This window comes from Bacillus sp. FJAT-25509, from assembly GCF_001420605.1.
GTDB lineage: Bacteria > Bacillota > Bacilli > Bacillales > Bacillaceae_G > Gottfriedia.
The window spans coordinates 288,358-346,028 of sequence record NZ_LJIZ01000016.1 but is presented as its reverse complement, the minus strand read 5'-3'; the positions used below and the strand labels follow the sequence as shown (position 1 = coordinate 346,028).

Annotated in this window: 52 protein-coding genes and 2 pseudogenes (2 of these 54 only partly in view); 52 read left to right on the top strand and 2 right to left on the bottom strand. The window is 33.8% G+C overall.

The window, feature by feature from the left end:
* The 46 genes and pseudogenes from smc to dpaB form a co-directional block, all read left to right on the top strand.
* Window positions 1–457: the end of a chromosome segregation protein SMC gene (gene smc / locus AN960_RS10890; protein WP_056470907.1), read on the top strand. 3,116 nt of this gene lie to the left of the window's left edge; only the last 457 of its 3,573 coding nucleotides appear in the window; the start codon falls outside the window, past its left edge; its stop codon occupies window positions 455–457.
* Window positions 458–471: 14 nt separating this feature from the next.
* Window positions 472–1,464 carry a signal recognition particle-docking protein FtsY gene (gene ftsY, locus AN960_RS10885; RefSeq protein ID WP_056470903.1) on the top strand — a complete coding sequence of 331 codons (993 nt, stop codon included), beginning with the start codon at window positions 472–474 and terminating at the stop codon, window positions 1,462–1,464.
* Between the two features lie 199 nt (window positions 1,465–1,663).
* Window positions 1,664–1,996: a putative DNA-binding protein gene (locus tag AN960_RS10880; RefSeq protein ID WP_056471180.1), complete on the top strand. Its 333-nt coding sequence runs from the start codon at window positions 1,664–1,666 to the stop codon at window positions 1,994–1,996.
* A 16-nt stretch (window positions 1,997–2,012) separates the two neighbouring features.
* Window positions 2,013–3,356 (top strand): signal recognition particle protein, encoded by a 1,344-nt coding sequence (ffh, locus tag AN960_RS10875; RefSeq protein WP_056470900.1) that lies wholly within the window; start codon window positions 2,013–2,015, stop codon window positions 3,354–3,356.
* A 135-nt stretch (window positions 3,357–3,491) separates the two neighbouring features.
* A complete protein-coding gene (rpsP, locus tag AN960_RS10870; RefSeq protein ID WP_025569022.1) occupies window positions 3,492–3,764 on the top strand; it encodes a 30S ribosomal protein S16 in 273 nt (90 codons plus the stop codon).
* A 14-nt stretch (window positions 3,765–3,778) separates the two neighbouring features.
* Window positions 3,779–4,006: a KH domain-containing protein gene (locus tag AN960_RS10865; RefSeq protein WP_025569023.1), complete on the top strand. Its 228-nt coding sequence runs from the start codon at window positions 3,779–3,781 to the stop codon at window positions 4,004–4,006.
* A gap of 270 nt (window positions 4,007–4,276) precedes the next feature.
* Window positions 4,277–4,792, top strand: coding sequence for a ribosome maturation factor RimM (gene rimM, locus AN960_RS10860; protein ID WP_056470897.1), 516 nt, complete (start codon window positions 4,277–4,279; stop codon window positions 4,790–4,792).
* Window positions 4,792–5,538 carry a tRNA (guanosine(37)-N1)-methyltransferase TrmD gene (gene trmD / locus AN960_RS10855; protein WP_056471176.1) on the top strand — a complete coding sequence of 249 codons (747 nt, stop codon included), beginning with the start codon at window positions 4,792–4,794 and terminating at the stop codon, window positions 5,536–5,538. The genes rimM and trmD overlap by 1 nt, the downstream gene beginning before the upstream one ends.
* A 130-nt stretch (window positions 5,539–5,668) precedes the next feature.
* A complete protein-coding gene (gene rplS / locus AN960_RS10850) occupies window positions 5,669–6,013 on the top strand; it encodes a 50S ribosomal protein L19 (RefSeq protein WP_025569026.1) in 345 nt (114 codons plus the stop codon).
* Between the two features lie 155 nt (window positions 6,014–6,168).
* Window positions 6,169–6,723 (top strand): signal peptidase I, encoded by a 555-nt coding sequence (lepB, locus tag AN960_RS10845; RefSeq protein WP_056470894.1) that lies wholly within the window; start codon window positions 6,169–6,171, stop codon window positions 6,721–6,723.
* Window positions 6,724–6,768: 45 nt separating this feature from the next.
* A complete protein-coding gene (gene ylqF / locus AN960_RS10840) occupies window positions 6,769–7,668 on the top strand; it encodes a ribosome biogenesis GTPase YlqF (protein WP_056470890.1) in 900 nt (299 codons plus the stop codon).
* Window positions 7,669–7,709: 41 nt separating this feature from the next.
* Complete coding sequence (rnhB, locus tag AN960_RS10835) at window positions 7,710–8,477, top strand: ribonuclease HII (RefSeq protein WP_286131701.1); 768 nt, start codon at window positions 7,710–7,712, stop codon at window positions 8,475–8,477.
* A 372-nt stretch (window positions 8,478–8,849) separates the two neighbouring features.
* On the top strand, window positions 8,850–10,010 hold the full coding sequence (gene sucC, locus AN960_RS10830) for an ADP-forming succinate--CoA ligase subunit beta (RefSeq protein WP_056470885.1): 1,161 nt from the start codon (window positions 8,850–8,852) through the stop codon (window positions 10,008–10,010).
* A 16-nt stretch (window positions 10,011–10,026) separates the two neighbouring features.
* Complete coding sequence (gene sucD, locus AN960_RS10825; protein ID WP_056470883.1) at window positions 10,027–10,941, top strand: succinate--CoA ligase subunit alpha; 915 nt, start codon at window positions 10,027–10,029, stop codon at window positions 10,939–10,941.
* A gap of 243 nt (window positions 10,942–11,184) precedes the next feature.
* Entirely contained in the window at window positions 11,185–12,051 is an 867-nt protein-coding gene (dprA, locus tag AN960_RS10820; protein WP_056470882.1) for a DNA-processing protein DprA, read from the top strand.
* Between the two features lie 258 nt (window positions 12,052–12,309).
* Window positions 12,310–14,385, top strand: a complete 2,076-nt coding sequence (topA, locus tag AN960_RS10815; RefSeq protein WP_056470880.1) for a type I DNA topoisomerase — start codon at window positions 12,310–12,312, stop codon at window positions 14,383–14,385.
* 310 nt (window positions 14,386–14,695) lie between these two features.
* On the top strand, window positions 14,696–16,000 hold the full coding sequence (gene trmFO / locus AN960_RS10810; RefSeq protein WP_056470875.1) for an FADH(2)-oxidizing methylenetetrahydrofolate--tRNA-(uracil(54)-C(5))-methyltransferase TrmFO: 1,305 nt from the start codon (window positions 14,696–14,698) through the stop codon (window positions 15,998–16,000).
* Between the two features lie 64 nt (window positions 16,001–16,064).
* Window positions 16,065–16,964, top strand: a complete 900-nt coding sequence (gene xerC / locus AN960_RS10805; RefSeq protein ID WP_056470873.1) for a tyrosine recombinase XerC — start codon at window positions 16,065–16,067, stop codon at window positions 16,962–16,964.
* Window positions 16,965–17,011: 47 nt separating this feature from the next.
* On the top strand, window positions 17,012–17,557 hold the full coding sequence (gene hslV, locus AN960_RS10800) for an ATP-dependent protease subunit HslV (protein ID WP_056470870.1): 546 nt from the start codon (window positions 17,012–17,014) through the stop codon (window positions 17,555–17,557).
* Window positions 17,558–17,568: 11 nt separating this feature from the next.
* On the top strand, window positions 17,569–18,960 hold the full coding sequence (gene hslU / locus AN960_RS10795; protein WP_056470868.1) for an ATP-dependent protease ATPase subunit HslU: 1,392 nt from the start codon (window positions 17,569–17,571) through the stop codon (window positions 18,958–18,960).
* Between the two features lie 87 nt (window positions 18,961–19,047).
* Complete coding sequence (gene codY / locus AN960_RS10790) at window positions 19,048–19,827, top strand: GTP-sensing pleiotropic transcriptional regulator CodY (protein WP_056470865.1); 780 nt, start codon at window positions 19,048–19,050, stop codon at window positions 19,825–19,827.
* Window positions 19,828–20,923: 1,096 nt separating this feature from the next.
* Window positions 20,924–21,688 (top strand): FliA/WhiG family RNA polymerase sigma factor, encoded by a 765-nt coding sequence (locus AN960_RS10785; RefSeq protein WP_056470861.1) that lies wholly within the window; start codon window positions 20,924–20,926, stop codon window positions 21,686–21,688.
* 524 nt (window positions 21,689–22,212) lie between these two features.
* Window positions 22,213–22,911, top strand: coding sequence for a 30S ribosomal protein S2 (rpsB, locus tag AN960_RS10780; RefSeq protein WP_056470859.1), 699 nt, complete (start codon window positions 22,213–22,215; stop codon window positions 22,909–22,911).
* Between the two features lie 128 nt (window positions 22,912–23,039).
* Window positions 23,040–23,924, top strand: coding sequence for a translation elongation factor Ts (tsf, locus tag AN960_RS10775; protein WP_056470857.1), 885 nt, complete (start codon window positions 23,040–23,042; stop codon window positions 23,922–23,924).
* Window positions 23,925–24,016: 92 nt separating this feature from the next.
* Window positions 24,017–24,739: a UMP kinase gene (pyrH, locus tag AN960_RS10770; protein ID WP_056470854.1), complete on the top strand. Its 723-nt coding sequence runs from the start codon at window positions 24,017–24,019 to the stop codon at window positions 24,737–24,739.
* 2 nt (window positions 24,740–24,741) lie between these two features.
* A complete protein-coding gene (gene frr / locus AN960_RS10765; RefSeq protein WP_056470851.1) occupies window positions 24,742–25,299 on the top strand; it encodes a ribosome recycling factor in 558 nt (185 codons plus the stop codon).
* A 188-nt stretch (window positions 25,300–25,487) separates the two neighbouring features.
* Window positions 25,488–26,267: an undecaprenyl pyrophosphate synthase gene (gene uppS / locus AN960_RS10760; RefSeq protein ID WP_056470848.1), complete on the top strand. Its 780-nt coding sequence runs from the start codon at window positions 25,488–25,490 to the stop codon at window positions 26,265–26,267.
* A 17-nt stretch (window positions 26,268–26,284) separates the two neighbouring features.
* Window positions 26,285–27,073, top strand: coding sequence for a phosphatidate cytidylyltransferase (locus AN960_RS10755; RefSeq protein ID WP_056470844.1), 789 nt, complete (start codon window positions 26,285–26,287; stop codon window positions 27,071–27,073).
* A 33-nt stretch (window positions 27,074–27,106) separates the two neighbouring features.
* Window positions 27,107–28,258 (top strand): 1-deoxy-D-xylulose-5-phosphate reductoisomerase, encoded by a 1,152-nt coding sequence (dxr, locus tag AN960_RS10750; RefSeq protein WP_056470842.1) that lies wholly within the window; start codon window positions 27,107–27,109, stop codon window positions 28,256–28,258.
* A 13-nt stretch (window positions 28,259–28,271) separates the two neighbouring features.
* Window positions 28,272–29,528, top strand: coding sequence for an RIP metalloprotease RseP (rseP, locus tag AN960_RS10745; protein ID WP_056470840.1), 1,257 nt, complete (start codon window positions 28,272–28,274; stop codon window positions 29,526–29,528).
* A gap of 259 nt (window positions 29,529–29,787) precedes the next feature.
* A complete protein-coding gene (locus AN960_RS10740) occupies window positions 29,788–31,485 on the top strand; it encodes a proline--tRNA ligase (protein ID WP_056470837.1) in 1,698 nt (565 codons plus the stop codon).
* 109 nt (window positions 31,486–31,594) lie between these two features.
* Entirely contained in the window at window positions 31,595–35,905 is a 4,311-nt protein-coding gene (locus AN960_RS10735) for a PolC-type DNA polymerase III (RefSeq protein WP_056470834.1), read from the top strand.
* 243 nt (window positions 35,906–36,148) lie between these two features.
* Window positions 36,149–36,622, top strand: a complete 474-nt coding sequence (gene rimP / locus AN960_RS10730; protein ID WP_056470832.1) for a ribosome maturation factor RimP — start codon at window positions 36,149–36,151, stop codon at window positions 36,620–36,622.
* Window positions 36,623–36,638: 16 nt separating this feature from the next.
* The gene (nusA, locus tag AN960_RS10725; RefSeq protein ID WP_056470828.1) at window positions 36,639–37,763 is read left to right on the top strand and encodes a transcription termination factor NusA; all 1,125 of its coding nucleotides are present in this window, start codon (window positions 36,639–36,641) and stop codon (window positions 37,761–37,763) included.
* Window positions 37,764–37,771: 8 nt separating this feature from the next.
* A complete protein-coding gene (gene rnpM, locus AN960_RS10720; protein ID WP_056470825.1) occupies window positions 37,772–38,041 on the top strand; it encodes an RNase P modulator RnpM in 270 nt (89 codons plus the stop codon).
* Window positions 38,038–38,337, top strand: a complete 300-nt coding sequence (locus AN960_RS10715; RefSeq protein WP_056470822.1) for a YlxQ family RNA-binding protein — start codon at window positions 38,038–38,040, stop codon at window positions 38,335–38,337. The genes rnpM and AN960_RS10715 overlap by 4 nt, the downstream gene beginning before the upstream one ends.
* A 23-nt stretch (window positions 38,338–38,360) precedes the next feature.
* Window positions 38,361–40,541: a translation initiation factor IF-2 gene (gene infB / locus AN960_RS10710; protein ID WP_056470819.1), complete on the top strand. Its 2,181-nt coding sequence runs from the start codon at window positions 38,361–38,363 to the stop codon at window positions 40,539–40,541.
* A 288-nt stretch (window positions 40,542–40,829) separates the two neighbouring features.
* Window positions 40,830–41,177 (top strand): 30S ribosome-binding factor RbfA, encoded by a 348-nt coding sequence (gene rbfA / locus AN960_RS10705; protein WP_025568543.1) that lies wholly within the window; start codon window positions 40,830–40,832, stop codon window positions 41,175–41,177.
* 72 nt (window positions 41,178–41,249) lie between these two features.
* On the top strand, window positions 41,250–42,161 hold the full coding sequence (gene truB / locus AN960_RS10700; RefSeq protein ID WP_056470816.1) for a tRNA pseudouridine(55) synthase TruB: 912 nt from the start codon (window positions 41,250–41,252) through the stop codon (window positions 42,159–42,161).
* Between the two features lie 72 nt (window positions 42,162–42,233).
* Window positions 42,234–43,175: a bifunctional riboflavin kinase/FAD synthetase gene (gene ribF / locus AN960_RS10695; protein WP_056470812.1), complete on the top strand. Its 942-nt coding sequence runs from the start codon at window positions 42,234–42,236 to the stop codon at window positions 43,173–43,175.
* A gap of 139 nt (window positions 43,176–43,314) precedes the next feature.
* Window positions 43,315–43,584: a 30S ribosomal protein S15 gene (gene rpsO / locus AN960_RS10690; RefSeq protein ID WP_025568545.1), complete on the top strand. Its 270-nt coding sequence runs from the start codon at window positions 43,315–43,317 to the stop codon at window positions 43,582–43,584.
* A 232-nt stretch (window positions 43,585–43,816) separates the two neighbouring features.
* Window positions 43,817–45,931 (top strand): polyribonucleotide nucleotidyltransferase, encoded by a 2,115-nt coding sequence (pnp, locus tag AN960_RS10685; RefSeq protein WP_056470809.1) that lies wholly within the window; start codon window positions 43,817–43,819, stop codon window positions 45,929–45,931.
* Window positions 45,932–46,467: 536 nt separating this feature from the next.
* Complete coding sequence (locus AN960_RS10680) at window positions 46,468–47,448, top strand: polysaccharide deacetylase family protein (protein WP_056470806.1); 981 nt, start codon at window positions 46,468–46,470, stop codon at window positions 47,446–47,448.
* 101 nt (window positions 47,449–47,549) lie between these two features.
* A complete protein-coding gene (locus AN960_RS10675) occupies window positions 47,550–48,791 on the top strand; it encodes a M16 family metallopeptidase (protein WP_056470803.1) in 1,242 nt (413 codons plus the stop codon).
* A gap of 268 nt (window positions 48,792–49,059) precedes the next feature.
* Complete coding sequence (gene dpaA, locus AN960_RS10670) at window positions 49,060–49,962, top strand: dipicolinic acid synthetase subunit A (protein ID WP_056470800.1); 903 nt, start codon at window positions 49,060–49,062, stop codon at window positions 49,960–49,962.
* Window positions 49,959–50,384 (top strand): annotated as a pseudogene (gene dpaB, locus AN960_RS10665) (dipicolinate synthase subunit B); the annotation flags it as partial. The gene dpaA and the pseudogene dpaB, both read left to right, overlap by 4 nt.
* A gap of 35 nt (window positions 50,385–50,419) precedes the next feature.
* On the opposite strand, the gene AN960_RS10660 reads toward dpaB, so the two are convergent.
* A complete protein-coding gene (locus tag AN960_RS10660) occupies window positions 50,420–51,916 on the bottom strand; it encodes a recombinase family protein (protein ID WP_056470797.1) in 1,497 nt (498 codons plus the stop codon).
* A 121-nt stretch (window positions 51,917–52,037) separates the two neighbouring features.
* Between AN960_RS10660 and AN960_RS24460 the strand changes: the two genes are divergently transcribed.
* The 6 genes and pseudogenes from AN960_RS24460 to dapA all read left to right on the top strand — a co-directional run bounded on the left by AN960_RS24460 (window position 52,038) and on the right by dapA (window position 56,775).
* A complete protein-coding gene (locus AN960_RS24460; protein ID WP_156339668.1) occupies window positions 52,038–52,214 on the top strand; it encodes a cell division protein FtsZ in 177 nt (58 codons plus the stop codon).
* 302 nt (window positions 52,215–52,516) lie between these two features.
* On the top strand, window positions 52,517–53,050 hold the full coding sequence (locus AN960_RS10655) for a hypothetical protein (RefSeq protein WP_056470793.1): 534 nt from the start codon (window positions 52,517–52,519) through the stop codon (window positions 53,048–53,050).
* Between the two features lie 146 nt (window positions 53,051–53,196).
* Window positions 53,197–53,379 (top strand): annotated as a pseudogene (gene spoVFB / locus AN960_RS23995) (dipicolinate synthase subunit B); the annotation flags it as partial.
* 183 nt (window positions 53,380–53,562) lie between these two features.
* Window positions 53,563–54,606, top strand: a complete 1,044-nt coding sequence (gene asd / locus AN960_RS10650; RefSeq protein ID WP_056470790.1) for an aspartate-semialdehyde dehydrogenase — start codon at window positions 53,563–53,565, stop codon at window positions 54,604–54,606.
* 25 nt (window positions 54,607–54,631) lie between these two features.
* Window positions 54,632–55,861 (top strand): aspartate kinase, encoded by a 1,230-nt coding sequence (gene dapG, locus AN960_RS10645; RefSeq protein ID WP_056470786.1) that lies wholly within the window; start codon window positions 54,632–54,634, stop codon window positions 55,859–55,861.
* A gap of 20 nt (window positions 55,862–55,881) precedes the next feature.
* Window positions 55,882–56,775, top strand: a complete 894-nt coding sequence (gene dapA, locus AN960_RS10640; RefSeq protein WP_056470783.1) for a 4-hydroxy-tetrahydrodipicolinate synthase — start codon at window positions 55,882–55,884, stop codon at window positions 56,773–56,775.
* A gap of 91 nt (window positions 56,776–56,866) precedes the next feature.
* On the opposite strand, the gene AN960_RS10635 is transcribed toward dapA, so the two are convergent.
* Window positions 56,867–57,671: the 3' portion of a multicopper oxidase family protein gene (locus AN960_RS10635; protein ID WP_056471174.1), read on the bottom strand. Its footprint extends 728 nt past the window's final position; 805 of the gene's 1,533 nt are visible here — the last part of the coding sequence; its start codon lies beyond the right edge, outside the window; its stop codon occupies window positions 56,867–56,869.

Here is a 57,671-nt window from a genome sequence, read left to right as displayed (position 1 = left end):
TGCAATTCGTGAAAAATTCCAAGTCGTCTTTACTCAGTTGTTTGGTGGAGGAAGAGCTGATTTAGTTCTAACGGATGAGGAAAATTTATTGTTAACAGGTGTCGATATTGTTGCACAGCCACCAGGTAAAAAGCTACAAAATTTAGGCTTATTATCAGGAGGGGAACGTGCGCTTACGGCAATCGCACTACTTTTTGCTATTTTACAAGTACGTCCAGTACCGTTCTGTGTACTTGATGAGGTTGAAGCTGCACTAGATGAGGCCAATGTAGCTCGATTTGCAAAATTCTTAAAATATTTTAGTGAACAAACTCAATTTATTGTTATTACACACCGTAAAGGTACAATGGAAGAATGTGATGTATTATACGGTGTAACAATGCAAGAATATGGAGTTTCTACGCTAGTATCAGTTCGTTTGGATGAAGGCGAAGCATTATTATCGAATGGTAATTAGAAAGGATTGAAATTATGAGCTTTTTTAAGAAATTAAAAGAAACAATCTCAAAACAAACTGAGTCAGTAACTCAAAAATTTAAAACTGGATTAGAGAAATCTAGAAATAACCTTACAGAAGGGTTAAACGATTTATTTGCTAGATACCGTAAAGTAGATGAAGATTTTTTTGAAGAACTTGAAGAAATTCTAATTATGGCTGATGTTGGTGTAAACACAGTAATGGAACTAGTAGAGGACTTGAAAACTGAAGTTAAACGAAAAAATATTCAAGATCCAAAAGGTGTACAAGAAGTTATTTCTGAAAAACTAGTTGATTTGTATAAAGGTGATGATTTAACTGATGATTCATTTGAGTTAAATTTAAATCCTGATGGCTTAACAGTTGTTTTATTCGTTGGAGTTAACGGTGTAGGAAAAACAACTTCAATTGGTAAAATCGCGCATAAACTAAAAACTGAAGGTAAAAAAGTACTACTTGCTGCTGGAGACACATTTAGAGCGGGAGCTATTGATCAATTAGAAGTTTGGGGAGAACGTGTTGGTGTTGATACAATTAAACAAGGTGAAGGTTCAGACCCAGCTGCAGTAATGTTTGATGCGGTTCAAGCTGCAAAAGCTCGTAAAGTAGATGTTTTACTTTGTGACACAGCTGGCCGTCTACAAAATAAAGTAAACTTAATGAAAGAACTTGAAAAAGTACGCAATGTCATTGCTAGAGAAGTACCTGGTGCACCACACGAAGTACTGCTAGTAATTGATGCAACAACTGGCCAAAATGGTCTTGTTCAAGCAAAAACCTTCTCCGAAGCAACAAATGTCTCTGGTATCGTCTTAACGAAACTAGACGGAACGGCTAAAGGTGGTATTGTTTTAGCAATCCGAAATGAACTAAAAGTACCAGTAAAATTCGTCGGCCTTGGAGAAAAAATGGACGACCTACAACCATTCCAAGCAGAACAATTTGTATATGGTCTATTTGGAGATTTAATGAATAAAGAAGCATAATTCAAAAATTATGAAATGACGTGGATATGTTTAAATTGAATGACATATCCACTTTTTTTAAATTGTGCGAAGAAACAACGGTTTAATTTTTATTTTATCGTCAAGTAAAAAACTTGACAGATATTTGTGTATTAGGTAAACTAGCATATGTAAAGGCAATTCACTTAACAAAGGAGTGATAGTTTTGGCAGATCATACAATGTTAGATAAGACGATGAGAATCAATTATCTATATGATTTTTATCATTCTCTTTTAACTCCTAAACAACAAAGCTATATGTCATTATATTATTTGGATGACTATTCTTTAGGTGAGATTGCGGAAGAGTTTAGCATAAGTAGACAGGCGGTTTATGATAATATAAAACGTACTGAAGCTATGTTAGAAGAATATGAAGAGAAATTATTACTTCTAAAAAAATTTCAACAACGAAATGAACTTTTAAATAATTTGAAAACTTATACCAAAACAGGTAAAGTTGTAGATGACGAGTTTCTTCGAGTAATCGATGCGTTAGAGAAATTAGAATAATAAGGAGGACGGTTTTATGGCATTTGAAGGATTAGCCGACCGACTTCAAAAGACATTACAAAAGGTTCGAGGCAAAGGTAAAGTATCTGAATCTGATGTCAAGGAAATGATGAGAGAAGTACGTCTTGCTTTACTTGAGGCGGATGTTAACTTTAAAGTTGTTAAAGATTTTGTGAAACGTGTTTCTGAACGTGCAGTAGGACAAGAAGTATTACAAAGCTTAACGCCTGGTCAACATGTTGTAAAAGTAGTTCAAGAAGAACTAACAGCTTTAATGGGTGGAGAACAAAGCAAAATTGCTGTTGCAAATCGCCCGCCGACTGTTATTATGATGGTTGGTTTACAAGGTGCTGGTAAAACAACAACGACAGGTAAATTAGCGAATTTACTTCGAAAAAAGTACAATCGTAAGCCACTTTTGGTTGCAGCGGATATTTATCGTCCTGCCGCGATTAAACAGCTTCAAACATTAGGTAAACAATTAGATTTGCCTGTATTTGCATTAGGTGATCAAGTAAGTCCTGTTGAAATTGCGAAACAAGCGATTCAACACGCTAAGGATGAGCATCATGATTATGTCCTAATTGATACTGCAGGTCGTTTACATATTGACGAAGGTTTAATGGAAGAACTTGCACAAATTAAAGAACTTTCAAAACCTGAAGAAATCTTCCTTGTTGTTGATGCAATGACAGGACAAGACGCAGTCAATGTGGCACAAAGCTTTAATGATCAATTAGGTTTAACTGGAGTCGTATTGACGAAGCTTGATGGCGATACTCGTGGTGGTGCAGCTTTATCAATTCGTGCAGTGACGAATACTCCAATTAAATTTGTTGGACTTGGTGAAAAACTAGATGCAATTGAGCCGTTCCATCCAGAACGAATGGCATCACGTATTCTAGGAATGGGTGATGTGCTTACTTTAATTGAAAAGGCACAAGAAAACGTTGACCAAGAAAAAGCAAAAGAAATGGAACAAAAATTAAGAAATGCATCTTTTACTTTAGATGATTTCTTAGACCAACTTTCTCAAGTTAAAAAAATGGGACCACTTGGTGATATTTTAAAAATGATGCCAGGTGCAAACAAAATTAAAGGATTGAATGATGTGCAAATTGACGATAAACAAATCGCTCATGTAGAGGCAATTATTCAATCAATGACAAAGCAGGAAAAGCTTACACCAGATATTATTAACTCTAGTCGCAGAAAGCGAATAGCTAAGGGTTCTGGTCGCCCTGTACAAGAAATAAACCGTTTATTAAAACAGTTTGAAGAAATGAAAAAAATGATGAAAATGATGGGCGGTATGCAAAAAGGGAAGAAGAAAGGTTTTAAATTTCCGGGCTTATTCTAATCTAATTGTATAATTTTCCAGCATTTAAACATCATTTAATAAAAAATTATGCTGTTAAGAAATTTTACTTTACAAACAGTATTGGTTTTTGATAATATATAAATCGTTGTAAATATTTTCGGAGGTGCTTTAAAAATGGCAGTTAAAATTCGTTTAAAACGTATGGGAGCTAAAAAATCTCCTTTTTACCGTGTAGTAGTAGCAGACGCTCGTTCTCCTCGTGATGGACGTTTCATCGAGGAAATTGGAACTTACAATCCAGTTGCTCAACCAGCTGAAATCAAAATTAACGAAGAAGCAGCATTAAAATGGTTAGGAACAGGTGCTAAACCATCTGATACAGTTCGTAACTTATTCTCTAAAGCTGGTATCTTAGAGAAATTCCACAACGCTCGCAACGGCAAGTAATTATGGAAAAAAAGATGAATACACTCATAAATGCAATTGTTTCAAGTCTTGTAGATCATCCAGAGGATATTTCACTTCAAGTTAAAGAAGATGAGAACAATCTATTCTTTCATTTACAGGTAAACCCTGAAGATGCTGGTAGAGTGATTGGCAAACATGGTAAAATTGCTAAAGCGATTCGTACGGTTGTATATGCAGCGAGTAATGAACACGCAAAACGTATTCACTTAGATATTCAGTAATGTAAAACGGTCCTTGGCTATAGCTAAGGGCCGTTTTCAACATTACAGAGTTTTACTTAGAAAGCCCAAAATAAAGTGATAGCCACTTTTTATGAATTGAACGAGTCGTTTATTCAAGAGGTAGCTTTTGATGCTTTAATGACTTTAAGATATGCTATACTTGGCATTAAGCAATCTGTTTTAACCGTTGAAGTCTCAAGTAGACATATATACAATCTAAATGGTCAAACTAATAATAAATAGAAGAAATTTTAATATAGAGGTAAAAGAATGAAAAAATATTTAAATGTCGGAAAAATTGTAAATACACATGGAGTTCGAGGAGAGGTTCGTGTTATTTCAAGAACTGATTTTCCAGAAAAACGTTACGTAAAAGGTAATACACTATATTTCTTTAAAGAAAATGAAACAACACCAATTGAATTAATCGTAACAAGTCACCGTGTACATAAAAATTTTGATTTACTTACATTTGAAGGGTATGAGTCTTTAAACTCTGTAGAACCACTTAAAAATGGGATTTTAAAGATTACTGAAGATCAATTACACGAGCTAGATAAAAATGAGTACTATTACCATGAAATCATTGGTTGTGTTGTTGAGACAGTTGATGGAGAAGAAATCGGAAAAATAAAAGAAATTTTATCTCCAGGTGCAAATGATGTTTGGGTTATACAAAGAAAAGGTCAAAAAGATGCTCTTATTCCTTATATCGAGCAAATTGTGAAAGAAATAAATGTGGAGAATAAAAAAGTTAAAATCGAATTAATGGAAGGTCTATTATGATGAAATTAGATTTTCTAACTCTTTTTCCAGAAATGTTTGAAGGAGTTTTAAATTCTTCTATTCTAAAAAAAGCACAGGAAAAAGAGGCTGTTAAGTTTCGTTGTGTAAATTTTAGAGATTTCTCTACGAATAAACATTCAAATGTTGATGACTACCCATATGGTGGGGGCGCTGGTATGGTACTAGCCCCACAGCCTATTTTTGATGCTGTTGATGAATTAGTATCAAAAAGTGAAAATAAGCCGAGAGTAGTCCTTCTATGCCCTCAAGGAGAGCGATTTAGTCAACGTAAAGCTGAAGAGCTTGCAAAAGAGGAGCATTTAATCTTTATTTGTGGACATTATGAAGGTTATGATGAACGAATTCGTGAACATGTAGTGACAGATGAAATCTCAATTGGAGATTATGTATTAACAGGTGGAGAACTAGGTGCTATGGTAATTGCTGATAGTGTTGTTCGGTTATTACCTGGTGTACTTGGTAATACAACTTCAAAAATTGAAGATTCATTTAGTACAGGTTTATTAGAGCATCCTCATTACACAAGACCTGCCGATTTTAGAGGCCATAAAGTACCAGATGTTTTATTATCTGGAAATCATGCTCTAATCGAAGAATGGCGAACAAAACAATCTTTTAAGCGAACGATAACGCGTCGTCCAGATTTACTTGAAAACTACGATCTATCTAAAAAAGAGTCACAATGGATGGATCAAGTAAAAGAAGAATTAAAACAAGAAAACTAGTTGCGCGCACTAATAGAATATGTTAATATAACTTGTGGCTTGAGTAATTACTTAAGCCTTTATTCTCGGTGTTCCGCTGCGAGTCACTAAATCTTGTAAGAGCATCGGTTGGAAAAGGAGAGCATAAATTATGCAAAATTTAATCAACGAAATTACAAAAGAACAACTAAGAACTGACTTACCAGCATTCCGTCCTGGTGATACTGTACGAGTTCACGTTAAAGTTGTTGAGGGTACTCGTGAGCGTATCCAATTATTCGAAGGTGTAGTTATTAAACGTCGTGGTGGCGGAATTAGCGAAACTTTCACAGTTCGTAAAATTTCTTACGGAGTTGGTGTTGAACGTACGTTCCCAATTCACACTCCAAAAATTGCTAAATTAGACGTTGTTCGTCGCGGTAAAGTACGTCGTGCTAAACTTTACTACCTACGTGCACTTACTGGTAAAAAAGCAAGAATTAAAGAACTTCGATAGTCTTTTGAAAGGAGCTTGTATAAAACAAGCTCCTTTTTTTCCAATATTTGTAGATTATGGATATAATAAAAAGTAAAATAGAATACATAAATAAAGTTATTAACTTTACTGGTTTAAAAATGCAAAACGTATGGTTATTAAATGGAGGGATTAGGTTGAAAGAAAGCAATAGTGGTGGAATTTGGGAATTAGTTAAAACAATTTTTATTGCGCTTGTACTTGCACTTGGTATTCGAACATTCCTTTTTACACCGGTTTTAGTTGATGGTATCTCAATGATGCCAACACTACAGGATCAAAGTAGAATGATTGTAAATAAAATCGTATACAAACTACATGAACCTAGACGTTTTGATATAGTAGTCTTCCATGCTACAAAGGAAAAAGATTATATTAAACGAGTTATTGGCTTACCAGGTGACACAGTAGAATATAGAAACGATGTCCTATATGTTAACGGTAAACCGTATAAAGAACCATATTTAAACGAATATAAAAAAGAAACAACAGATGGTCCTCTAACTGAAGACTTTAAGTTAGAAGAGATTACTGGTAGAAAAACTGTACCTAAAGGACAAGTATTCGTTTTAGGTGATAATCGTCGATTAAGTAAAGATAGTCGTATTATCGGAACAGTTAGTCAAAAAGAAATTTTAGGCCGAGCAAGTTTTGTTTTTTGGCCGTTATCTGAGGTTGAAATGGCTAAATAAAAGCCGAATTAATCTTGATTATTCAATGTATAAGAAGGTGGCAACATGACGATTCAATGGTTTCCAGGCCATATGGCAAAAGCTAGAAGACAAGTTACAGAAAAACTTTCACTAATTGATGTAGTAATTGAATTAGCGGATGCAAGGGTACCCGCAGCTTCTAGAAATCCAATGATCGATGAAATAATTTCAAATAAACCAAGATTACTTTTGTTAAATAAAGCGGATTTAGCGGATCCAAGAGTTACTCAGCAATGGTTAGCGCATTATGAAAAACAAGGCGTAATGGCAATTGCTATCGATGCGGCATCTGGACAAGGGTTAAAAGCAATTATTTCTTCTTGTGAAATACTTGTAAAAGAGAAGTTTGATAAAATGAGATCTAAAGGGATTAAACCTCGCGCAATTCGAGCGTTAATTGTAGGGATCCCGAATGTTGGTAAGTCGACTTTAATCAATAAGCTTGCACGAAAGAATATTGCTAAAACTGGTGACCGTCCAGGCGTAACGCAAGCACAGCAGTGGATAAAAGTAGGGAAAGAAATTGAACTGCTTGATACACCAGGTATATTGTGGCCTAAATTTGAAGACCAACTTGTAGGTCTTCGTTTAGCAACTACAGGAGCAATTAAAGATAGTATCATTAACCTTCAAGAGGTAATGATTTATGCGATTAAATATTTAAGAGAGTTTTATCCAAATGTATTAAAAGAAAGATATGACATGAATGAGGAAGTTTTATTTTCTGAAGAAGTCGTTGATATTTTTGATCATATTGGAAAGAAACGTGGATTACTTATGTCAGGCGGAATTATAGATTATGATAAAACATCTGATTTATTTTTACGTGAGCTAAGAGCGGGAAAATTAGGAAGATTAACTTTCGAAAATCCATCAATGCTTGAAGTGACTGATGAAATATTAGAAGAAAGTGCGCAAGAATAAGCGTACTTTCTTCTTTTTTAATGAAAATTAAGGAGTTCTAGATTATGTCTCTGAAAATAGATGAAATAAAAAATAAACTAAGTGAATTAACTGACCCAACAAATGAACTCTTAAAAGAATTAGAAAGTGATCAAAGAATTGGTGTGCAAAAGCTAATTGCTAAATGGTATAGAGAACAAGAAAAAAAAGATTTAGCTAGAAAGAAATTTCTTAAAATGATGGAATATGAACAGAATCTTTATAGTCAAAATATAAAGTTAATTGCAGGAGTAGATGAAGTTGGTAGAGGTCCATTAGCTGGTCCTGTTGTAGCAGCAGCTGTAATTTTAGCGGAAAATACTGAGCTAATTGGATTAGATGATTCAAAAAAATTATCGAAAGAGAAACGACAGTACTTCGTAAAGCGGATCAAGGAAGAAGCAATTTCTTATGGAGTTGGAATGGCCAGTTCAACTGAAATTGATGAAATCAATATTTATGAAGCAACTAAATTAGCGATGAGACGTGCAATTGAACAACTTACTCATTCGCCTGAACATTTATTAATTGATGCAATGAAACTCCCGCTAGATATTTCTCAAACATCAATCATTAAGGGCGATGCAACAAGTATCAGTATAGCAGCTGCATCTGTACTTGCAAAAGAAACAAGGGATTCTTTAATGTGCGAACTAAGTTTAAAGCATCCAAACTACGGATTTGAAAAGCATATGGGATATGGAACAAAGGAACATCTAAAAGCGATTGATGAGCATGGAATTATTAATGAACATAGAAGATCCTTTGCACCAATAAAAGATAAAGTTTGAATGTAAAAATAATTGGTAGTTAACATACATCAAATTACTGAAGTGGACTAAAATATATTAGATTAATGACAGTTAAGATTACATAATATTCTAAGTTTATATTAAGTAGATAAATGAATCGAAATGATGTAAACCTAAAATCAAAAATGATTCAAACTGTTGTTAATCTATTTTTTATAGGGTAAGGATATATTATTGGAAAAATAATATTGTAATATGATAAACTACATTGACTATTGTATATGAAAAGGTTTTCTATAAAAAACATAGAATATTTAATTCTTTTCTACTAAAGTATTTACAGTATATTCTGTAAGAGATACAATAGGGATGTGTTTTAATTTGTCTTGTTCTAAAAGGGGAGGATGGATCATGAATATCCATGAGTATCAAGGGAAAGAAATCCTACGAAGCTATGGCGTAAAAGTACCAAACGGTAAAGTTGCATTCACAGTTGAAGAAGCAGTAGAAGCAGCTAAAGAATTAGGTACAGCTGTATGCGTAGTAAAAGCTCAAATTCACGCTGGTGGCCGCGGTAAAGCGGGTGGCGTAAAAGTAGCGAAAAATTTAGATGAAGTAAATACATATGCTAGTGAAATACTAGGTAAAGTATTAGTTACTCATCAAACTGGACCAGAAGGTAAGGAAGTTAAGCGCTTACTTATCGAAGAAGGCTGCGATATTAAAAAAGAATATTATGTTGGTTTAGTTTTAGACCGCGCTACTTCTCAAGTTGTATTAATGGCTTCTGAAGAAGGTGGAACTGAAATTGAAGAAGTAGCAGAAAAAACACCTGAAAAAATCTTTAAAGAGTATATTGATCCAGCAGTAGGTCTACAAGGCTTCCAAGCTCGTCGTATTGCGTTCAATATCAACATTCCAAGCAACTTAGTAAACAAAGCTGTTAAGTTCATGATGGGCTTATATAGTGCGTTTATCGAAAAAGATTGCTCAATCGCTGAAATTAACCCATTAGTAGTTACTGGTGATGGTGAAGTAATGGCATTAGATGCAAAGTTAAACTTTGACTCAAATGCTTTATATCGTCATGCAGACATTTTAGCTTACCGTGACTTAGAAGAAGAAGATCCAAAAGAAATCGAAGCTTCTAAGTATGACTTAAACTATATTTCTTTATACGGAAATATCGGATGTATGGTTAATGGTGCTGGTCTAGCAATGGCTACAATGGATATCATTAAACACTACGGTGGAGACCCGGCTAACTTCCTTGATGTTGGGGGCGGTGCTACAGCTGAGAAAGTTACAGAAGCATTTAAAATCATCCTTTCTGACCAAAATGTTAAAGGTATTTTCGTTAATATCTTCGGTGGCATCATGAAGTGTGATGTTATTGCTGAAGGTGTAATCGAAGCAACTAAACAAGTTGGTTTACACTTACCATTAGTTGTTCGTTTAGAAGGAACGAATGTTGAATTAGGTAAGAAGATTCTTAATGAGTCAGGCTTAAACATTGTTGCAGCAGATTCAATGGCTGATGGCGCTGAAAAAATCGTTGCACTTGTAGGCTAAGAAAGGGAGGATAAAAATGAGCGTATTCATTAATAAAGATACAAAAGTCATTGTACAAGGTATTACTGGTTCACAAGGCTTATTCCATACAACTCAAATGTTAGAGTATGGTACAAAAATCGTTGGTGGTGTAACTCCTGGTAAAGGTGGAACTGACATTGCTGGCGTACCTGTATTCAATACAGTTAAAGATGCAGTTGAAGCTACTGGTGCTAATGCATCTGTAATCTACGTACCACCAGCATTTGCTGCTGATGCAATCATGGAAGCAGTTGATGCAGAATTAGATATCGCTATTTGTATTACAGAAGGTATTCCAGTACTTGATATGGTAAAAGTTAAAAAGTACATGGAAGGCAAAAAGACTAGATTAGTTGGTCCTAACTGTCCTGGTGTTATCACTCCAGATGAGTGTAAAATTGGTATCATGCCTGGTTACATTCACAAAAAAGGTCATGTAGGAATCGTATCACGTTCTGGTACATTAACTTATGAAGCTGTACATCAATTAACTCAAGCTGGTATTGGTCAATCTACAGCTGTAGGTATTGGTGGAGACCCTGTAAATGGAACAAACTTCATCGATGTATTAAAAGCATTCAATGAAGATCCAGAAACTTATGCAGTTATTATGATCGGTGAAATCGGTGGAACTGCAGAAGAAGAAGCTGCTGAGTGGGTACAAGCTAATATGGCGAAACCAGTAGTAGGATTTATTGGCGGTCAAACAGCTCCAGAAGGTAAACGTATGGGACATGCTGGTGCTATCATCGCAGGCGGTAAAGGTACTGCTAAAGAGAAAATGGCTACAATGGAAAGCTGTGGCATTAAAGTTGCACTTACTCCTGCAGTAATGGGCGAAACTTTAATTGGTGCATTAAAAGAGCGTGGCTTATATGAACAATGTAAGACACATGAAGCTTTAGTATAAGAATGATAAATTAAGTAGCCTCCGATAGGAGGCTACTTAATTATTAGACAAAAGTTCGAAAAATATTATTATCAGACTGATTGAAAACGCTTGTCTTTCGAGGCGCGTAGCCTGGTGAGGAGCGGAGTTACCTTGACGGTAATGAGCACCACAGACAGGCGAAGCAACGAAGAAAGAGAGCGTTTGCCAACAGTCTGAGTAGCCTCCGATAGGGGGCTACTTTCTTATAAGAAAGGAGAATACATGGAAAAGAAAATTCGACTTATTCATTTGCATCATTTTTTATTTGAAAACTATCAAGCAATCAAAAAGATACTTCTCTATGATCCACATTTAGAAAACCTCTATCAATACTCACCTTCTACATTTAAAACTACATTTCAAATGACTTCAAACGCCGCTGAAAAATTATATAGTCAACTTCATTCAACTTCCATTTTTGATATTTTAAAAGAAAGCTATAAAAAAAATATTAAAATTATTACAATTTATGATGATTTATATCCGGATTTGTTAAGAGAAATATGTGACCCTCCGTTTGTTTTATATTTAAAAGGAAATCAAAATATCCTTAATGAACAATTTATGTTGAGTATAATTGGAGCTAGAAAACCAACTTTATTTGCGAAAATTATTTGTGATTCGATAATTTTAGGCCTAATAAAAGAAAATTGTGTTATTGTAAGTGGAATGGCATCTGGATGCGATTCAATTGCACATAATTCTGCTATTTTCCACAACGGAACAACGATTGCAGTTGTCGGTTGTGGGTTAGACTATATTTATCCGAAAGAAAACCGTAACTTATTTAATGAAATATCATTAAATCATTTAGTTATTAGCGAATATCCATATTATATTGGACCAGAAAAAAGATATTTTCCTAGAAGAAATAGAATTATTGCTGGGTTATCAAAAGGTTTAATCGTTTTAGAGGCTAAGGAAAAGAGCGGGACGATGATTACTGCAAATTTTGCAATTCAATATAATAGAGAGGTATTTGCAGTGCCAGGTCCGATTATAATGGAAGAATATAAAGGAAATCATCGATTAATTCAGGATGGAGCGAAATTAATTACATGTACAAATGATATTTTAGAGGAATTTTAGGAATATACTAAAAAATAAAAAAATATGTTTATATTACAAAATATTGACAATACTAAGGCGACTTGTGTTATTTTATATCTAAATAAAATTTGACTAATGTATAGAATAAACTATACAATTTGAAATTGTATGAAGGAAAATCAAAAATATAAATTGAACTCTTCTTATTATGAATCTATTTGAGAATACATAAGAATAAAAGAAAGAAATAAGGAATACAGAGAGTAATGAATAGGAAACTCTCGGGAGGCTTAAAAGATGGCAGAAAATTTAGTTATAGTGGAGTCCCCTTCAAAGGCTAAAACAATAGAAAAGTACTTAGGTAAGAAATTCAAAGTAATCGCATCAATGGGACATGTTCGAGATCTACCTAAAAGCCAGATGGGGATTGAAATAGAAAACGATTACAACCCAAAATACATAACAATCCGTGGAAAAGGTCCAGTTTTAAAGGATTTAAGATCTGCTGCGAAAAAAGCAAAAAAAATCTATCTAGCAGCCGATCCAGATCGCGAAGGTGAAGCAATAGCATGGCATATTGCGAATACACTTAATATCGATACATCATCGGATTGTCGTGTAGTGTTTAATGAAATTACTAAAGATGCTATTAAAGAGTCTTTTAAAAAACCTAGACCAATTAATATGAATTTAGTAGACGCTCAGCAAGCAAGACGTGTGCTAGATCGATTAGTAGGGTATAACATAAGCCCATTACTATGGAAGAAAGTGAAAAAGGGCTTAAGTGCAGGTCGAGTTCAATCTGTCGCTCTTAGACTAATCATCGAACGAGAAAAAGAGATTGGAATCTTCCAACCTGAAGAATATTGGACAATTAAAAGTAAGGCTTTAACAAAGAAAGAAACATTTGATACTTCTTTTTACGGAGTTAATGGTAAAAAAGTGGAATTGAATTCTGAAACTGATGTAAAAAATGTTTTATCACAAATTAAAGGTGATCACTTTGAAGTTCTAAGTGTTACTAGAAAAGAACGTAAACGTAATCCAGCAACTGCTTTTACTACTTCCTTACTACAGCAGGAAGCAGCTAGAAAATTAAATATGCGTGCAAAGAAAACGATGATGATTGCACAGCAATTATATGAAGGAATTTCCCTAGGTAGTGGAGGCCAGGTCGGGTTAATCACATATATGAGAACTGATTCAACTAGAATATCCGATGTTGCGGCTGAGGAAGCAAAATCTTATATAATTGATACTTATGGTGCAGATTTTGTTGCTACAAATAAAAAAAGCGAAAAAAAATCAGATAAAGTACAAGATGCACACGAAGCAATTAGACCAACATCAACTTTACGTTCGCCTGATACGATCAAAGCTCATGTTAGCCGCGATCAATATCGACTTTATAAATTAATATGGGAACGATTTGTTGCTAGTCAGATGGCATCTGCAATACTAGATACGGTAAAAGTTGACTTAATTAATAACGATGTAATATTTAGAGCCAATGGGTCAGTAGTTAAATTCCCTGGTTTTATGAAGGTGTATATAGAAAGTAATGATGATGGCACAGAAGAAAAAGACCGTATCCTTCCACCGTTAGCTGAAGGTGAGAAAGTTAAATTAGAAGATCTATTACCTGAACAACATTTTACTCAGCCACCACCACGTTACACGGAAGCTAGATTAGTAAAAACTCTTGAAGAGTTAGGGATTGGTCGTCCATCAACTTATGTACCAACTTTAGAAACGATACAAAAACGTGGATATGTTTCATTAGATAATAAAAGATTTGTCCCTACTGAACTAGGTCAAATAGTATTTGATTTAGTCGTTGAGTTTTTCCCAGAAGTAATTAATATTGAGTTTACGGTTCAAATGGAAGGTGACCTTGATAAAATTGAAGACGGCAATGTGAACTGGATTCAAATCATAGATCAATTTTATAGAGGTTTTGAGAAGCACTTAGAAATAGCTGAAAAAGAAATGCAAAAAGTTGAAATTAGAGATGAACCTGCTGGTGAAGACTGTGAATTATGTGGAAGCCCGATGGTATTTAAAATGGGTAGATACGGTAAGTTCATGGCATGCTCAAACTTTCCAGATTGCAGAAATACAAAAGCAATCGTAAAAGATATTGGTGTCAAATGTCCTACATGTAAAGATGGGAATATAATCGAACGTAAATCGAAAAAGAATCGAATATTCTATGGATGCACGAATTATCCTGAATGTGAATTCTTATCATGGGATAAGCCAATTGCGAGACCATGTCCAAAATGTGAAAACTTATTAGTTGAAAAGAAAATGAAAAAAGGTATTCAAGTTCAATGTGTATCATGTGACTACAAAGAGGATCAACAAGTGTAAGCAATTAATTTTCTTGCACTTAGACTACCAGCAAAAACGCTTGCTATCCTCGTTGACTCGTCGCCTGCCGAGGTGCTTATTACTGTTTAGGTTAACTTTAGTTCCTCATCAGGATTCGCAACTCTAAAGTCAAACGTTTTCAATCAGACTAAAAATTCATATTTACTGAGACTTTGTCCAAATAAAAGTGTGAGCAATTAATTTGCTCACTTTTACTTTTCATATCAACTTTTAATTAAGAAATCTTTAAGAAAAAATTATAAAATATTATTACGTAATTTAGATTGAATCAGCGTAGAAGGAGTTAACAATGAAAGAACAATTTATTAATGTTATTGGAGCAGGTTTAGCAGGAAGCGAGGCCGCTTATCAAATCGCAAAAAGAGGAATTAAAGTTCATTTATACGAGATGAGACCAGTTAGACAAACACCTGCTCATCATACTGACAAGTTTGCTGAATTGGTTTGTAGTAATTCACTAAGAGCGAATACATTAACGAACGCTGTAGGAGTATTAAAAGAGGAAATGAGAAGATTAGATTCAGTTATTATTCGATCTGCTGATGAGTGTGCTGTACCAGCAGGTGGTGCATTAGCTGTAGACCGACATGAGTTTGCTAGCCGAGTAACTGAGTATGTAAAAAATCATCCAAATGTTACTGTGCATAACGAAGAAATGACTAAAATTCCTGAAGGACCAACAGTAATCGCAACAGGTCCTTTAACATCACCTGAGCTATCTCAGCAATTAAAAGAATTAACGGGTGAAGATTATTTCTATTTTTATGATGCAGCGGCTCCAATCGTAGAAAAAGAAAGTATTGATTTAAATAAAGTATATTTAAAATCAAGATATGATAAAGGTGAAGCAGCTTACTTAAATTGCCCAATGACAGAAGAAGAATTTGATCGTTTTTATGAAGCATTAACTACAGCAGAAACAGTTCCTTTAAAAGAATTTGAAAAAGAGATTTTCTTTGAAGGATGTATGCCAGTTGAAGTAATGGCTAAACGTGGAAAGCAAACGTTATTATTTGGTCCAATGAAACCAGTAGGCTTAGAGGATCCAAAGACTGGTAAGACGCCACATGCAGTTGTACAACTACGTCAGGATGACAGTGCTGGAACTTTATATAATATAGTAGGATTCCAAACGCATTTAAAATGGGGCCCTCAAAAAGAAGTATTGCAATTAATACCTGGGCTTGAGAATGCTGAAATTGTACGATATGGTGTAATGCATCGAAATACGTTTATAAATTCGCCGAATCTATTAGAGGCAACCTATCGTTTTAAAGGGCGTCAAGATTTATTCTTTGCAGGTCAAATGACTGGAGTGGAAGGTTATGTAGAATCTGCAGCATCTGGTTTAGTAGCGGGAATAAATGCAGCTAGATACGTAATGGAGAAAGAATTAGTCGTATTCCCAGCAGAAACTGCAATTGGAAGTATGGCTAATTATATTACGACAACAAGTGCAAAACACTTCCAACCTATGAATGCTAACTTCGGTCTATTCCCAAGACTTGATGTAAAAATTAAAAGAAAACAAGAACGATATGAAGCTTATGCAAACCGTGCATTAGAATCAATTATGAATTTTGTAGAATGTTAAGAAAATAAATTGCAAATAGCTACTTAATATGTTAGTATGTAGTGGCTTGTGAGGAGAAATTACCTTGAATATTAAAATATTGTGTCAATTATTCATTCAGTATTTACAATTAGAGAAAAACTCTTCACAATACACATTAAATAGCTATAAAAAAATTGTTGAACAATTTCTAGTTTTTATGGAGCAACAATCCATTATTTCATTTTCTTCAGTTACTTATTCTGATGTTCGTCTCTATTTAACAACTTTGCATGACAAACAGCTATCAAGACGTACAGTCTCAAAGCATATTTCTTGTTTAAGAAGTTTCTATCGTTTTCTTATGAGAGAAAATGAAGCAAAAGAGAATCCTTTTGTATTAGCGTCACTTCCTAAAAAAGAAACTATGATACCAAGATTTTTGTACAAGGAAGAACTTGAAAAACTATTTAAGATTAGCAATCTAGATACGGAACTTGGACAAAGAAATCAAGCTCTTTTAGAATTGCTATATGCTACCGGAATCCGAGTAAGCGAATGCTGTAATTTGAAATTAAAAGACATAGATTTTCAAATTGGGACTATTTTAGTAACAGGCAAAGGGAATAAACAGCGGTATATTCCCTTTGGCAGTTATGCAGAAAAAGCTCTTCATACATATATAGAAGATGGCCGAAATAGACTGATAATAGCTAACAAGCAAATGAATGACGATCTTTTTTTGAATCACCGTGGTACAAAACTAACGGCAAGAGGTGTCCGTGGTATTTTAGAAAAAATGATCAAAGATACTTCGTTGACTAATAAAATCTATCCACATATGTTAAGGCACACCTTTGCTACGCATATGCTTGATAACGGTGCTGATATTCGTAGTGTTCAAGAATTACTTGGACATGAGAATTTATCATCTACTCAAATCTATACACATGTAACGAAGGAAAGATTACAAAAAGTATACAATTTACATCATCCTAGAGCATAAACACGCTCAATTTTAGAAATTAATCGACGTTTCTAAGGAGGATTCACATGTCCAATTTTCATGCTACAACGATTTTCGCAATCAGACACGATGGTAAAAGTGCCATGGCTGGTGATGGCCAAGTAACTTTTGGGAATGCAGTAGTAATGAAGCACACTGCAAGAAAAGTTAGAAAGCTTTTTAATGGAAAAGTTTTAGCTGGTTTTGCAGGATCAGTTGCGGATGCATTTACTTTATTCGAACTTTTTGAGGGCAAGTTAGTTGAATATAATGGTAATATTCAACGAGCTGCTGTTGAATTAGCAAAAAAATGGAGAACAGATCGAGTATTACATAAACTTGAAGCATTGCTAATCGTAATGGATCATAATTCATTATTATTAATTTCTGGTACTGGTGAAGTAATTGAGCCTGACGATGGAATTCTTGCAATCGGTTCTGGAGGGAATTACGCTCTAGCAGCAGGTCGTGCATTAAAGGAAAACGCAGGTGAGAATCTTTCGGCAAAACAAATTGCATATGCTAGTTTAAAAACTGCAAGTGATATTTGTGTGTATACGAACGGAAATATAATTTTAGAAGAATTAGAATAGGAGAGTGTATTATGAGTACTTCTTTCACGCCTCGTCAAATTGTTGAAAAACTTGATCAATATATTGTTGGACAGCAACAAGCGAAAAAAGCAGTAGCAATTGCACTCAGAAATCGATATCGTAGAAGTTTACTTGAAGAGTCATTCCGTGATGAAATTTCACCAAAAAATATTTTAATGATTGGACCAACAGGTGTTGGTAAAACTGAAATTGCTAGAAGAATGGCAAAACTAGTTGGTGCGCCATTCATTAAAGTTGAAGCTACTAAATTTACAGAAGTTGGCTATGTTGGAAGAGATGTCGAATCAATGGTTCGCGATTTAGTCCAAACTTCTATTCGAATTGTAAAAGAAGAGCGTATGAGTAAGGTGAAAGATCAAGCTGAAAAAAATGCGAATCAAAGATTAGTAAAACTTCTAGCACCAAGTACGAAAAAACAAGCTTCATTCAAAAACCCACTTGAGATGCTTTTTAATCAAGATTCACAAAACTCGAATGCTGAGCAAGAAGAGAATGATACAGAATTAACATCTAAAAGAAGAAATATAGAATTTCAACTATTATCTGGAAAACTAGAAGAAGATCTTGTGTCTATTGAAGTAGAGCAACAACAAGCTCCAATGCTAGATTTTATGCAAGGAACTGGAATGGAACAAATGGGAATGAACTTCCAAGAGTCATTAGGTAGTCTATTTCCAAAGAAAACTAAAAAAAGAAAGCTTCCTGTTAAAGAAGCTCGTAAGATTTTAACGAATGAAGAAGCTCAGAAATTAATCGATATGGATGAAGTAACACAAGAAGCAGTTTTTAGAGCTGAACAACTAGGGATTATTTTCATTGATGAAATCGATAAGATTGCAAGTAAGCAAAACTCTACTCAAGATGTTTCGAGAGAGGGCGTACAAAGAGATATCTTACCAATCGTTGAGGGAAGTACGGTTGTGACAAAATATGGACCGGTTAAAACGGATCATGTTCTATTTATTGCAGCTGGTGCATTCCATATTTCCAAACCATCAGATTTAATACCTGAATTACAAGGTCGCTTCCCGATTCGTGTAGAATTAGGGAAATTATCTGTTGAAGATTTTGTTGGTATTTTAGTTGAGCCTGATTTTTCAATTATTAAACAATATAAAGCTTTATTGTCTACAGAAGGTATACAAATCGAATTTTCTGACGATGCTATACGTAGAATAGCAGAAATAGCATTTGAAGTTAATCAGACAACAGACAACATAGGCGCAAGAAGATTGCATACTATTATGGAAAAACTTCTTGAAGACCTATCGTTTGAAGCTTCTGAAATTCAAATGGGAACAATTATGATTACACCACAATATGTAAATGAAAAGCTCGCAAATATTGCAAAAGATAAAGATATAAGTCAATTCATTTTATGATTTAGCTAAGAACACTTTTGAATTCAACCATGAGATCACTAAGAGGTTCAAAGGAAACGTACAATTAAATAGGAGGCATTTAGAAAGATGCAATTATTAGAAAAAACAAGAAAGATTAATAAGTTATTACAACAATCTGCAGGGAAGCCAGTTAACTTTAAAGAAATGGCAGATACATTAGAAGAAGTTATTGAATCAAACGTATTTATTTTAAGTCGTAAAGGGAAATTATTAGGTTACGGTCTTCACCAAAAAATTGAAAATGAACGTATGCAAAAAATGTTCAGCGATCGCCAATTCCCTGAAGAATATACACAAAACCTATTTAATATTAATGAAACATCATCAAATATAGACATCAATAGTGAGCACACTGCATTCCCAGTTGAAAATAAAGATTTATTTTCTGGCGGTTTAACAACTATTGTACCGATTATCGGTGGTGGTGAGCGCTTAGGTACTCTTGTTCTAGCTCGAATTAATCATGATTTTGAAAATGATGATTTAATCTTAGCTGAATATGGCGCTACAGTAGTAGGTATGGAAATTCTACGTGAAAAAGCTGAAGAAATTGAAGAAGAAGCTAGAAGTAAAGCTGTTGTACAAATGGCTATTTCATCTCTTTCTTATAGCGAATTAGAAGCAATTGAACATATTTTTGAAGAATTAAATGGCTATGAAGGTTTATTAGTAGCAAGTAAAATCGCTGACCGTGTAGGAATTACAAGATCAGTGATCGTAAATGCACTTCGTAAATTAGAAAGTGCTGGTGTTATCGAGTCTAGATCATTAGGTATGAAAGGTACTTATATTAAAGTACTAAATGATAAATTCTTATTAGAGTTAGAGAAATTAAAATCTAACTAATAATAAAGTCACTGCTTAATGAAGACTAAAAGATAAAATTAAATTTAAACCTTTTCTCAATAAAAATTGGGAAAAGGTTTTTTTGTCTTTATTAAATTAAAAAAGGGTTAGAATTGTACAGATTTTTATATTAGAATAAAATGATTAGCTAAATAGAGACTATTTTCCTTTTTTGTCTAAATGAGATATATAGACGAATTGGAAATTATGGTATGATTAAAAAATATTTACTTGATTATAGTGATAAAATATAAACATTTTTTTTGTGAGGGATTTAGATAATAGAATTGTGCTGGTGTTTTTACTTTTATACTGTTTTCAACTATATTGTTGTTTTTTAGTATATGTCAGTTTATTTCCACTCCAGATAAATACTCTCCTTAAGACGAAGGTAAAGAAGTACAATATCAAACAAATAGAGAAAGTTTCTAGATTTAGCCTACTTTCATTAGTCTTAAGCCTATTTTTATGTCTACCTCGTTAGCTTTAATAAATTTTTGTCATAAACAGTTAATTACTAAACAACAATTAATCAAAAAAGGCTGCTTTTTTAATAGTATAAATCATGATTTTTGTAATCTTTAAATTTGTTCTTTATTAAGTATAACTAAATTCAGGTCATCCTAAAAAATTATCTATTATATTAAAAATAGAATTCTGGAATATAGGTACAATTATTTTGAAAAAATGAAAAAAATTAATGTTTCTTAATGTGCTAAATAAAATTTCACATTATTTTAAAAAATGAGTGGTAAATTAAAGAATTTTAATAATATAATTTTTAAAAGGATAGAAAAGTGATCAATTGAGTTTTTGTCGAAACATACATTGTAAAAGCATTTTGAGGCTTAGTATATAAAATTATAAACGTGATGCTTTTGAATGCGAATTGGATTGATTCGTAACGAATATTGAATAAAATTAATAGATTCATATTTATTACTATTTAACCGTTTAATGCTAGGGGAATTGAAAGGCTAAATAGTAATAAAAGAAGGACCAAAAATTATATTTTCACCAAAAACTCACTATTTTAAATCAAATTGTCAATCAAGTATAAAACATAATATGGTAATTCGCTGAGGTGAAAGACGTGTTGCAAGTTCAAAAAAATGTTTCACAAAGTTATTGGAAAAGGTGGATTGAAGATCGTGATTTAGATGCAGGAGATGCGTTAATGCGGATTTATATGCCAATAGTTCATTTCCAAGTAAATCGTATAGCTCAAAGATTACCCTCAAATGTCAGCAGAGATGATTTGCACAGTTTAGCAATGTTGGGGTTATATGACGCATTAGAAAAATTTGATCCGAAAAGAGATTTAAAGTTTGAAACATATGCTTCAATTAGAATAAGTGGTAATATATTGGATGGTCTTCGTAAAGAAGACTGGTTACCTAGATCAATTAGAGATAAGGCAAAAAAAATTGATTTTGCAATTGAAAAGTTAGAACCGGATCTTCAAAGAAAAGCTACACCTGAAGAAATAGCAGAGTATACTGGATATACTTCGATGGAAGTTGTTAATGTCATAAATGATGTGTTTTTCTCTAATCTGTTGTCTATAGATGAACAAATCAAAGATGCAGGAGATGGACAAGTTAATTTTATTCATACAATAAAAGATCATGAAACATTAACACCAGAAGAAATGCTACTGAAAGATGAACAAATAAGGCTACTTGCAAAGACGATTGTTACTGAATTAAATGAGAAAGAACAGCTAGTAATAAGCTTGTATTATCATGAAGAGTTAACATTGACTGAAATTGGAGCAATTATTAATTTATCGACTTCTAGGGTTTCTCAGATTCATGCTAAGTCTATTTTTAAATTAAGGGAACTTTTAAGTAAAAAATAATAGGAGCCTTGTAATTTCTACATTGTAAATTTAGAAATTTTAACAGGCAATTCTATTAGAAATGATCAGTATTAATGATTTTATGTTTTTAATTAGATAAAGGAAATCAGCCTCACATTACTTACTTTATTGACAATTTCTTTTTTTACAATTTAATAAAATATGAAGAAGAATACGATTAAGTTGAATAAATTAACAAAAATTCCCAATACTGATAATGATTCAGTAATTGGGTCAGGTGAATTCTCAATTCACAAATCACTAAATTTATTGCATTCATTTGTTAATCATTTAGTAGGATGAAAATGGAAGATAGAATTATTTAGAGTAAAGTAAAAGCAAACATTGTTGAAACTTCGACAATAATTTCTCGTTTTCTCTTGTAAAATAATGATGTATATGCTATAGTAGTCCATGGTGTTAATACACACGCTTGCCGATTTTCTTATTGGTGCTACCCAGTTTGGGAGTGATAGGAGAAGAAGACGTGAGCGGAGGAAAAAGAACCATTAGGAGGAAATAAAATGTCAGTAATTTCTATGAAGCAATTATTAGAAGCTGGTGTTCACTTCGGTCACCAAACACGCCGTTGGAACCCAAAAATGAAACGTTACATCTTCACTGAGCGTAACGGTATCTACATCATCGACCTACAAAAAACAGTTAAAAAGGTTGAAGAATGTTACAACGTAATGAAAGGTATCGCTGCTGAAGGTGGAAACATCCTTTTCGTTGGTACTAAAAAACAAGCTCAAGAAGCTATTAAAGATGAAGCAATCCGTTCTGGTATGTACTTCATTAACCAACGTTGGTTAGGTGGAACGTTAACAAACTTCCAAACAATCCAAAAACGTGTTAAACGTTTAAAAGATATCGAAAGAATGCAAGAAGATGGCACATTCGAAGTGTTACCTAAGAAAGAAGTTATTCAACTTAAAAAAGAATTAGAACGTCTTGAAAAATTCTTAGGCGGAATCAAAGACATGAAGCAACTTCCTGATGCATTATTCGTTGTTGATCCTCGTAAAGAGCGTATCGCTGTTGCTGAAGCTCGTAAGTTAAACATTCCTATCATCGGTATTGTTGACACTAACTGTGATCCAGATGAAATCGATCACGTTATCCCAGCAAACGACGATGCTATTAGAGCTGTAAAACTTCTTACATCAAAAATGGCAGATGCGATTCTTGAAGCGAAACAAGGCGAAGAAACAACTGCTTAATGAGAAATTGAAAGGTGATAAGAGGTTTTAGCCTTTTATCACCTTTTTTTAAGGTTAAAATAATCGAAAATTGTTTACCTTATAAAACGATTGAATAAAATAAGCTTACATATAGGAGATGAATTATTATGGCAATTACTGCACAAATGGTAAAAGAATTACGTGAAAAAACTGGCGCTGGTATGATGGATTGCAAAAAAGCGTTAACTGAAACTGAAGGTAACATGGACAAAGCAATCGACTACCTACGTGAAAAAGGTATCGCTAAAGCTGCTAAAAAAGGTGACCGTATCGCTGCTGAAGGTTTAACTTTCGTTGAAGTAGCTGGAAACGATGCAGTACTAATCGAAGTAAACTCTGAAACTGATTTCGTTGCTAAAAACGAAGGTTTCAAAGAATTAGGATCTGTTCTTGCAAAACACATCGTTGCTAACAAACCTGCAACTGTTGAAGAAGCTTTAGCACAAACAATGGAAACTGGTGAAACTGTTGAAACTTACATCAACCATGCAATTGCTAAAATCGGAGAAAAAATCTCATTACGTCGTTTTGAATTAGTTTCTAAAACAGATGCTGACGCATTTGGTGCTTACTTACACAGTGGCGGTCGTATCGGTGTTCTTTCAGTTGTAGAAGGAACAACTAAAGAAGATGTTGCTAAAGACGTATCTATGCATATCGCTGCAATCAACCCTAAATATATCTCTCGTGATGCTGTTTCTCAAGAAGAAGTTGAGCATGAGCGTGGAATTTTAACTCAACAAGCATTAAATGAAGGTAAACCTGAAAACATCGTTGCTAAAATGGTAGAAGGACGTATTGGTAAATACTTCGAAGAAATCTGCTTATTAGATCAATCTTTCGTTAAAAACCCAGACGTTAAAGTAGGTCAATTCGTAAAAGCTGCTAACGGAACTGTTAAATCATTCGTTCGTTATGAAGTTGGAGAAGGCTTAGAAAAACGTGAAGATAACTTTGCTGAAGAAGTAATGAATCAAGTAAAAGGTAACTAATTTAGTTACTTTGAATGAAAATAGGGGACACTATGTGTTCCCTATTTTTTAAAGAAACGTAAATACATAGATGTACGTAAATGGAGGGTATTATGAGTAAAGCAAAATATAATCGCGTAGTATTAAAACTTAGTGGTGAAGCACTAGCTGGCGGACAAGGATTTGGAATTAATCCTTCAGTTATTAAATCAATTGCAGAGCAAGTTAAAGAAATTGCAGAACTTGATGTTGAAGTAGCAGTAGTAGTAGGTGCTGGTAACATTTGGCGTGGTAAAACAGGTAGCGAAATGGGTATGGACCGAGCTACAGCAGACTACATGGGCATGTTAGGTACTGTAATGAACTCATTAGCACTTCAAGATAGTCTTGAAACACTTGGTGTACAATCTCGTGTACAATCATCAATTGAAATGCGTCAAGTTGCAGAACCATATATCCGTCGTAAAGCAATTCGTCATTTAGAGAAAAAACGTGTTGTAATTTTTGCTGCTGGTACAGGAAATCCTTATTTCTCAACTGATACTACTGCTGCATTACGTGCTGCTGAAATTGAAGCAGATGTTATTTTAATGGCAAAAAATAATGTAGACGGAGTATATTCAGCTGACCCATCTATCGATAAAACTGCTGTAAAATACGAAACTCTTACATATTTAGACGTATTAAAAGAAGGTTTAGGTGTAATGGATTCAACGGCATCTTCTTTATGTATGGACAATGATATTCCATTAATTGTATTCTCAATTATGGAAGAAGGAAATATTAAACGTGCCGTACTAGGCGAAAATATTGGAACAATAGTAAGGGGGAAATAAAAATGTCTAATCAAATCATTTCTTTAGCAAAAGAAAAAATGACAAAAGCTGTTTCTGCTTTCTCTAGGGAATTAGCAACAGTACGTGCTGGTCGTGCGAACCCAGCTATCTTAGATAGAGTTTTAGTTGAATATTATGGTGCTCCAACGCCAATCAACCAAATGGCAAATATTTCAGTACCAGAAGCAAGATTATTATTAATTACACCTTACGATAAAACAGTAATTAATGATATGGATAAAGCGATTCAAAAAGCTGACTTAGGCTTAAATCCTTCAAATGATGGAACTGTAATCAGAATTAGTTTCCCACCATTAACAGAAGAGCGTCGTCGCGATTTAGTAAAAGTAGTTAAAAAATCTGCTGAAGATGCTAAAGTAGCAGTACGTAACATCCGCCGTGATGCAAATGATGATCTTAAAAAATCAGAAAAAAATGGCGAAATTACTGAAGATGAATTACGTGGTCTTGTAGAAGACATTCAAAAACAAACTGATTCACATATCGAAAAAATCGATGGAATCACAAAAGAAAAAGAAAAAGAGATAATGGAAGTTTAATACTGCATTGCAAGGTATATCTTACTAGCGCTTAGAAAAATAATGAATTTTTCACATTATGCTATTACATAATTTCATTATTGCATTATAATTAAATAAACTAAGCGCTTTGAGTAAAAAGACCCTCTGTTTAAGGGGGTTTTTTTACTCAATGCTTTAATTAGATATACTTAAACGGAGGATTAAAGATGTTTAAATTAATTTCTTTTTTTAAAAGAAATAAAGAAGAGAAAAATGTACCTCCAAGTTCGCAATTAAATGGGGTCGACGGAGTAATTCCTGAGCATGTTGCAATAATAATGGATGGTAATGGTAGATGGGCACAAAAGAGGAATCTACCAAGGGTTAAAGGACACTATGAGGGAATGAAAGTAGTTCGAAAAATAGCAAGAACTGCTAGTAAATTAGGTGTAAAGACTTTAACGTTATATGCTTTTTCAACTGAGAATTGGAAAAGACCTAAAACTGAAGTAGAATTCTTAATGAAGTTACCACAAGAATTTCTAGGGACATTTTTACCTGAATTAATCGAAGAAAATGTGCAGGTAAGGTTAACTGGAAATAAAGAGCAATTACCAAGCTATACAACAGAAGCAGTATTAAGAGCAGTAGAGGAAACAAAAAATAATACGGGTATGGTATTAAATTTTGCTCTAAATTATGGATCTAGAGACGAAATTATTTCTGCTGTTAAAAAGATTTCTTCGGATGTATTGGATAATAAAATAAATAAAGAAGAAATTAATGAAGACTTGTTCAATCGTTATTTAATGACTAGTGATTTTAAAGATCCAGATTTGTTAATTAGAACAAGTGGTGAATTAAGGATTAGTAATTTTATGCTTTGGCAAATTGCTTATTCAGAACTATATTTTACAGATGTATTATGGCCCGATTTTACCGAAGAAAGTTTAATTGATGCTATAAAAGAATATCAAAATCGAGCAAGAAGATATGGTGGTATTTAAGAAAGCGGTGAACGAACTTGAAACAGCGTATTATAACAGGAGTTATAGCTGGAGCTTTATTTTTAGGATTAGTAATATTTGGTAAATGGCCATTCGGGTTACTTGTATTTGCACTTGGCACAATCGGTTATTTTGAATTGATTAGAATGAAAAAGTTTAATTTATTTAGTGCACAAACTGTACTTGGATTAATCTTAACATGGGTAGCAATTACACCAACTGCTTTATCAAATAACCTTTTTCCTATAGAAATCGGTAAAACTGAAATTTCAATTGTACTAATCCTATTACTTTTATCATATACGGTAATTACAAAGAATACATTTACTTTTGAAGATGCTTCTTTTGTAGTGCTAAGTAGTTTATATGTAGGTTACGGATTTCATTATATGTACGAGATGAGAAATATGGGCATTTCATACTTCTTCTTCCCATTATTCGTAATATGGGCAACTGATTCGGGTGCATATTTTATTGGGAAAGCCACAGGTAAAACAAAACTTTGGCCTGATATTAGTCCCAATAAAACGATTGAAGGTTCGATCGGTGGAATTATTTGTGCTGTAGTAGTTGCAGTAATTTTATCGATTATGTTAACTTTAAATCATTCAATACTATATTTAGTACTAGTAGCTGTTCTTGTTTCGATTTTTGGTCAATTAGGTGATCTCGTACAATCTGCATATAAAAGGTACTACGGCGTTAAAGACTCAGGAAATTTATTACCTGGTCATGGTGGGATTTTAGACAGATTTGATAGTATCATTTTCACATTGCCAATAGTCTATTTACTATTTGCGTTATAGTATTAGTTTTTGTATTTAAGGAGACATATGAAAATGAAGAAAATCAGCTTACTCGGGGCAACTGGTTCAATCGGTATACAAACACTCGATATTATTAGAAATCAATCAAATGATTTTGATTTAGTCGCGTGTTCAGCTGGAAGAAATATTGATGAATTATATAAGATTATTTTAGAATTTAAACCAAAACTAGTTTCAGTTGCAGGTAAAGAAGAAGCTGAAAAACTGAAGAGCTTAGGGATCCCTTCGAAAACCAAAGTTTTATATGGTGAAGAAGGTCTTATCGAAGTTGCAGTCCATGAAGACAGTACAATACTTGTAAACGCTGTTGTTGGAAGTGTAGGTTTAGTTCCAACTATGAAAGCAATCCAAAATGGTAAAACAATCGCATTGGCGAATAAAGAGACATTAGTAACAGCAGGTCATATTGTAATGGCTGAAGCAGAAAAATATGGTGTCTCAATTTTACCAGTAGATAGTGAGCATTCAGCAATCTATCAATGTTTAAATGGTGAAAATCATAGTGAAATACATAAATTAATCATCACAGCTTCAGGTGGTAGTTTCAGAGATAAAACAAGGGATCAATTAAAAGATGTTACAATTGAAGATGCCCTAAACCATCCAAATTGGTCAATGGGTGCAAAGATTACAATTGATTCTGCTACAATGATGAATAAAGGATTAGAAGTGATTGAAGCACATTGGCTTTTTAATATGCCATATGAAAAAATTGATGTAGTACTACATAGAGAAAGTGTTATTCACTCTATGATTGAATTCGATGACGGAAGTGTAATGGCACAATTAGGAACACCTGATATGAGAGTACCAATCGCCTATGCACTAAACTATCCTTCAAGAAAACCAATTAATAATCATAAGCCATTAGATTTAATTAAATTTGGGACACTTCATTTCCAAGAGATGGATTTTAACAGGTTTAAATGTTTGGATTATGCTTATCAAGCAGGAAAAGTTGGCGGTAGTTTACCAACTGTATTAAATGCAGCAAATGAGGAAGCGGTAGCTGCTTTTTTACAGAATAAAATATCATTCTTACAAATTGAGAATTTAATAGAAAACGCTCTTGAAAAACACAATGTATTAAGTAAACCTTCATTAGAAGAAATTCGTAACATTGATGAACAAACAAGACAATTCGTTTCATCACTAATAAAGTAAGGGTGGTAATTACATGAATACAGTTATAGCGTTTGTTGTCATTTTTGGCGCACTTGTATTTTTTCATGAACTAGGACATCTATATTTTGCAAAACGTGCTGGTATATTATGTAGAGAATTTGCGATTGGATTTGGACCAAAGGTTTTCTCATTTTTTCGAAATGAAACTACATACACAATAAGATTATTGCCGCTTGGTGGTTATGTTCGTTATGCCGGAGAAGATCCAGAAATGGTACAAGTAAAGCCTGGATCACATATCGGTTTACAATTTAATGCAATCGGAGAAGTTACCAAAATTGCAGTTGATCAGTTTGACCGTTTCCAAGATCTTCGTTTTGTTGAAGTTGATTCAATAGATTTAGAGCATAAGTTAGAAATCATTGGTACCGAAGAAGGAACTGAAGGCGTTTCAAAATTCAATGTAAATGAAAAAGCGTTCATTTATAGTGAAGGACAAGGACACCAGATTGCTCCGTATAACCGACAATTTAATAGTAAATCCGTAGGAAAAAGAGCGATTGCTATTTTTGCAGGCCCAATGATGAATTTTATTCTAGCTTTAGTGATTTTTATCTTATTGGGATTACTTCAAGGAACTCCAGTAAATGATGCTAAAATTGGTGAATTACTTCCAAAAGGTCCAGCACAAACTGCTGGTCTAAAAGAAGGTGACATTGTTTTATCAATTGATAATAAAGATGTTTCAAAATGGGCAGAAGTAGTTAAAATTGTTAGAGAAAGCCCAAGTAAAGAATTATTATTTAAAGTGAAAAGAGATAGCAAAGTTATTTCGATTCCAATCACTCCAAAATCAGAAACAATCGATCATAAAGTTAATGGATTAATTGGTGTTTATGCCCCTGTTGAAAAAAATGTTTTTTCTTCGGTTAAATATGGCATAACTGAAACAATTGGATGGACAAAAGAAATTGTATTAGCAGTTGGTCATTTAGTATCTGGTCAATTCTCAATCAATAATCTATCTGGTCCAGTTGGTATTTATCAAGTAACTGATCAGGCTGCACAATCAGGTATTTTCTACTTAATGAAATGGGCAGCATTTTTAAGTATCAACCTTGGTATTATGAATTTATTACCATTACCAGCTCTTGATGGAGGAAGACTAACATTTTTTGCAATAGAAGCATTAAGAGGTCGACCTATTGATCGCCAAAAAGAAGGTGTCGTTCACTTTATTGGTTTTGCGCTTTTAATGTTATTAATGATCATCGTAACTTGGAACGATATTAAAAGATTTTTCTTATAAGAAGCTCTGTTTAATTTAATCGTGTAATTTCATGAATTTTGTTTAAGAATCCGCGACTTACTTGCTTATAAAACGGGCTTAGTGACATATTATTTGTCAATTAGCCCGTTTTAAGTGGGAGCGGATTCTTATCTTACAAAGCTCTTTTTTTAGAATCGTGTATTGTTACATGTGACTTTTAAGTCAACTACGAAATCTATTTTACAAAATATTATTAAAAAGAATATAAGAATAAAAGAAAAATATGAGGTGAACCCTTTTGAAACAAAGTATCGTATATAGTCCAACTCTTCGTGAAGTACCATCAGATGCAGATATAAAAAGCCATCAATTATTATTAAGAGCAGGTTTTATTAGACAAAATGCATCTGGTATATATAGTTTCTTACCTTTAGGAAATAAAGTTCTTCAAAAAGTAGCAAATATCGTTCGAGAAGAAATGAATAATGCCGGTGCGATGGAAATGTTAATGCCATCAATGCAAGCGCAAGAATTATGGGAAGAATCAGGTCGTTGGGATAATTTTGGTCCAGAACTAATGCGTTTACGAGATCGACATGGTAGAGGATTTGCATTAGGGGCAACACATGAAGAAGTTGTAACTTCTATTATTCGCGATGAATTAAAATCATATAAAAAATTACCGATTACACTTTATCAAGTACAATCAAAATTCCGTGATGAAAAACGTCCTCGATTTGGACTACTTCGCGGGCGTGAATTTTTAATGAAAGATGCATATTCTTTCCATGCATCACAAGAAAGCTTGGATGAAGTATATGATCGTTTATTTACGGCCTATAGCAACGTATTTACTCGTTGTGGGTTAAATTTCAGAGCGGTTGTTGCTGATTCAGGAGCGATGGGTGGAAAAGATACGCATGAATTCATGGTGTTATCTGACATTGGTGAAGATACTATCGCATTTTCAAATGAATCTAGCTATGCAGCAAATATTGAAATGGCGCCAGTTGTAACGAATTACGAACCATCTGATGAGAAATTAGAAGAGGTTCAAAAAGTAGAAACGCCAAATCAAAAAACAATCGATGAAGTAATTGAATTCTTAAACTTACCGATTGAAAAAAGCATTAAATCAATTATTTTCAAAGCAGATGAAAGTTTCGTATTAGTGCTTGCTCGTGGTGACCATGAAATTAACGATATTAAATTAAAGAATTATTTAGGTGCACATTCAGTAGAGCTTGCTTCTAAAGAAGAAGTAAAAGAACTAATGAACTGTGAAATCGGATCATTAGGTCCAATTGGAGTAAAATCTGATTTATTAGTATTAGCTGATAATGCAGTTAAAGGTATTGTAAATGGTTGCTGTGGAGCAAATGAAGAAGGCTATCACTACATTAACGTAACTGTAAATAGAGACTATAATGTTAAAGATTTCCTAGACTTAAGATTTATTCAAGAAGGTGACATATCTCCAGACGGTAAAGGAACTATTTCTTTTGCAAAAGGTATTGAAGTAGGTCATGTTTTCAAATTAGGTACAAAATATTCTGAGTCTATGAATGCAACATTCCTTGATGAAAATGGTAAATCAAATCCAATCATTATGGGATGCTATGGAATCGGTGTATCTCGTACATTAGCTGCAATTGTAGAGCAATATAATGATGAAAAAGGTATTGTATGGCCTAAAAATCTAGCTCCTTTTGATGTACATGTTATTACTGTAAATACAAAGAATGAAGAGCAAGTAACTTTAGCAGACGATATTTACAAAACGTTAAAAGAGACTGGACAAGACGTATTATTAGATGACCGAAATGAACGTGTAGGTGTAAAATTTGCAGACGCTGATCTTTTCGGAATACCTGTTCGTGTAGTTGTTGGTAAAAAAGCTGCAGAAGGAATTGTAGAACTTAAAACAAGAGATGGACAAGTTAGTAAAGAAGTAGAAATTTCTAACCTTGTGAATGAAATAAATATGTTAAAATAAAATAAAAGTGGAAGCGACACCTTAAGGGAATCGCACACAAATAAAAAGTACCTCTTATTTTTTTAGAGGTACTTTCGATTTTTTTACACATAAAAAGGTTGGTGAAAAAATGGGACAAACTCGTCAGGAGCGGTTTCAGCTATTATTAGATCAGCTTCAATTTCCCGAAGATATGCGAGACCTGTATTTTAAAAACGGGGAAATCGTAAATCTTGAAGTAAGTAAAAGCGAAAAAAAGTGGCAGTTTACTTTTAAAATAGAAAATGTTTTACCTTTTGCAACGTTTCAAGTATTTGTAACAAGTTTATTAAGAACTTTTAAACATATAGCAGATGTTTCAGTCGTTATTAATACAGAAAATCCAAAAATAGATGAACAAAAAGTAATTGATTATTGGTCATTTATGATTCAATCTGTTGAATCGAAATCACCTATATTACAACATGTTGAATCTGCACTACCTTCAGTTGAAAATAATAAAGTAATGATCAATTTAAATAGTCTAATTGAAGAGAATGCCTTTACAAATCGATATGTTCCTCAGCTGCAAGATTTATATCAAAAAGTAGGTTTTCCTAAGTTGTTTTTTGAGAATACGATTAAAGATAATGTTGAAGAAAAAACTGAGTTTCTTGAGAAAAAAGCTGAAGAAGATCGCAAGCGAGCGATGGAAGTACTTGTTGAATTAGAAAAGAAAGAGGCTGCTGAAGAAGCTGAAGGTGATGAGCCTCAGGGGCCTCTTGTTGTTGGATATTATATTAAGGAAACTGAAATTAATACGATCTCGTCTATCATTGAAGAAGAAAAACGAGTCGTTCTTCAAGGATTTGTATTCGATTCTGAAATTCGTGAACTTAAGAGCGGCCGTGTCTTAATTACCTTTAAAATAACTGATTACACGAGCTCAATACTAGTTAAAATGTTCTCTAGAGATAAAGAAGATATCCCAATGTTAAATAAAATTAAAAAGGGTATGTGGGTAAAAGTTAGAGGATCAGTACAAAACGATACATTTGTACGTGATTTAGTCATGATTGCAAATGATATAAATGAAATTACTCCAGATGAACGCAAGGACGAAGCTCCAGAAGGAGAGCGTAGAATTGAGTTACATGCTCATACACATATGAGCCAAATGGATTCAGTCGTTTCAGCAGGTGATTTAGTCAAACAAGCAAGTAAGTTTGGACATGAAGCAATTGCAATAACGGATCATGCAGTTGTTCAATCCTTCCCAGAGGCATTTGGAGCAGGGAAAAAACATGGTGTTAAAATACTATACGGTGTTGAAATAAATCTAGTAAACGATGGTGTACCAACAGCATATAATCCATCTCATGTCTCTTTAGAAGAAGCAACTTATGTTGTATTTGACGTAGAGACAACAGGTCTTTCTGCAGTTTATGACACGATCATCGAGTTAGCTGCTGTAAAGATTCATAAAGGTGAAATCATTGACCGATTTGAACGATTTGCAAATCCACATCATTCACTATCTGCAACTACGATTGAATTGACGGGAATTACTGACGAAATGGTAAGAGATGCCCCAAATATTGATGTGGTACTTCGTGAGTTTAAAGAGTGGATGGGTGACGATATACTAGTAGCTCATAATGCCTCTTTTGATATGGGCTTTATTCAAATGGGCTTTAAAAAATATGAAATTGGTATTACAAATAACGGTGTAATTGATACGCTTGAGTTAGCTAGAACTTTGTATCCAGATTTTAAAAACTTTCGATTAAATACACTTTGTAAAAAATTCGATATTAACTTAACACAACATCATAGAGCGATTTACGATGCTGAGGCCACTGGCTTCTTACTCCTAAAAATGCTAAAAGATGCTGCAGAGCAGGATATGTATTATCATGATGAGCTAAATAATAACATGGGGAAAGGTGATGCTTATAAACGAGCAAGACCATCACATGCAACACTATTAGCTACGAATGAAACGGGATTAAAAAACTTATTTAAAATTGTTTCTTATTCTCATATCCATTATCATCATCGAGTTGCAAGGGTTCCTAGATCATTATTAGTGAAACATCGCGAAGGAATATTAGTTGGATCTGCATGTGATAAAGGTGAAGTTTTTGAAGCAAGTGTTCAAAAATCTCCTGAAGAAGCAGAAAAGCTAATGGAGTTTTACGATTATATCGAAGTATTGCCGCCAGAGACACTTTTACATTTAGTGGAATTAGAAATTGTTCGAAATGAACAACATTTAAGAGAAGTCATTTCAAAGCTTGTAAAAATGGCTGAAAAGGTAGAAAAAATTGTAGTTGGAACTGGTAACGTTCATCACTTACAAAAAGAAGATCAAATTTATCGAAAAATATTAGTTGGTTCTCAAGGTGGAGCAAATCCATTAAATCGTCATCGATTACCAGATGTTCATTTTAGAACAACAAATGAGATGCTATCTTCATTCGCATTTTTAGGAGAAGAAAAAGCAAAAGAAATAGTCGTTACAAATACTCAAAAAATTGCTAGTTTAATTGAAGATATTAAACCAATTAAGGATGACCTATATACTCCAAAAATTGAAGGCGCTGAAGATGAAGTTCGTGACATGAGCTATGAAATGGCTAGATCTATTTACGGAGAACAATTACCTGGAATTGTAGAAGCCCGTCTTGAAAAAGAGTTAAAAAGTATTATTGGGCATGGTTTTGCCGTAATTTACTTGATTTCGCATAAACTGGTTAAAAAATCATTAGATGATGGATATCTAGTAGGTTCAAGGGGATCTGTAGGTTCATCATTAGTAGCGACCATGACGGAAATAACGGAAGTAAATCCACTTCCACCACATTACGTCTGTCCTAATTGTAAACACTCAGAGTTTTTCAATGATGGATCTGTAGGTTCTGGATTCGATTTACCGAACAAAGATTGTCCAGAATGTGGTACTGCATTTAAAAAAGATGGTCATGATATTCCTTTTGAAACCTTCCTTGGATTTAAAGGTGATAAGGTTCCCGATATCGATTTGAATTTCAGCGGTGAATATCAACCAACTGCTCACAATTATACAAAAGTACTTTTTGGTGAGGACTATGTCTATCGTGCTGGTACAATTGGTACTGTAGCTGATAAGACAGCATACGGTTACGTAAGAGGGTATGCAAATGATCATAATCTAAATTTACGTGGTGCTGAATATGATCGATTAGCTATGGGATGTACGGGTGTTAAAAGAACAACTGGACAACATCCAGGTGGAATTATAGTAGTTCCAGATTATATGGACATTTATGATTTTTCACCAATTCAATTCCCGGCTGATGATGTTAAGTCTGAATGGAAAACGACACATTTTGATTTCCATTCAATCCATGATAATTTATTAAAACTAGATATACTTGGACACGATGATCCTACCGTTATCCGTATGCTTCAAGACTTAAGTGGAATCGATCCAAAAACGATTCCAACTGATGACCCTGAAGTTATGAAAATATTTGCCGGACCAGAACCTTTAGGTGTATCTGAGGAACAAATAGGTTGTAAGACAGGAACTTATGGAATTCCTGAATTCGGAACAAAATTCGTTCGTCAAATGTTAGAAGATACGAAGCCATCTACATTTTCAGAACTAGTTCAAATTTCTGGTTTATCACATGGTACAGATGTATGGCTAGGAAATGCTTCTGAATTAATTAACAGTGGAACTTGTACACTTCCTGAAGTAATTGGTTGTCGTGATGACATCATGGTTTATTTAATATATCAAGGATTAGAGCCTTCATTAGCATTTAAAATAATGGAATCTGTTCGTAAAGGTAAGGGCGTACCAGCAGAGTGGGAAGAAGAAATGAGAAATAATAAAGTACCTGCTTGGTATATTGATTCATGTAAAAAAATTAAGTACATGTTCCCAAAAGCCCACGCTGCTGCATATGTTTTGATGGCAGTACGAATTGCATATTTCAAAGTTCACCATCCAATTCTTTATTATGCTGCATATTTTACAGTAAGAGCTGAAGATTTCGATATTGAAGCTATGATTGCTGGTCCGAGTACGATTAAAGCTAAAATTGAAGAAATTGCGATAAAAGGATTAGATGCATCAGTAAAAGAGCGAAGTTTAATGACTGTCCTAGAGTTAGCATTGGAAATGTGTGAAAGAGGTTTTTCATTTGAAAAAATGGATTTATATCGATCAAGTGCAGATGAATTTTTAGTAAATGGTAACAAATTAATCCCACCATTTAATTCGATTCCTGGATTAGGAACGAATGCGGCTAAAAATATTGTTGCATCTAGAGAAGACGGAGAATTCCTTTCGAAAGAAGACCTACAACAAAGAAGTAAAATTTCAAAAACAGTATTAGAGTATTTAGATAAACAAGGCTGTTTACAAAACTTACCTGATCAAAACCAATTATCACTTTTCGATGGCTTTTAACAGTTTGCAAAACTTGGGAATTATGGTATAGTAGAGACAGATGTAATTTAGCACGGGATTTTTCTTGAAGAGCAGGGGCAACCTGCTCTTTCTTATTACCCTTATGACCCAATTCATCTCTTGCGTAGTTTGAAACTTGAATTTTAAGTTACAATAATTGCGTAAATTGGAAATACTAAAGATAATTTCCCTGCTAAATAGCAGGGAATTTTCATCTTGTAATGTTTGGAAGGAGGATACTTCTTGAGTAAGAAGGTCACAGAGGTTGTATCAGAATTAGCACAACCAATAATTGAACAACTAGGATTAGAGTTAGTTGATGTAGAATACGTAAAAGAAGGAAAAGACTGGTTCCTTCGAGTATTTATAGATAGTGAGTCTGGAATTGATTTGGAGCAATGTGCTGCAGTAAGTGAAAAACTAAGTGAAGTCTTAGATGAAAAAGATCCAATTGAAAACCTATATTTTTTAGATGTTTCATCACCAGGTGCTGAGCGTCCTTTAAAGAAAGAACAAGATTTTATAAAAGCAATTGGAAAACAAGTTTTCATTAAAACTTACGAACCAATCCTTGACGAAAAGAAATTTGAAGGGAAATTAATTTCCTACACGTCAGAGGAAGTTCAGTTAGAGTTAACAATTAAAACAAGAAAAAAAATGATTACAATTCCAACACCAAAAATCGCAAGTGCAAGACTTGCTGTTACGTTTTTCTAAGTAGGGGGTACTTTTAATGAGTTCGGAGTTATTAACAGCATTAGAAATAATTGAAAGAGAAAAAGGAATTAGTAAAGATGTCGTAATTGAAGCGATTGAAGCAGCTTTAATTTCAGCATATAAACGTAATTTTAATCAAGCACAAAATGTTCGAGTTGATTTTAACCTACATAATGGTTCAATTCGTGTTTTTGCAAGAAAAGAAATAGTTAGCAATGTGTTTGATACACGTTTAGAAATTACAGTTGAAGAAGCACAACAACATAATCCAAATTTTATGGTAGGAGATATCATTGAATTAGAAGTAACTCCTAAAGATTTTGGACGAGTTGCTGCAACTACTGCTAAGCAAGTAGTAACACAAAGAGTACGTGAAGCAGAACGCGGTGTAATCTACTCAGAATATATTGACCGCCAAGAAGATATGATGACAGGTACAGTTCAACGTATCGATTCACGCGCAATTTATGTTAACTTAGGTAAAATTGAAGCAGTACTTCCTGTAACTGAACAAATTCCAACTGAGAAATACAGAATCCATGATCGCATTAAAGTATTTGTTACAAAAGTTGAAAAAACTTCAAAAGGTCCACAAATTTTTGTATCACGTACTCACCCTGGATTATTAAAGCGTTTATTTGAAACAGAAGTACCTGAAATTTATGATGGTGTTGTAGAAATTCGTTCAGTAGCGCGTGAAGCGGGTGACCGTTCTAAGATTTCAGTATATACAAGCAACCCTGATTTAGATCCAGTAGGTGCTTGTGTAGGTCAAAAAGGTCAACGTGTGCAATCAATTGTTAATGAATTAAAAGGTGAAAAAATTGATATTGTACGTTGGTCATCAGATCCAGTTGAATTTGTTGCAAATGCATTAAGTCCATCTCAAGTTATTAGAGTTTTAGTAAATGAAGAAGAAAAAGCAACTACAGTTGTAGTACCAGATCACCAATTATCTCTTGCAATTGGAAAAAGAGGTCAAAATGCTAGATTAGCTGCGCGTTTAACTGGTTGGAAAATTGATATTAAATCACAGTCAGATGCAGATAAAATTGGTATTGACTATACATCACCAGCGCAAGAAGTAACTGTATCTAATGATGATTTCGATGCTTACGCTGACGACTTTAATGAGGAGTGAGTAAACTCATGAATCGAAAAATTCCTTTACGTAAGTGTGTTGTAACACAAGAAATGAAACCAAAAAAAGAATTAATCAGAATTGTTCGTTCTAAAGAAGGAGAAGTATCCATTGATCCAAGTGGAAAAAAATCAGGTCGTGGAGCTTACTTAACAAAATCTGTTGAAGTTGTAAAACAAGCGCAGCAAAAAAATACTTTAGAACAGCAATTAAACGCTAAAATTGATGCTAGTTTATATGAAGAACTTTTAGCGTATATTGAAAAGGAAAAAGCATGACAAACAAAGGATTGTCTTTATTAGGACTTGCAGCTAGAGCTCGTAAAGTGGTTTCAGGCGAAGAGTTAGTTGTAAAAGAAGTCCAACAAAAAAGAGCAAAACTAGTTATTTTGTCAAAGGATGCTTCCGATTTAACTGCGAAGAAAATAAAAGACAAGACAACTTTTTACAATACTCCACTTTGTTATGTTGAAAATCGCTTTGAATTAGGGCACGCTATTGGGAAAGACGCTCGAGTGGTCGTTGCAATTACTGATCAAGGATTTGCAACAAAACTTCAGACATTATTAAATTAATGGACTAATCTGGGGGTGAACGTATGACGAAAATTAGAATTTATGAGTATGCTAAAAAGCAAAATGTTTCAAGTAAGGAAATTATTGAAAGACTCAAGGATTTAAAAATCGAAGTAAAGAATCATATGGCCACAATTGCAGAGGATATTGTTGAAAAATTAAATAAAAGTTTTCAACCAAAGTCTGTAGAGATAAAACAACCCCAAAAAGCTGTGTCCAAATCTTCTTTTAAGGTAATTCCTGCATTTAATGTAGAAGCTAGTGAAGAGCTTGATTTTGAAGTAGACTATCAATTAGAAGATACGAAAGAAAAATCAAAAAAGAACAGTAATAAAAAGAAAAAGACTGATAGCCAAAAGCAAAGCAGTCAAAATGAAGATCGACAAACGACAGGGATAAAGAAAGGCAATCAAAATATGAATCATAAAAATAACTCAACCGAGAACACCTCAAATAAAATTATCTTCTCAGGTTCTTTAAAAGTATCTGAGCTTGCAAAAAAATTAGGTAAAGAACCATCAGAATTAATTAAAAAATTATTTATGCTAGGCATTATGGCGACAATTAACCAAGACCTTGATAAAGATACGATCGAATTACTAGCTAGTGATTACGGAGTTGAAGTTGAAGAGGAAGTTATTGTTGATGAAAATGACTTCGAAAGCTTTATTGATGAAGCTGATGATGAAGCTACTCTACAAGAACGTCCACCAGTTGTAACGATTATGGGTCACGTTGACCATGGTAAAACAACTTTACTTGACTATATTCGTAAATCAAAGGTAACTGCTGGAGAAGCAGGTGGAATCACTCAGCATATTGGTGCTTACCAAGTAGAAATCGAAGGAAAGAAAATTACGTTCTTAGATACGCCTGGTCACGCAGCATTTACAACAATGCGTGCACGTGGAGCACAAGTTACTGATATTACGATTATCGTTGTAGCAGCTGATGACGGTGTTATGCCACAAACAGTTGAAGCGATCAATCACGCAAAAGCAGCAGAAGTACCTATTATTATTGCTGTGAATAAAATGGATAAAGAATCTGCAAACCCAGATCGCGTAATGCAGGAATTAACTGAACACGGTATTGTTTCTGAAGCATGGGGTGGAGACACAATCTTTGTTCCTATTTCAGCATTAAACGGTAACGGTGTTGATCAGTTACTTGAAATGATTCTTTTAGTTAGTGAAGTAGAAGAATATAAAGCAAATCCTACCCGTAAAGCACTAGGTACTGTAATTGAAGCTGAATTAGACAAAGGTAAAGGTGCAGTTGCAACTTTATTAGTTCAAAATGGTACATTAAAAGTTGGAGATCCAATTGTAGTTGGTACTTCATTTGGTCGTGTACGTGCGATGGTAAATGACTTAGGTCGTCGAATTAAAGAGGCTGGTCCATCAATGCCAGTTGAAATTACTGGTTTAAATGAAGTTCCTCAAGCAGGTGACCGTTTTATGGTATTTGCTGACGAGAAACGTGCGCGTCAAGTTGGTGAAGCACGTGCTTCACAAGCAGTTCTTCAACAACGTAGTGAAAGCTCTAAATTATCTCTTGAAGATTTATTTGCTCAAATTCAAGAAGGTAATGTAAAAGAAATCAATCTAATTGTTAAAGCTGACGTTCAAGGTTCTGTTGAAGCGATGGCTGCTTCATTACAAAAAATTGAAGTAGAAGGCGTAAAAGTTAAAATCATCCACACAGGCGCTGGTGCAATTACTGAATCTGATGTAATTTTAGCTTCTGCATCTAATGCGATTATTATTGGTTTCAACGTACGTCCTGATGTAAATGCAAAACGTACTGCAGACTTAGAAAATGTAGATATTCGATTACACCGCATTATTTACAAAGCAATTGAGGAAATTGAATCTGCGATGAAAGGTATGTTAGACCCAGAGTTTGAAGAAAAAGTAATCGGTCAAGCAGAAGTTCGTCAAGTATTCAAAGTATCAAAAGTTGGTACAATTGCTGGATGTTATGTAACTGATGGGAAAATCACTCGTGACAGCGGTGTACGTTTAATTCGTGATGGTATCGTTGTATTCGAAGGTCAATTAGACACACTAAAACGTTTCAAAGATGACGTTAAAGAAGTAGCGACAAACTACGAATGTGGTATCACGATCGAGAAATACAATGATATTAAAGAAGGCGACGTAATCGAAGCTTACGTAATGGAAGAAATTAAACGTAAGTAATAACGAAAAGTGGAAAAAGCTTGCCCAGCTCTGAAGGGAATATCTCCGACAACTTGAAGAAGTGGTGGTTTGTCCACTTCGAAAGTAGTTGGAATATTACCGAAGAGCTAGCTTTTGGAACTAGACATTACAATATTTTCTTTTAAAAGATGATATTATAATTGGAAATAAATAATGGACTTATCACAATTGAATAAGTTCAGCATAATAAATAATTATTTATACAATTAGTTAAACTAATCGTATGAAAGCACGAATTGTTTTGCTTTGTAAGATTGAGGTGAAAGTATGAAAGTAAGAGCACATCGTGTTGGGGAACAAATGAAGAAAGAACTTGGTGAGATTATCGGTAGAAAAATTAAAGATCCAAGAATCGGCTTCGTAACAGTTACTGATGTTCAAGTAACAGGTGACCTTCAACAAGCTAAAGTCTATATTTCAGTATTAGGTGACGATGAACAACGTCAAAATACATTAATTGGATTAGCGAAAGCAAAAGGATTTATTCGTTCTGAAATTGGTCAACGTATTCGTTTACGTAAGACGCCAGAATTAATTTTTGAATTTGATGAATCAGTCGATTATGGTAATCGAATTGAGACATTGCTAACTCAAATTAATAAAGAGAATAACTGATAATGAATGGATAGGCGAGTGATTCGTCTATCCATTTTTCATCATGCTAAAAAATAAACAATAGGTGATAAGATGAATGGTGTAATTGCACTGAATAAACCAGCGGGTCTTACCTCTCATGATTGTGTCTTTAAAATAAGAAAGATTTTAAAGACAAAAAAAGTCGGTCATACAGGAACCCTTGATCCAGAAGTAACGGGCGTCTTGCCAATATGTGTAGGTGAAGCTACAAAGCTAATACCATATTTAACCGATGATCGGAAAAAATATATTGGTGAAATTACTTTAGGGTTTTCTACAACAACTGAGGATGCTCATGGTGAAATTATTGATCAAAAGAAGGTTGATCGAGTTATTACTCGTGAAGAAATTTTAAATGTATTAAATCAATTAACAGGAGATATAAGTCAAACTCCTCCTATGTACTCTGCTGTAAAAGTAAATGGCAAAAAGCTATATGAATACGCTAGAGCTGGAATTGAAGTTGAACGTCCAACTAGAACCGTTACAATATTTGAAATTATTTTACTTGATGATCGAGAAGTATTTGAAGGAGATACAATTTCTTTTAAATTTGAAGTTTTCTGTGGTAAAGGTACATATATAAGAACTTTAGCTGTTCAAATAGGTGAAATTTTAGGATTCCCTGCTCACATGTCTTATTTAACTAGAACAAAAGCAGGAGCATTTACGATTGATGATTGCGTTACTTTTGCTGAATTAGAAGAAAATGCTAATGATTTTACTTTAGATCGTGTAATGTTATCGATGGAGCAAGCTCTTGATGAGTATCCACGTCTAACTGTGACTACTGAAGAAGAAGTAAGAGTATTTAATGGTGGATTTTTTCCTAATACGATGAACTGTAAAGAAGGGGAATATATTGCAGTTTACAACGAAAATAATAGAATTATTGCAATGTACACTCCAAACCCTAAAAATAATAATGTAATTAAACCGACAAGAGTATTTCATAACCAATAGAAAAAACTATATAAATTTTATTCATTGTTCTATAATGGGAAAAGAGACTTGATTATAGAAAAGGTGATATATATGACAAAAATAATAAAAATCACCCATCCTCATTCAATAAAAAAAGAAGATTGTAAAGAAACGGTCTTAGCACTTGGCTTTTTTGATGGAGTACATAAAGGTCATCAACAAGTCATAAAAGCTGCCAAAGAAATTGCGGATGAAAAAGGATTATTATTATCAGTGATGACATTCGATCCACATCCATCTGCAATTCTTGGAAATCGTGATGATGCGATTTCCTATTTAACACCTTTGGAGCTAAAAGTGAAGTGGATGGAGAAACTTTGTGTAGACCAATTATTTGTTGTTGAATTTTCAGAGGAATTTGCTTCCCTACTACCACAAGAATTTGTCGATCAATACATTATTTCTTTAAATGCAAAACATGTTGTAGCTGGATTTGATTTTTCATTTGGAAAATATGGTAAAGGGAATATGGAATCATTACCATTTCATTCTAGAGGTGAATTTACACAATCAACCATTTCAAAATTCGTTTTAGACAATGAGAAAGTAAGTTCAACACGAATTAGAGAAGCGATAAAAGCTGGTGAAATGGAAGAAGCAACCCACTTACTTGGCAGACAGTATCAAATTAAAGGGATCGTTGTAGATGGTGACAAACGTGGTCGAACAATTGGATTCCCAACAGCTAATATTTCTGTTTCCATTCCGTATGCATTACCTTCAGTAGGTGTTTATGCTGTAAAATGTATTGTTAATGGTGAATTATATGAAGGTATGTGTAATATTGGATACAAACCAACTTTCTATCATGAGTTCCAAAAACAAACAATTGAAGTAAATATTTTTGATTTTAATGAAGATATTTACGGAAAAGAAGTTGAAATTTTTTGGTATGCTAGAATACGTGATGAAAAGAAGTTTAATGGTATAAATGAACTAATCGATCAATTACAAAAAGATCGTGAAACTGTAAAAAATTATTTCAGAGAATAACTAATTTAGAATACTTGCTTTTATAAATAAAACAATGTAATATTAGTAAAGTACTTGAAAAACCGTTGCTTGGCAAATCGATTCACCGACGACTGCTAGGTGATAGGTGTTCAATAATATTATTATGAGGTGAAAAAACATGGCATTAACTCAAGAACGTAAAAACGAAATTATCAGCACTTACAAAACTCATGCGAACGATACTGGTTCTCCAGAAGTTCAAATCGCAGTTTTAACTGAAAACATTAACTCTTTAAATGGGCACTTACGTACTCACAAAAAAGATCACCACTCTCGTCGTGGTTTATTAAAAATGGTTGGTAAGCGTCGTAACTTACTTAACTACTTACGTAACAAAGACATTACTCGTTACCGTGAATTAATTAACAAATTAGGTTTACGTCGTTAATTTCGAGTATTAATTTGATACTTTAAGAAAAAGCGGGATTCTTCCCGCTTTTTCTTATACATATCGATTTAAAATTACTGATGAATTGTATTTTAAATTTATAAATATTTATTCTCTTTTTCTCGTTAGTTGATTTCTTTACTAAACATAGGAGATAATAGAGAATATACGATTTTTTTACATAATTAGTTTAGACTTTGAATTGTAAATTAGAGAGGGGTATTTATACCATATGGAACAACAAAAGCACGTTTTTTCCACGGAGCTTGCTGGTAAAACTCTTACTGTTGAAGTAGGACAATTAGCAAAGCAAGCAAATGGAGCAGTTTTAGTAAGATACGAAGATACTGTCGTATTAGCAACAGCAACTGCATCAAAGGAACCTAAAAAAGTTAGCTTTTTCCCATTAACAGTAAACTACGAAGAGCGTTTATATGCAGTAGGTAAAATTCCTGGTGGATTTATTAAACGTGAAGGTAGACCAAGTGAAAAAGCAATATTAGCGAGTCGACTAATTGACCGCCCAATTCGACCATTATTTGCAGATGGATTCCGTAATGAAGTACAGGTAATCAGCATGGTAATGAGCGTTGATCAAGATTGTTCATCAGAAATGGCTGCTATGTTTGGTAGTTCTCTAGCTCTATGTGTATCTGACATTCCTTTTAACGGCCCAATTGCTGGAGTTGTAGTTGGTCGTATTAATGGCGAATTTGTTATTAATCCAACTGTTGAGCAAGCTGAAAACAGTGACATTCATTTAACAGTTGCTGGAACGAAAGATGCAATTAACATGGTTGAAGCTGGAGCTAATGAAGTGCCAGAAGAAGTAATGCTTGAAGCAATTATGTTTGGACATGAAGAAATTAAAAAATTAATCGCATTCCAAGAAGAAATAGTAGCACAAATTGGAAAAGAAAAAATGGAAATTAAGCTTCATGAACTTGATGCTGAATTAGAAAAACAAATTCGCGATATTTGTGAAACAGAATTAAATGCAGCTATTCAAGTTCATGAAAAACATGCTCGTGAAGCTGCGATCAATGAAGTAAAAGAACGTGTTGTACTTCAGTTTGAAGAAAATGAAGCGGACGAAGAGATTATTGGACAAGTTAAAGAAATCCTTTCAATGCTAGTAAAAGAAGAAGTGCGTCGTTTAATCACAGTTGAAAAAGTTCGTCCTGATGGAAGAAAATTAGATGAAATCCGTCCATTATCATCACAAGTTGGTTTATTACCACGTACTCATGGTTCTGGATTATTCACTCGTGGACAAACTCAAGCACTAAGCATTTGTACACTAGGTGCACTAGGTGACGTGCAAATTCTTGATGGATTAGGCATAGAAGAATCAAAACGTTTTATGCACCATTATAATTTCCCACAATTTAGTGTTGGTGAAACAGGACCAATTCGTGGACCAGGTCGCCGTGAAATTGGACATGGAGCATTAGGTGAAAGAGCACTTGAGCCAAGTATTCCAGATCAAAAAGATTTCCCATACACAATCCGCCTTGTATCAGAAGTACTTGAATCAAATGGTTCTACTTCACAAGCAAGTATTTGTGCAAGTACTCTAGCAATGATGGATGCTGGTGTACCAATTAAAGCACCAGTTGCAGGTATTGCAATGGGATTAATTAAATCTGGTGAACATTATTCAGTTCTTACAGACATTCAAGGTATGGAAGATCACTTAGGTGATATGGACTTTAAAGTTGCGGGAACAGCTAAAGGTGTAACTGCACTTCAAATGGACATTAAAATTGAAGGTTTATCAGAACAAATCTTAAAAGAAGCATTAGAACAAGCAAAAATCGGTCGTATGCAAATTCTTGATTCAATGCTAGCTACAATTAGCGAACCAAGAACAGCATTATCTGAGTTTGCTCCAAAAATCTTAATGATGACAATTAACCCAGATAAAATTAAAGATGTTATTGGACCAGGTGGAAAACAAATCAATAAAATTATTGAAGAAACTGGCGTAAAAATTGACATCGAACAAGATGGAACAGTATTTATTTCATCTGTAGATCAACCTATGAATGAACGTGCAAAACAAATTATCGAAGACCTTGTTCGTGAAGTAGAAGTAGGTCAATTATACATGGGTAAAGTAAAACGAATTGAAAAATTCGGCGCATTCGTTGAAATCTTTGCAGGTAAAGATGGATTAGTCCATATTTCTGAACTTGCAGAAGAACGCATCGCAAAAGTTGAAGACGTGGTTTCACTTGGAGACGAAATCCTAGTAAAAGTAACTGAAATCGACAAGCAAGGACGAGTAAACCTATCTCGCAAAGCTGTATTAAAAGAACAAAAAGAAAAAGCTGAGCAACAATAAATGTGGAGCAAGCTCGTCCAGGTCTGAAAGGAATATCTCCATTCATCTGAAGAAGTGGTGATTTTTCCACTTCGAAGATTAATGGAATATTACCGAAGAGCTAGCTTGCGGAACTAGACATCAAGAAAAGCGGAAGGCGTTCGCTCTGCCCCGACAAGCATAAGCCAAGGACCAGTGAAGGTTGCTTTTTAACCTTTGCTGGTCCTTGGCTTATGACCTCGAGGGGCAAACGCCTGGAGCTAGACATCACGAAAAGCGGAAGTCACTAGTCTTCCTTAATAAATAAAAAAACAGGTTCATATAAAAATGAACCTGTTTTTTTTATTTATTTTACTTCCACTCCTCTTCTAAACCCACTCTTTTAATTTTCCAGAATTTAATGTGTGTGTAAAAATTTTTTGGTTACAATAAGGAAAGTAGAACTAGAAATGACCAGATCAATTAGTTATTGCTAATTTTTTCGTACATAAGTTGTAGAAGCTTGTTCTATATTATTAAAAAATATCATATTCCTTCTAGTAGGAGGGTGTCAGGAAATGAGTAAAAGTCGGTTTAAAGTCTTAGCAATCGTTATGGCATTGTTTCTAGCAATTTTAGTCGTTAGAAATCAATATACGAATCAATACGTGAGGAACTTATCTTCAAAATCGTCATTTGTAACAACAAAAACAAATGGATTATATGAAGAAATCAAAACAAAAGCGCCAACTTTCGAGATACCTCCAAAAGATGCTTATGTCGACTCGGTTTGGAAAGCAATACCCGGCTATAACGGTTTAGCAGTTGATATTAATGCGTCATATAAGAAAATGAAGACAAAAGGTAAGTTTGATCAGAATAAACTAGTATTTAAAGAAGTTTCTCCAAAAGTTCATTTAAGTGATTTACCACCATCACCAGTGTATAAAGGGAATCCTGAAAAACCAATGGTAGCATTTACAATAAATGTTGCATGGGGGAATGAATTTATTCCAAAAATGTTAGAAGTTTTAAAGAAGCATAATGCAAAAGCAACATTCTTTCTTGAAGGTAGATGGGTAAAAAATAATCCAACTGTCGCTCAACTAATCACTGCTGCAGACCAAGAAGTTGGGAATCATTCTTATACACATCCCGATATGGCAAGATTAGGTAGTCAGCAAATAAGAAATGAAATAACCGAAACAAATTCAGTTATACTAGCTACAACTGATCAAAAAGTTGTATGGTTTGCCCCTCCAAGCGGTAGTTATCGTGATGAAGTAGTTAAAATCGCTTCAAGTTTAGGTATGAAAACAATTATGTGGACAGCAGATACGATTGATTGGCAGAAACCCCCAAGAGAAGTCATTATTAATCGTGTAATGAAAAAAGTAGACAATGGTACAATCGTTCTTATGCATCCAACGAAACCGACAGCTGAGGCACTTGATGAACTTATCACAAAAATAGAGGCATCAGGTAGAAAAGTTGTAAATATTTCAACTTTATTAGATGAAAAACGGTACGATACAATTAAAAAAGTTGAAAACAAATGACAATTACTTTCAGCTTTGTTAAGATGATTGTAAAATATAGTTAAATTTTTCAATCTTATTACAAAAGTGTAAATAGATGGTGTATACATAGGAGGCATTACATGATTGTACGACATACTTGCAAAAATGGAGTCAGAGTAGTAATTGAAAATATTTCAACTGTTCGTTCAGTTGCACTTGGAGTCTGGATTAAAACAGGTTCATGCAATGAAACGGCAGAACTGAATGGTGTTTCACATTTTCTTGAGCATATGTTCTTTAAAGGCACTAAAACACGCAATGCGAAAGAAATCGCTGAAAGTTTCGATTCAATTGGTGGACAAGTAAATGCATTTACATCAAAAGAATATACTTGTTATTACGCTAAAGTGTTAGATACTCATGCTGATTACGCGTTAGAAGTATTAGGAGATATGTTTTTTAATTCTACTTTTGATGAAGGTGAATTAGAAAAAGAAAAAAATGTAGTACTTGAAGAAATCAAAATGTATGACGATACACCAGATGATTTAGTGCATGATTTATTAGGTAAAGTTATGTATGAAAATCATCCATTAGGTTATCCGATTTTAGGTACAGAAGAAACATTAAAATCTTTTAACGGCGATACTTTACGTCAGTACATGAAGGATTTTTACACTCCTGATCAAGTAGTTATTTCAATTGCGGGTAATATAGATGAATCTTTTATTAAACGTGTTGAAGATTTATTTGGAAACTATGAGGGTAAAAAGAAAGATATAAACTTTGGAATCCCTACATTACATTATGGTGAAATTGCTCGCAAAAAAGAAACAGAGCAAGCACATCTTTGTGTTGGCTATAGAGGTCTTGAACTTGGACATAGCGATTTATATCCATTAATTGCTTTAAATAATATACTTGGTGGCAGTATGAGTAGTCGATTATTCCAAGATGTTCGTGAACAAAGAGGTCTTGCATATTCAGTTTTCTCTTATCACTCTGCATATCAAGATAGCGGTACAGTTGCAATTTATGCAGGAACTGGAAAAAGCCAATTAAATCAATTGTTTGAAACAATCCAAGAAACATTAAAAGTATTAAATGCAGATGGAATAACAGAAAAAGAATTAAATAATTGTAAAGAGCAATTAAAAGGTAATTTAATGTTAGGCTTAGAAAGCACAAATAGCAGAATGAGCCGTAATGGTAAAAATGAATTAATGCTAGGTAACCACCGTACTTTAGATGAAGTAATTCAACTAATTGATGGTGTAACAATTGATAAAGTAAATGATATTGCGAGGTTTGTATTTACAGATGATTATGCAATTTCATTAGTAAGTCCTGACGGAGTAATTCCAACAAATATTAAACATTAAGTTGAAAAATTAGAGGATCCTGTATTGGATGCTCTTTTTTATTTTTCAAGTGATCGAGAATAGAAATGGTATCTTTAGTATTAAGAAGAAAAATTTTTATTACTAAGATTTTAATAGTTTTTCATTACTGCACCTTAATTTTAGAAAGAATCTTCACCAATGCAATGGAAGATTCATAAGATATTTAGGAGAAAGATGTTAGGCGGTAGTCCTGCTTACAGAGATTAATTTCCATTTACCATAGTGAAGTAAAGAAGGTGAATGCTGCATGTTAACTGGCTTGCATATTGCTGTTATTGGTGGGGACGCCAGACAGCTGGAAGTTATTCGGAAGTTAACAGAGTTAGACGCAAAGGTAACATTAATAGGCTTTGAACAATTAGATAGTGGCTTTACCAGTGCATCAAAAGAATTAATTGCGGATGCTGATTTTAAAGATCTAGATGCAATCCTTTTACCTGTACCAGGTACGAATAATGAAGGAGTTGTCGATACAATTTTTTCAAATGAGAAAGTCGTGCTGACAAAAGAAATTTTAGACAGTACTCCTTCGCATTGTACGATTTATTCTGGAATAAGTAACTCTTACTTAGATAGTATTGTTACAGCTTCAAATCGAAAGTTAGTAAAATTATTTGAACGAGACGATGTAGCTATTTATAATAGTATTCCGACAGTTGAAGGTACGATCATGATGGTCATACAACATACGGAATACACAATTCATAATTCGAAAGTAGCCGTATTAGGTTTAGGTCGTACAGGAATGAGTGTTGCGAGGACTTTTCATAGTTTGGGTGCAAAAGTAAAAGTAGGGGCTCGTAAATCCGAACATATTGCTAGAATTGTTGAAATGGGCTTAGAAGCTTTTGAATTTAAGAACATTGAAGAGGCCTTAAAAGATGTCGATGTTGTTATTAATACTGTTCCTGTTCAAATCGTTACAGCAAGTGTCATTTCAAGATTACAACCACATGCACTAATCATTGATTTAGCATCTAAACCTGGTGGAACAGATTTCCGTTATGCTGAAAAAAGAGGTATTAAGGCATTATTAGCACCAGGTTTACCAGGAATCGTTGCTCCTAAAACAGCAGGTCAAATAATTGGAAACGTACTAACACAGCTATTAAAAGTAGAATTAGACAAAAGGAAGGAGCAACCAAAATGACGTTGAAAGGTAAGAAAATTGGATTTGGTATTACAGGATCACATTGTACTTATGAAGAGGTAGTACCTCAAATTCAAAAGTTAGTGGATGATGGAGCTGACGTATACCCTGTTGTTACTTTTACTGTAAAAAGCACAACAACACGATTTGGTGTAGGAGAAGACTGGATCGAAAAAATAGAAGAAATTACAGGGCGTAAAACAGTTGATTCAATTGTAGGAGCAGAACCATTTGGTCCAAAAGTACAATTAGATTGTATGGTAATTGCACCGTTAACAGGAAATTCAATGAGTAAGTTTGCTAATGCTCAAACTGATAGCCCTGTTTTAATGGCAGCTAAGGCTACTTTGAGAAATGGAAAACCTGTTGTTTTAGGTATTTCTACAAACGATGCTTTAGGTTTAAATGGAACTAATTTAATGTGACTTAGATGGTAATACCAAATCAGTTAACAAGTTCACCTGGGGAGCTTCGGGTAAAGAATAAGTGTAAAATCATCTAGTTTTTGATGTGGTTCTTTTTGATACTCAACTTTAAATAAAACCGATTTAAGCAGTCGATTTTTGAGTTCTATATCAGTTGTTTTGTAATATAAATCCAAAACTTTTTCAAAGGTTGGAATAAATTGTTCGTTTAGCAACTCTCTATTGTGGTATTTAGCCAGTTCATCCAAAATTAATGTCTTACTATTTGAAAGTTCTTTTAGTTGATTAGAGAGGATTTCAGAACGTTCATTGTAAATCGATTCATCATAAACACCACGTTCTAGTAAATTAAATAAATTATTTTTTTGTTTTGCTAATTCACTTAAATCATTTTCGATTTGTTTAAGTGCTTGCTTTTTTAAATTAATTACTTCAAAATCTTCCTCGACGGTTTGATTGGTAAAACTTATTTTGTACTCTTTTAACCAAATTTCTAACCCTTGTAAGAGTTTCTCTTCAATTAAATGGGTATAGGAAGAGCGGGTATTACAGCGGTTATTTGTACACACAATTTGTCTAGGTTTGCCTTTTGGATAACGCTGCTGTAATTTTGATCCGCATTTACTGCAAAAAATTATTCCAGCTAGCTGATTACTTAATTTACTATTATAAGGAGCATGGTATCGACTACTTAAAATATCTTGTGCCACATTGTATATTTCAAGATCAATGATTGCTTCATGTTTTCCATCAACAATTAACCAGTCAGATTTTGGTTTTCTAATACCCTTACTTGATTTTTTATTCCAAGTGACCTTTCCAATATAAATAGGATTTTTTATCATCTCCAAAATGGTATGGTAACTCCACTTTTTTCCAGTATAGGAAGGGATATTCATTTGATTTAAACGGTTAGCTATTTCATTTGCACCAATCAAATCCTTCGTATACCATTCAAAAATACTTTTTACTACCTTTGCCTGATTGCTATTAATACGTAATGAACGGAATTCCTTCGTTTCATAAATCTCATATCCATAAGGTGCAAAGGTTCCTAAATAATTTCCTCTTTGGACTGATAAAATCCGGCCCCGTTGAAGCCTACGAGTAATTATTTTTAATTCTTTTCGCGCCATAAATGCCTCAAATTCACTGTATTCCTCATCAAACTCATCATGAAGGTCATAGGTTTTTCTTGGTGTAATAATTTTTGTTCTAGATGATTTAAACGTCTCTAAAATAATACCCTGTTCCTTCATATTACCACGTCCAAGACGATCCATATCCATTACTAACACACCATCATATTTAAATTCTTCAACTTCTTGTAAAAGCTTTAACATTTCTGGCCGGTAAACAAGTGATTCACCAGATGCAATTTCCTGTCGGATACAAATGATCTTTAAATCATTTTCCTTAGCGAATTTTAGAAGCTGCTCCTTATGCTTTGATAAGGTCTCACCTTCACCTCTAGCCTCTGCATCTATATCTGCTCGACTTTTACGTAAGTACAATGCAACCCGTTCCATTTAATCACCTCATAGACTATATATATGTCTAATTAAGGAATTAATTAATTTTTGAATCAATAGACAACAAAAGGTTGGTTAGTCCGTAATAAAACTAAACATACAATGAATTATGGGGGTGGTGATACTGAGTAAACAAACAGAATTTACTGCTACCTATCAATTTGGAAAAACAAAAGTAAATATAATTGCGCCAAATGATGTTACAGAAGAAACTAGAAAGAAAATTATTGAAGAAATTCATACGATTGGCTGGAAGATTGTTAAAGAAGAATTGTATAAGAAAAATGATCAGTAAGATGAATTTAGAAAGCACCTAAAAAAGGGGTGCTTTTTTATTTATTATCTTGATCAATGAAGAATTAGCTATTATACCAAGTGTCTAAATTGCTTAGGTTAACAATTTTTTGTACTTTTATAACGGTAAAAAACTAAATATGCAATTAATTTATCTGCAGATATAATAAGGACCATAATCAAGTTGAATCATGTATTTCAGAAAAATTCTGAGACAGATTATTCAAAAATCTGTCATTTTTTTTGCATAACGCTCGTAATTATAGTGATAGTGATTCTAAATATTCATCATGGAGAGGGATGTTGGTTATTATCGAATATCATTTAAAAAAACAATTTTTTACAATGGAAAAATTGATCGAACGTAAACTAGCTGATCAATTAATATTAAATGTAAGAATAAAAGATGTCTTAGAACTAGCATATAATAACTGGGCTTTAGATTATGCTAAAGGTGTAGTTGCTTTTAATCTTACAAATGGTGAATTAATAGGCTATTCACTTAAAGATAAAAATAATAGAACTAGAAACGAATATGAGATTATTATTTTTGAACTAGATGCAAATGTTGACGTGGAGGATGTAACTGTTTTGATGGGGAATATTGGCATTCGAGCTGTACGGAAATTTTTTGAAATCGACGATGAAACTTTTTCAAAGAATATGGTGTTTTGGACAGAAACCTATTTGCGTTTTCATAATTTGACGATTAAATCAATTAGAGATCGGTTTTTAAAGGTGTTATTTACTGATTATAAACAAACCTTTTATCATACTTGCATTAAAAAACAACTTGATACTGCTTACGCTAAATATAGCGTTCATGACAATCATTAGGGTGAGATATTACAAATTATTTTCCAAAGCTTAATTTTTTGTTTCAATCCCCTATTAAATCCTTTAATCGACTCCTTTTAAAGTCAATTATTATGTGTCCCAAACCAAAGATATTCCATTTAGATCGGTATTATCCTCTAAGTCATAATTTAATGCGTTTAATGAGTACAAAACATATCTATTTTATTCCCTTTGGTCAAGATGATCCAATAAAAAAACCGAATTCATTAGTGGCAAGAATGGATTCATTACTAGATACGGTGAAATCTTCTATTGAAGGCAAACAACTTCAACCTGTTTTAGTTGAAAAATATCGCGATCTACAATAAATATTTTAGAAAAAATAGGACTGAATTATTTTTTCTATGTTAGAATGAAGAAAATTGAGTATGTGTCATTAGGATACATACTCGTTACTATGAAAAGAATTATTCAAGCGAAAACCTTTGAATATAAACTTCATTTGACGTAAACTATTTAATAAAAGTGAAAACAGGGATGGTGCAAAAAAAGTGGGGAATAAACAAAGTTATGTAGTAGCTGTAGTAGGTGCAACTGGAGCAGTTGGACAACAAATGATTGCAACATTAGAGAAAAGAAATTTTCCAATAAAAGAAATTAAATATTTATCTTCAAAACGTTCTGCAGGAACAAAATTAACATATAAAGGTGAAGAAGTAATCGTTCAAGAAGCTACTCCTGAAGCTTTTGAAGGTGTAGATATTGCTTTATTTAGTGCTGGTGGCTCAGTATCAAAAGAACTTGCTCCTGAAGCAGTTAAAAGAGGGGCAGTAGTAGTAGATAACACTAGTGCATTTAGAATGGCTGAAGATGTACCTTTAGTTGTACCTGAAGTAAATGACAAAGATTTATTTAATCATAAAGGTATTATTGCAAATCCTAACTGTTCAACAATCCAAATGGTTGTTGCCCTAGAACCAATTCGTCAATCAATTGGTTTAAATAAAGTTGTAGTTTCAACTTACCAAGCCGTTTCTGGTGCTGGAGTAACAGCAATTGAAGCCTTAAAGGAACAAGCGCAAGCATTCTTAAATGGTGAAGAAGCAACTCCATCAGTATTACCGGTAAAAAGTGGTGAGAAACATTATCAAATTGCTTTTAACGCAATTCCACAAATCGATGTATTTACTGAGAATGGATATACTTATGAAGAAATGAAAATGATCAATGAAACTAAAAAAATCATGCATTTACCTGAATTACAAATTAGTGCAACTTGTGTAAGACTTCCTGTAATTTCTGGTCACTCAGAATCAGTTTATATTGAAGTTGATAAAGAAGTATCGGTAGCTGAACTTAAATCACTTTTAAGTGATGCACCTGGAATCGTTTTACAAGATGATCCAGACCAACAACTATATCCAATGCCATTTTACAGTATTGGACGTAATGAAGTATTTGTAGGACGTATCCGTAAAGACCTAGATAATCCTTTTGGATTCCATTTATGGATCGTTTCAGATAATCTATTAAAAGGTGCTGCTTGGAATTCAGTGCAAATTGCTGAAAGATTAATTGAGTTAAGCATCATTTAGTGAAAACTGCTAGAGAGGTGCAAGAATGAAAATATTAGTCCAAAAATTTGGAGGGACTTCAGTACGTGACGAAAATGGTAGAAAGCACGCACTTAAGCATATAAAAGAAGCATTAGAAAAAGGCTATAAATTAGTGGTAGTAGTATCTGCTATGGGACGAAAAGGTGAGCCATATGCAACAGATACACTTTTAAATTTAGTTGGCGCAAAAAAAAGTAAGGTTACACAAAGAGAACTTGATTTATTAATGTCATGTGGTGAAACAATTTCTTCAATTGTTTTTTCAAATTTATTGAATGAAAACGGTATTCATGCCATGGCAATGACAGGTGCATCAGCAGGTTTCCGAACAAATGATGAATTTGGAAATGCAAAAATTCTTGATATGAAATGTAGCCATCTAATTAAAGAGCTAGAAAACTATGATGTTGTAGTTGTCGCAGGATTCCAAGGATCAACATCTAATGGTGATATCACGACATTAGGTAGAGGTGGAAGTGATACTTCAGCTTCTGCACTTGGGGTTGCTGTTAGCGCAGAAACAATCGAAATCTTCACTGACGTTGAAGGCGTAATGACAGCAGATCCAAGGATCGTAAAAGAAGCAAGACCTTTATCAGTAGTTACTTATGCAGAAATTTGTAATATGGCATATCAAGGAGCGAAAGTAATTCATCCTAGGGCTGTAGAAATCGCGATGCAAGGAAAAGTACCTATTCGAATTCGTTCAACTTATTCAAATAGTTTAGGTACACTAGTAACATCTAATCCTACACAACGAATTATTGGTGACAATATTCATGATCGTTTAATTACAGGGATCGCACATGTACCGAATGTTACACAAATTAGAGTAACATCTAAGGAACATACTTTTGATTTACATTCTCAAGTATTTAAAGCAATGGCAAATAAAGGAATAAGCGTAGACTTTATTAATATCTCACCTAATGGTGTAGTATACACTGTAAGTGATGAAGTTGCTTCAAAAGCGATTGAGGTATTAAAAGGAATTGGCTATGAGCCTTCATACACAACTGGATGTGCAAAAGTATCAATAGTTGGTGCTGCAATTGCCGGAGTACCTGGCGTAACTTCAAAAATTGTAACTGCACTAGCTGAAAAAGGTATTCAAATTTTACAATCAGCTGACAGTCACACAACTATTTGGGTGCTTGTCAAAAATGAAGATATGGTCGAAGCGGTTACTGCACTTCATGATGCATTTGAACTTAGTTCAGTTAAAATGGATTAATATTTGATCGGAGTGGAACAATGAGTAGATTTGGTAAAATTTCAACAGCGATGGTAACACCTTTTGATTCAAAAGGAAATATTGATTTTGCAAAAACAACAAAACTTGTGAACTACTTAATTGAGAATGGAACGGATTCAATCGTAGTTTGTGGAACAACTGGAGAATCTCCAACATTAACTTCTGAAGAAAAATTAGCATTAATTAGTCATGTTGTTTCAGCTGCAGATGGAAGAGTACCTGTAATCGCGGGTACTGGAAGTAATAATACTCGTGAAACAGTTGAATTAACGAAAAAGGTATCTGCTTTAGGAGTAGATGCAATTATGGTTGTTGTACCTTATTACAATAAACCAAACCAAGAAGGACTATATCAACACTTTAAAGCAGCGGCTGAAAGTACTGAACTACCTGTTATGTTATATAATGTACCAGGCAGAACAATTGCCAGCCTTACTGTAGATACAGTTGTAAGATTAGCAGAAATTCAAAATGTTGTTGCAATTAAAGATGCAACTGGTAACTTAGGCATAATGACAGAAATTATTGACCGTACTCCTGAAGATTTTGAATTATATTGTGGTGACGACGGCCTAACGCTTCCTGCATTTGCAATTGGTTCAAAGGGAACGGTTTCAGTTGCTTCACACGTGTTAGGAAATGAAATGCAGCAATTAGCTGAAAGCTTCTTCACAGGAGATATGGCGAAAGCGCAATTCTTACACCGTAAACTATTACCATTATTTGACGGATTCTTCATGGCGCCAAGTCCAAGTCCAATTAAAACAGCTTTACAAATGAAAGGTTTAGATGTTGGTGGAGTTCGTTTACCGCTTGTACCACTTTCAGAAGCTGAACGTACAACTTTAAGTATTTTAATAAATAAATTAGACGAAGCATTACAAAATAATTAATAACAAAACCACTTACGTACAGTCCAATTTTGGATGGCGTAAGTGGTTTTTTATTAATGGATGGAATCAACCACAAAAAATCCGAATGCTACTATTGAATCACTAAAAATGGTCTCATCATTTCATAGTCCTCGTGTTCCAACATATGACAGTGCCAAACATATAATCCGGTGAATGGCCCAAACCTCATGATTATTCTAGTTACTTGGTTTGGATTAGCTTGAACAGTGTCCTTCCATCCATTTTCTTGTGGTTCAGGTGGAGTCGGTGGATCTGTGTAATGAATGATCCTTTCTTTTTTATACTTTTCTACATCAAAGTTTCTTCGATCTAAGATTTGGAAATCAATTAAGTGAAGATGTATAGGATGAGAATCTGGCGTTAAGTTAATTAAATACCATATTTCGATCGTTCCTAATTTCGGATTTTCTGAAATGGGAGCATCCCAATGTTTGTTATCTAATAACATAATTTCTCGTCCAAACTGATCAATCTTATGATCTAAGGTTAAGTATCGCTTCATTGAAGCAGACAGTTCATTTATTTTTGGAACGGGCACCATATAAGCTGGTATCATACTCGTATCCACGTTGGATAATGGCAAATTAACTTTAAATTGCATCACAGTTCCCGTATTTTCATCAACAGGAATACCAGAGGGAAATGGGGTGGGAGCATCATTCTTCATAGTAATCTTCTTACCTTCAAGATTAGTAAAATCGATAATTACTTCTGCTCGTTCTGCAGGTGATAACATAATCTCATTTATTCCAATCGGATGTTGCATGAATCCACGCTCTGTTGCGATTTGATACATAAGTTGACCAGAATCAAGCGTAATTCGAAAAAAGCGTGTGTTAGAACCGTTTAATAACCTAAATCGATATTTTCTTGGT

Coding starts and splice junctions, on each gene's coding strand:
- ftsY (WP_056470903.1), top strand. CDS start 472: ATGAGCTTTTTTAAGAAATTAAAAGAAACAATCTCAAAACAAACTGAG.
- AN960_RS10880 (WP_056471180.1), top strand. CDS start 1,664: ATGTTAGATAAGACGATGAGAATCAATTATCTATATGATTTTTATCAT.
- ffh (WP_056470900.1), top strand. CDS start 2,013: ATGGCATTTGAAGGATTAGCCGACCGACTTCAAAAGACATTACAAAAG.
- rpsP (WP_025569022.1), top strand. CDS start 3,492: ATGGCAGTTAAAATTCGTTTAAAACGTATGGGAGCTAAAAAATCTCCT.
- AN960_RS10865 (WP_025569023.1), top strand. CDS start 3,779: ATGAATACACTCATAAATGCAATTGTTTCAAGTCTTGTAGATCATCCA.
- rimM (WP_056470897.1), top strand. CDS start 4,277: ATGAAAAAATATTTAAATGTCGGAAAAATTGTAAATACACATGGAGTT.
- trmD (WP_056471176.1), top strand. CDS start 4,792: ATGAAATTAGATTTTCTAACTCTTTTTCCAGAAATGTTTGAAGGAGTT.
- rplS (WP_025569026.1), top strand. CDS start 5,669: ATGCAAAATTTAATCAACGAAATTACAAAAGAACAACTAAGAACTGAC.
- ylqF (WP_056470890.1), top strand. CDS start 6,769: ATGACGATTCAATGGTTTCCAGGCCATATGGCAAAAGCTAGAAGACAA.
- sucC (WP_056470885.1), top strand. CDS start 8,850: ATGAATATCCATGAGTATCAAGGGAAAGAAATCCTACGAAGCTATGGC.
- sucD (WP_056470883.1), top strand. CDS start 10,027: ATGAGCGTATTCATTAATAAAGATACAAAAGTCATTGTACAAGGTATT.
- dprA (WP_056470882.1), top strand. CDS start 11,185: ATGGAAAAGAAAATTCGACTTATTCATTTGCATCATTTTTTATTTGAA.
- topA (WP_056470880.1), top strand. CDS start 12,310: ATGGCAGAAAATTTAGTTATAGTGGAGTCCCCTTCAAAGGCTAAAACA.
- trmFO (WP_056470875.1), top strand. CDS start 14,696: ATGAAAGAACAATTTATTAATGTTATTGGAGCAGGTTTAGCAGGAAGC.
- hslV (WP_056470870.1), top strand. CDS start 17,012: ATGTCCAATTTTCATGCTACAACGATTTTCGCAATCAGACACGATGGT.
- hslU (WP_056470868.1), top strand. CDS start 17,569: ATGAGTACTTCTTTCACGCCTCGTCAAATTGTTGAAAAACTTGATCAA.
- codY (WP_056470865.1), top strand. CDS start 19,048: ATGCAATTATTAGAAAAAACAAGAAAGATTAATAAGTTATTACAACAA.
- rpsB (WP_056470859.1), top strand. CDS start 22,213: ATGTCAGTAATTTCTATGAAGCAATTATTAGAAGCTGGTGTTCACTTC.
- tsf (WP_056470857.1), top strand. CDS start 23,040: ATGGCAATTACTGCACAAATGGTAAAAGAATTACGTGAAAAAACTGGC.
- pyrH (WP_056470854.1), top strand. CDS start 24,017: ATGAGTAAAGCAAAATATAATCGCGTAGTATTAAAACTTAGTGGTGAA.
- frr (WP_056470851.1), top strand. CDS start 24,742: ATGTCTAATCAAATCATTTCTTTAGCAAAAGAAAAAATGACAAAAGCT.
- uppS (WP_056470848.1), top strand. CDS start 25,488: ATGTTTAAATTAATTTCTTTTTTTAAAAGAAATAAAGAAGAGAAAAAT.
- dxr (WP_056470842.1), top strand. CDS start 27,107: ATGAAGAAAATCAGCTTACTCGGGGCAACTGGTTCAATCGGTATACAA.
- rseP (WP_056470840.1), top strand. CDS start 28,272: ATGAATACAGTTATAGCGTTTGTTGTCATTTTTGGCGCACTTGTATTT.
- AN960_RS10735 (WP_056470834.1), top strand. CDS start 31,595: ATGGGACAAACTCGTCAGGAGCGGTTTCAGCTATTATTAGATCAGCTT.
- nusA (WP_056470828.1), top strand. CDS start 36,639: ATGAGTTCGGAGTTATTAACAGCATTAGAAATAATTGAAAGAGAAAAA.
- rnpM (WP_056470825.1), top strand. CDS start 37,772: ATGAATCGAAAAATTCCTTTACGTAAGTGTGTTGTAACACAAGAAATG.
- AN960_RS10715 (WP_056470822.1), top strand. CDS start 38,038: ATGACAAACAAAGGATTGTCTTTATTAGGACTTGCAGCTAGAGCTCGT.
- infB (WP_056470819.1), top strand. CDS start 38,361: ATGACGAAAATTAGAATTTATGAGTATGCTAAAAAGCAAAATGTTTCA.
- rbfA (WP_025568543.1), top strand. CDS start 40,830: ATGAAAGTAAGAGCACATCGTGTTGGGGAACAAATGAAGAAAGAACTT.
- truB (WP_056470816.1), top strand. CDS start 41,250: ATGAATGGTGTAATTGCACTGAATAAACCAGCGGGTCTTACCTCTCAT.
- ribF (WP_056470812.1), top strand. CDS start 42,234: ATGACAAAAATAATAAAAATCACCCATCCTCATTCAATAAAAAAAGAA.
- rpsO (WP_025568545.1), top strand. CDS start 43,315: ATGGCATTAACTCAAGAACGTAAAAACGAAATTATCAGCACTTACAAA.
- pnp (WP_056470809.1), top strand. CDS start 43,817: ATGGAACAACAAAAGCACGTTTTTTCCACGGAGCTTGCTGGTAAAACT.
- AN960_RS10680 (WP_056470806.1), top strand. CDS start 46,468: ATGAGTAAAAGTCGGTTTAAAGTCTTAGCAATCGTTATGGCATTGTTT.
- AN960_RS10675 (WP_056470803.1), top strand. CDS start 47,550: ATGATTGTACGACATACTTGCAAAAATGGAGTCAGAGTAGTAATTGAA.
- dpaA (WP_056470800.1), top strand. CDS start 49,060: ATGTTAACTGGCTTGCATATTGCTGTTATTGGTGGGGACGCCAGACAG.
- AN960_RS10660 (WP_056470797.1), bottom strand. CDS start 51,916: ATGGAACGGGTTGCATTGTACTTACGTAAAAGTCGAGCAGATATAGAT.
- dapG (WP_056470786.1), top strand. CDS start 54,632: ATGAAAATATTAGTCCAAAAATTTGGAGGGACTTCAGTACGTGACGAA.
- dapA (WP_056470783.1), top strand. CDS start 55,882: ATGAGTAGATTTGGTAAAATTTCAACAGCGATGGTAACACCTTTTGAT.